This window comes from Amycolatopsis sp. NPDC050768, assembly GCF_040654155.1.
In the GTDB taxonomy this organism is placed as follows: Bacteria; Actinomycetota; Actinomycetes; order Mycobacteriales; family Pseudonocardiaceae; genus Amycolatopsis.
Genome location: NZ_JBFAHL010000020.1, coordinates 57,672 through 107,143 on the forward strand (window position 1 = coordinate 57,672; position 49,472 = coordinate 107,143).

At 70.0% G+C, this 49,472-nt stretch carries 47 protein-coding genes (1 of these 47 only partly in view); 17 read left to right on the forward strand and 30 right to left on the reverse strand.

The genetic code is table 11. The features are described from left to right. The 6 genes from AB0H62_RS40880 to AB0H62_RS40905 form a co-directional block, all read right to left on the reverse strand. Positions 1–359, reverse strand: partial view of a dihydroxy-acid dehydratase gene (locus AB0H62_RS40880; RefSeq protein WP_360591932.1) — the 5' end (the start) only. It extends 1,261 nt beyond the left edge of the window; the window shows 359 of its 1,620 coding nt (coding positions 1–359); it begins with the start codon at positions 357–359; its stop codon lies off the left edge, out of view. A 98-nt stretch (positions 360–457) separates the two neighbouring features. Then, complete coding sequence (locus AB0H62_RS40885; RefSeq protein ID WP_220238798.1) at positions 458–1,813, reverse strand: MFS transporter; 1,356 nt, start codon at positions 1,811–1,813, stop codon at positions 458–460. 138 nt (positions 1,814–1,951) lie between these two features. After that, complete coding sequence (locus AB0H62_RS40890) at positions 1,952–2,890, reverse strand: LysR family transcriptional regulator (RefSeq protein ID WP_220238797.1); 939 nt, start codon at positions 2,888–2,890, stop codon at positions 1,952–1,954. Positions 2,891–3,013: 123 nt separating this feature from the next. Further along, positions 3,014–4,777 (reverse strand): FtsX-like permease family protein, encoded by a 1,764-nt coding sequence (locus tag AB0H62_RS40895; RefSeq protein ID WP_360591933.1) that lies wholly within the window; start codon positions 4,775–4,777, stop codon positions 3,014–3,016. 3 nt (positions 4,778–4,780) lie between these two features. After that, positions 4,781–5,560 carry an ABC transporter ATP-binding protein gene (locus tag AB0H62_RS40900; RefSeq protein ID WP_360591934.1) on the reverse strand — a complete coding sequence of 260 codons (780 nt, stop codon included), beginning with the start codon at positions 5,558–5,560 and terminating at the stop codon, positions 4,781–4,783. Beyond that, positions 5,557–6,099, reverse strand: coding sequence for a PadR family transcriptional regulator (locus tag AB0H62_RS40905; protein WP_220238794.1), 543 nt, complete (start codon positions 6,097–6,099; stop codon positions 5,557–5,559). Before AB0H62_RS40905 ends, AB0H62_RS40900 begins: the two co-directional genes overlap by 4 nt. A 413-nt stretch (positions 6,100–6,512) precedes the next feature. Between AB0H62_RS40905 and AB0H62_RS40910 the strand changes: the two genes are divergently transcribed. The 5 genes from AB0H62_RS40910 (at position 6,513) to AB0H62_RS40930 (ending at position 11,016) form a co-directional block, all read left to right on the forward strand. Beyond that, the gene (locus tag AB0H62_RS40910; RefSeq protein WP_220238793.1) at positions 6,513–6,968 is read left to right on the forward strand and encodes a MerR family transcriptional regulator; all 456 of its coding nucleotides are present in this window, start codon (positions 6,513–6,515) and stop codon (positions 6,966–6,968) included. A 14-nt stretch (positions 6,969–6,982) separates the two neighbouring features. Further along, positions 6,983–8,062, forward strand: coding sequence for an NAD-dependent epimerase/dehydratase family protein (locus AB0H62_RS40915; RefSeq protein WP_360591935.1), 1,080 nt, complete (start codon positions 6,983–6,985; stop codon positions 8,060–8,062). Positions 8,063–8,629: 567 nt separating this feature from the next. Further along, a complete protein-coding gene (locus tag AB0H62_RS40920; RefSeq protein WP_220238791.1) occupies positions 8,630–8,770 on the forward strand; it encodes a hypothetical protein in 141 nt (46 codons plus the stop codon). 45 nt (positions 8,771–8,815) lie between these two features. Continuing rightward, on the forward strand, positions 8,816–10,240 hold the full coding sequence (gene glnA / locus AB0H62_RS40925) for a type I glutamate--ammonia ligase (protein ID WP_220238790.1): 1,425 nt from the start codon (positions 8,816–8,818) through the stop codon (positions 10,238–10,240). 83 nt (positions 10,241–10,323) lie between these two features. After that, a complete protein-coding gene (locus tag AB0H62_RS40930) occupies positions 10,324–11,016 on the forward strand; it encodes a gamma carbonic anhydrase family protein (protein WP_220238789.1) in 693 nt (230 codons plus the stop codon). An 802-nt stretch (positions 11,017–11,818) separates the two neighbouring features. Here the strand turns inward: AB0H62_RS40930 and AB0H62_RS40935 are convergent. Then, on the reverse strand, positions 11,819–12,883 hold the full coding sequence (locus AB0H62_RS40935) for an aldo/keto reductase (protein WP_360591936.1): 1,065 nt from the start codon (positions 12,881–12,883) through the stop codon (positions 11,819–11,821). Positions 12,884–12,999: 116 nt separating this feature from the next. Here AB0H62_RS40935 and AB0H62_RS40940 point away from each other — a divergent pair, with 116 nt between their 5' ends. Further along, the gene (locus AB0H62_RS40940; RefSeq protein WP_360591937.1) at positions 13,000–13,833 is read left to right on the forward strand and encodes a helix-turn-helix transcriptional regulator; all 834 of its coding nucleotides are present in this window, start codon (positions 13,000–13,002) and stop codon (positions 13,831–13,833) included. A 311-nt stretch (positions 13,834–14,144) separates the two neighbouring features. Here the strand turns inward: AB0H62_RS40940 and AB0H62_RS40945 are convergent, their stop codons facing one another. From AB0H62_RS40945 to AB0H62_RS40970, 6 genes are read right to left on the reverse strand one after another with little or no spacing between them, the layout of a single operon-like run. Next, entirely contained in the window at positions 14,145–14,483 is a 339-nt protein-coding gene (locus AB0H62_RS40945; RefSeq protein WP_360591938.1) for a hypothetical protein, read from the reverse strand. A gap of 26 nt (positions 14,484–14,509) precedes the next feature. Then, positions 14,510–15,205 (reverse strand): SDR family oxidoreductase, encoded by a 696-nt coding sequence (locus AB0H62_RS40950; RefSeq protein WP_360591939.1) that lies wholly within the window; start codon positions 15,203–15,205, stop codon positions 14,510–14,512. Beyond that, on the reverse strand, positions 15,202–15,966 hold the full coding sequence (locus tag AB0H62_RS40955; RefSeq protein ID WP_220238784.1) for an SDR family oxidoreductase: 765 nt from the start codon (positions 15,964–15,966) through the stop codon (positions 15,202–15,204). The genes AB0H62_RS40950 and AB0H62_RS40955 overlap by 4 nt, the downstream gene beginning before the upstream one ends. Continuing rightward, on the reverse strand, positions 15,959–17,338 hold the full coding sequence (locus tag AB0H62_RS40960) for an MFS transporter (RefSeq protein WP_360591940.1): 1,380 nt from the start codon (positions 17,336–17,338) through the stop codon (positions 15,959–15,961). Before AB0H62_RS40960 ends, AB0H62_RS40955 begins: the two co-directional genes overlap by 8 nt. After that, the gene (locus tag AB0H62_RS40965) at positions 17,335–18,225 is read right to left on the reverse strand and encodes a polysaccharide deacetylase (protein WP_360591941.1); all 891 of its coding nucleotides are present in this window, start codon (positions 18,223–18,225) and stop codon (positions 17,335–17,337) included. Before AB0H62_RS40965 ends, AB0H62_RS40960 begins: the two co-directional genes overlap by 4 nt. A gap of 52 nt (positions 18,226–18,277) precedes the next feature. Further along, positions 18,278–19,267, reverse strand: a complete 990-nt coding sequence (locus AB0H62_RS40970; protein WP_360591942.1) for an asparaginase — start codon at positions 19,265–19,267, stop codon at positions 18,278–18,280. Positions 19,268–19,418: 151 nt separating this feature from the next. Between AB0H62_RS40970 and AB0H62_RS40975 the strand changes: the two genes are divergently transcribed. Continuing rightward, positions 19,419–20,486 (forward strand): LacI family DNA-binding transcriptional regulator, encoded by a 1,068-nt coding sequence (locus AB0H62_RS40975; RefSeq protein ID WP_360591943.1) that lies wholly within the window; start codon positions 19,419–19,421, stop codon positions 20,484–20,486. A 167-nt stretch (positions 20,487–20,653) separates the two neighbouring features. Here the strand turns inward: AB0H62_RS40975 and AB0H62_RS40980 are convergent, their stop codons facing one another. After that, on the reverse strand, positions 20,654–21,247 hold the full coding sequence (locus tag AB0H62_RS40980) for a helix-turn-helix domain-containing protein (RefSeq protein WP_360591944.1): 594 nt from the start codon (positions 21,245–21,247) through the stop codon (positions 20,654–20,656). Between the two features lie 152 nt (positions 21,248–21,399). On the opposite strand from AB0H62_RS40980, the gene AB0H62_RS40985 reads away from it, so the two are divergent. Then, positions 21,400–21,777 (forward strand): cupin domain-containing protein, encoded by a 378-nt coding sequence (locus AB0H62_RS40985; RefSeq protein WP_255637742.1) that lies wholly within the window; start codon positions 21,400–21,402, stop codon positions 21,775–21,777. A 114-nt stretch (positions 21,778–21,891) separates the two neighbouring features. On the opposite strand, the gene AB0H62_RS40990 is transcribed toward AB0H62_RS40985, so the two are convergent. The 5 genes from AB0H62_RS40990 to AB0H62_RS41010 form a co-directional block, all read right to left on the reverse strand. Then, on the reverse strand, positions 21,892–22,251 hold the full coding sequence (locus AB0H62_RS40990; RefSeq protein WP_220238779.1) for a DoxX family protein: 360 nt from the start codon (positions 22,249–22,251) through the stop codon (positions 21,892–21,894). A 16-nt stretch (positions 22,252–22,267) separates the two neighbouring features. Beyond that, the gene (locus AB0H62_RS40995) at positions 22,268–22,930 is read right to left on the reverse strand and encodes an NAD(P)H-binding protein (protein ID WP_220238778.1); all 663 of its coding nucleotides are present in this window, start codon (positions 22,928–22,930) and stop codon (positions 22,268–22,270) included. A gap of 538 nt (positions 22,931–23,468) precedes the next feature. Then, a complete protein-coding gene (locus tag AB0H62_RS41000; RefSeq protein WP_220238777.1) occupies positions 23,469–25,595 on the reverse strand; it encodes a bifunctional polysaccharide deacetylase/glycosyltransferase family 2 protein in 2,127 nt (708 codons plus the stop codon). Next, complete coding sequence (locus tag AB0H62_RS41005; protein ID WP_220238776.1) at positions 25,595–26,071, reverse strand: hypothetical protein; 477 nt, start codon at positions 26,069–26,071, stop codon at positions 25,595–25,597. Before AB0H62_RS41005 ends, AB0H62_RS41000 begins: the two co-directional genes overlap by 1 nt. Positions 26,072–26,562: 491 nt before the next feature. After that, positions 26,563–26,688, reverse strand: coding sequence for a hypothetical protein (locus AB0H62_RS41010; protein ID WP_360591945.1), 126 nt, complete (start codon positions 26,686–26,688; stop codon positions 26,563–26,565). A gap of 107 nt (positions 26,689–26,795) precedes the next feature. Between AB0H62_RS41010 and AB0H62_RS41015 the strand changes: the two genes are divergently transcribed. Beyond that, positions 26,796–27,410, forward strand: a complete 615-nt coding sequence (locus tag AB0H62_RS41015; RefSeq protein WP_220238775.1) for a TetR/AcrR family transcriptional regulator — start codon at positions 26,796–26,798, stop codon at positions 27,408–27,410. Between the two features lie 13 nt (positions 27,411–27,423). Here AB0H62_RS41015 and AB0H62_RS41020 read toward each other — a convergent pair whose 3' ends face one another. Beyond that, positions 27,424–28,386, reverse strand: coding sequence for a YafY family protein (locus tag AB0H62_RS41020; RefSeq protein WP_360591946.1), 963 nt, complete (start codon positions 28,384–28,386; stop codon positions 27,424–27,426). Positions 28,387–28,476: 90 nt separating this feature from the next. Between AB0H62_RS41020 and AB0H62_RS41025 the strand changes: the two genes are divergently transcribed. Then, a complete protein-coding gene (locus AB0H62_RS41025; protein ID WP_220238773.1) occupies positions 28,477–28,938 on the forward strand; it encodes a nucleoside deaminase in 462 nt (153 codons plus the stop codon). Position 28,939: 1 nt separating this feature from the next. On the opposite strand, the gene AB0H62_RS41030 is transcribed toward AB0H62_RS41025, so the two are convergent. Beyond that, positions 28,940–30,127, reverse strand: a complete 1,188-nt coding sequence (locus AB0H62_RS41030; RefSeq protein ID WP_255637741.1) for a GGDEF domain-containing protein — start codon at positions 30,125–30,127, stop codon at positions 28,940–28,942. A gap of 255 nt (positions 30,128–30,382) precedes the next feature. On the opposite strand from AB0H62_RS41030, the gene AB0H62_RS41035 reads away from it, so the two are divergent. The 4 genes from AB0H62_RS41035 to AB0H62_RS41050 all read left to right on the forward strand — a co-directional run bounded on the left by AB0H62_RS41035 (position 30,383) and on the right by AB0H62_RS41050 (position 34,175). Next, positions 30,383–30,610 carry a hypothetical protein gene (locus AB0H62_RS41035; RefSeq protein WP_220238771.1) on the forward strand — a complete coding sequence of 76 codons (228 nt, stop codon included), beginning with the start codon at positions 30,383–30,385 and terminating at the stop codon, positions 30,608–30,610. 4 nt (positions 30,611–30,614) lie between these two features. Beyond that, positions 30,615–31,952, forward strand: a complete 1,338-nt coding sequence (locus AB0H62_RS41040; RefSeq protein ID WP_220238770.1) for a histidine-type phosphatase — start codon at positions 30,615–30,617, stop codon at positions 31,950–31,952. A 285-nt stretch (positions 31,953–32,237) separates the two neighbouring features. Continuing rightward, the gene (locus tag AB0H62_RS41045) at positions 32,238–33,197 is read left to right on the forward strand and encodes a chitinase (protein ID WP_360591947.1); all 960 of its coding nucleotides are present in this window, start codon (positions 32,238–32,240) and stop codon (positions 33,195–33,197) included. A gap of 93 nt (positions 33,198–33,290) precedes the next feature. Further along, entirely contained in the window at positions 33,291–34,175 is an 885-nt protein-coding gene (locus tag AB0H62_RS41050) for a MarR family transcriptional regulator (RefSeq protein WP_220238768.1), read from the forward strand. A 380-nt stretch (positions 34,176–34,555) separates the two neighbouring features. Here AB0H62_RS41050 and AB0H62_RS41055 read toward each other — a convergent pair whose 3' ends face one another. The 9 genes from AB0H62_RS41055 to AB0H62_RS41095 all read right to left on the reverse strand — a co-directional run bounded on the left by AB0H62_RS41055 (position 34,556) and on the right by AB0H62_RS41095 (position 44,770). After that, positions 34,556–34,822, reverse strand: a complete 267-nt coding sequence (locus tag AB0H62_RS41055) for a hypothetical protein (RefSeq protein WP_220238767.1) — start codon at positions 34,820–34,822, stop codon at positions 34,556–34,558. Positions 34,823–34,926: 104 nt separating this feature from the next. Further along, the gene (locus AB0H62_RS41060) at positions 34,927–35,532 is read right to left on the reverse strand and encodes a TetR/AcrR family transcriptional regulator (RefSeq protein WP_220238766.1); all 606 of its coding nucleotides are present in this window, start codon (positions 35,530–35,532) and stop codon (positions 34,927–34,929) included. Further along, entirely contained in the window at positions 35,532–36,335 is an 804-nt protein-coding gene (locus tag AB0H62_RS41065; protein ID WP_360591989.1) for an NAD(P)-dependent oxidoreductase, read from the reverse strand. The genes AB0H62_RS41060 and AB0H62_RS41065 overlap by 1 nt, the downstream gene beginning before the upstream one ends. A gap of 53 nt (positions 36,336–36,388) precedes the next feature. Continuing rightward, entirely contained in the window at positions 36,389–37,555 is a 1,167-nt protein-coding gene (locus AB0H62_RS41070) for an acyl-CoA dehydrogenase family protein (protein ID WP_220238765.1), read from the reverse strand. Next, entirely contained in the window at positions 37,552–39,519 is a 1,968-nt protein-coding gene (locus AB0H62_RS41075; protein ID WP_360591948.1) for a biotin carboxylase N-terminal domain-containing protein, read from the reverse strand. The genes AB0H62_RS41070 and AB0H62_RS41075 overlap by 4 nt, the downstream gene beginning before the upstream one ends. 10 nt (positions 39,520–39,529) lie before the next feature. Continuing rightward, the gene (locus AB0H62_RS41080) at positions 39,530–41,131 is read right to left on the reverse strand and encodes a carboxyl transferase domain-containing protein (RefSeq protein ID WP_360591949.1); all 1,602 of its coding nucleotides are present in this window, start codon (positions 41,129–41,131) and stop codon (positions 39,530–39,532) included. Then, positions 41,128–42,276, reverse strand: a complete 1,149-nt coding sequence (locus tag AB0H62_RS41085) for an acyl-CoA dehydrogenase family protein (RefSeq protein WP_360591990.1) — start codon at positions 42,274–42,276, stop codon at positions 41,128–41,130. The genes AB0H62_RS41080 and AB0H62_RS41085 overlap by 4 nt, the downstream gene beginning before the upstream one ends. Further along, entirely contained in the window at positions 42,276–43,982 is a 1,707-nt protein-coding gene (locus AB0H62_RS41090; RefSeq protein WP_360591950.1) for an acyclic terpene utilization AtuA family protein, read from the reverse strand. Before AB0H62_RS41090 ends, AB0H62_RS41085 begins: the two co-directional genes overlap by 1 nt. Next, entirely contained in the window at positions 43,979–44,770 is a 792-nt protein-coding gene (locus AB0H62_RS41095; RefSeq protein ID WP_220238761.1) for a TIGR03084 family metal-binding protein, read from the reverse strand. The genes AB0H62_RS41090 and AB0H62_RS41095 overlap by 4 nt, the downstream gene beginning before the upstream one ends. Before the next feature lie 165 nt (positions 44,771–44,935). Between AB0H62_RS41095 and AB0H62_RS41100 the strand changes: the two genes are divergently transcribed. The 3 genes from AB0H62_RS41100 to AB0H62_RS41110 form a co-directional block, all read left to right on the forward strand. Further along, positions 44,936–45,775, forward strand: coding sequence for an enoyl-CoA hydratase-related protein (locus tag AB0H62_RS41100; RefSeq protein ID WP_220238760.1), 840 nt, complete (start codon positions 44,936–44,938; stop codon positions 45,773–45,775). Further along, a complete protein-coding gene (locus AB0H62_RS41105; protein WP_220238759.1) occupies positions 45,772–46,371 on the forward strand; it encodes an acetoacetate decarboxylase family protein in 600 nt (199 codons plus the stop codon). The genes AB0H62_RS41100 and AB0H62_RS41105 overlap by 4 nt, the downstream gene beginning before the upstream one ends. A gap of 244 nt (positions 46,372–46,615) precedes the next feature. Then, the coding region (locus AB0H62_RS41110; RefSeq protein ID WP_360591951.1) for a ribonucleoside-diphosphate reductase subunit alpha at positions 46,616–49,472 on the forward strand (2,857 nt) is incomplete at its 3' end.

Genomic DNA, 49,472 nt, shown 5'->3' on the forward strand with positions numbered 1-49,472 from the left:
GCGATGACCAGCGTCGGCACGTCGGTGCGCGCGGCCGCCATCAGCTGGCCCGGTGTCGTCTTGTCGCACGAGGCCAGGCAGACCATCCCGTCGAGCTGCGCCCCGTCGACGACGGCTTCGATGTCGTAGGACACCAGGTCCCGGCCCGACAGGACGTAGCCACCACCACGGCCGGCGGCCATGATGAAGTCGGTCGGAGCCACGGTCCGGATCTCGAAAGCCAGCCCGCCGGCGGCGTCGATCGACTCCTTCACCGCGGTGGCGATCGCGTCGAGGTGGGCGAAACACGGCGCGAGCCCGGACGACGAGTTGACCACGGCGATCTTGGGCCGCCGGATCTGCTCGTCGGTGTAGCCCATCGACTTCCACTGCGTCCGGGTCGTCGCCCACCGGGGCGAGCCGACCGGGTGGTTGCTGCGTGTGCTGATCGTGGCTCCTCGTTCTTGTCGGGGCGGGATCATTCGGCCGTCTGCGTGGCCCGGCCCGATTCGACCGGCGTGCCGAGCAGCACCGTGCCCTTGGTCTCCGGGCCGATCCACGCGCCGATGAAGAACAGCACGCCACCCAGGACGATCAGCACCACCGCGGTGTACTCGTACGGCAGCACGGCCTGCAGCACGGTGATCCAGACGCTGTAGAGCGCGGGCAGGATGAGGCTGAGGGTGTAGACCGTGCCATAGCCCGAGGAGCGGACACCGGCGCCGAAGCGCTCGTTGAGGTAGACGACCAGGCAGCCGAGCGGGGCGTTGGGCAGTACGAAGGCGACGAACGCGAGGATGCCGATCGGCAGGAACCCCGCCCCGGACCGCGCGACCAGCACGAGGAACACGTAGGCGAGGCTCGCCCCGACGGTGATGGCGACAGCGCAGCCGAGCAGCAGTTTCCGGCGGCCGATCCGCTGGCCCAGTACCCCGGCGAGGATCATGCCGATGATCGTCGCGACGTTGGCGATGATCTCCAGCGTGCTCACGTTGGACGGGTTCTGGTGCAGGACGCCGACCAGGAGCCCGGGCATGAACGAGAGCACGATCTGGGCGGCGAACCACATACCGGTCATCAGGAGGAAAACCTGACCGAAGCCACGGATGTTGCGTCGGCTGAACAGCTCGAAAAGCGGCGCGCGATTTCCCTTTCGCGATTTCTTGAGTGCCTCGAGGTCGACCTCTTTGACGCGCGAATAGTAGGCGACGTACGCGATTCCGAGCAGAAACCCGAAGAAGAACGGAATGCGCCAGCCCCAGGATTGCAGGTCCGGACCGGAAAACCGTTCCAGCACCACGAGCTGAATGATGCTGATGAGCGTGATCGCCGCGGGAGCACCGGCCGCCATCACGCCGCCGACCAGCCCACGCCGGCTCATCGGCGAGCGTTCGATAGCCAGCGGGACCGGCCCCGCGTAGCCGCCACCCAGGAAGACACCGCCGATCAGGCGAAGGAGGATCAAGCCGACGATCGAGCCATAACCCCAGGTTGCGTAGCCCGGCATGAGGCCGATGAGCAGGGTGACGATCGTGAACCCGACGCCGGTGATGAGGGTGACGCGGCGGCGCCCGATCTTGTCCGCCAGGTTACCAAAGATCGGGCCGCCGATCGGCCGTCCGAGCAAGGTGACGACGAAGATGACGGTCACCAGGGTGACCTTCGTCGTCGCCGGCATGGACGGCGGTTCGAAGTAGTCCATCACCGCCGGCAGCACGAGCGCGGGCAGATAGATGTCGAAGCTGTCGACGAACAATGAGAGGATGCCGCCGACGATCGATCGTCGTGCTTCCGGAGTCAGTCGCTCGTCTGTCGTGGATACGGTCGTCGACATCCAGGGAATTCCTTCCGATCACGAATACCGCTCCGCTGCGATATATCGCTGACACCGAAGGAGTCTAAGAATCCTCGCCGTAGCCCGGAAGTCAGAAATCCTGATCCCGATAATCAGCCTGGGTTATGGTTGGCGCCCTCAGTCCAGCCGCTCGCCGATGCCGCGCAGCGCCTCGCGCAGCCAGGCGTGCGCGGGATCGAGGTCGAGGTCGTCGTGCCACCACAGCGTCTCGACGATCCCCTCCGGCTCGCCCGGGCACTCGAGGACCGAGATGTCGGACCGCTTCGCGAACTCGACGGCCAGCCGGCGTTGCACCAGCGCGATCCGGTGGGTTCCGACCACGAGCGCGGGCACGGCCTGGTAGCTCTCCACGCTCATCGCGACCCGCGGCGCGAGCCCCAGCGCGGCGAGCCGGCGCGACACCGGCGGCAGTGGCACCCCCGGCTCGCGGTGATACGGCACCACCCAGTCGAGCCGCTGCAGGTCGGCCAGGGTGAGCCCGGCGGCGCCGAGTTCGTGCCCGGCCCACACGACGCAGACCCACTCGTCGCGGAACAGCTCGGCCGAGCGCAGCCGGGGCAGTTTTTCCAGCTCGATCGGCGGCGCGACGACCCCGTCGACGAACCGGACGACCCGCGGCAGATCCGCGCTCAGCGACTCGCGCACGAGCCGGATCCGCAGCCGCGCGCGCGGCGCCTCCCGCTCGAACAACTCGGCCAGCGGCTGCCCGATCACCGACAGTGTGTAATCGGCCATCAGCAGTGTGAACTCCCGCACCGACGTGCCGGGCGCGAAGCTCGACCCGGTGGCGAACAGCTGCTCGGCCGCCGCGCACACGTCCTCGACCTGGCGGCCGAGCTGGCGAGCCAGCGGGGTCAGGACGTAGCCACGGCCCTCGCGGACCAGCAGCTCGTCGTCGAAGTGCCGCCGCAGCCGCGCCAGCGCCGCGCTCAACGCCGGCTGGCTGACCCCGACCCGCCCCGCCGCGCGGGTCACGTTGCGCTCACGCAGCAGCTCCCGGAGAACGACGAGCAGGTTCAGGTCGAGCCCGGCCAGCTGCGTCGTACGGCGACTCACCTGGCGCCACCCGCTCTACTTCCGGCCATTCCGGTCACTTTACGGGGCCAGGTCGCCGTCGTTAGGCGCTGTGACGTGTCTCCCGGGGAACGGGCCGAGGCCGGGCGCGCGCTGAGCAAGCACTCAGCCGAGATTGCCGTCGAGGGCGCTCCCCGCAGGGCTCCGAGTGTGGGCCCATGCGGGCAGCGCGGACAGCACCGCGACGGCGAGCAGGATGGCGAGTACCGCGGTGAGCAGCCACGTGCCCGGGGGCGTGACCTGGGTTCCGAACAGCCAGTACAGCCCGAGCCCGACCGGGACACCCGTCACCACTCCGGGCACGGCGGGCAGGAGCTGCGAGACGCTCAACGCCGCGACGACCTGGCCAGGTGTGGCGCCCAGGGTGCGGGAGATGGTCAGCGCGAGGCGGGCCTGCACGGCGGTGCTCCAGCCGAGCAGCACAGTGTTCAAAGTGGACAGGGCGATCAGCGCGACGGTGACCGCAAGCAGCACCTGACCGGTTTGGTCGGTGCGCACTTCGATGGGGCCGAACCGCTCGACGGCCGGAGTCGCGTCGAGATCGGCGTGCCACGTGAGCAGCGCGGTGACCATGAGGGTGGTGGCGGCGGTGCCCGCGGAGGCCAGCACGGCGCGGCCGGGCCGGCCGGCGACCAGCCGGACACCGAGCAGCATCGACGTCGGCAGGTACGCCGTCAGGGCGGTCAGGCGCGGGTGCGCATGCGCCGGGTCGGCCAGGGCGTGGACGGTGCTGCCGCGGGCCGCCCGCGCGGCGGGACCGAGCGCACCGGTCACGGCGACCACGACAGCCAGCAGCACCGCGGCGAAAACGGTGCCGGCACCGGGAGGGCTGACGGTGTCGAGCAATCCGGCACTGGGATCGACCAGGTGGGGTGCGGCCACCGTCGCGGCGGTCAATCCGAATGCCGTGGCCACGAGAGTGAGCACCAGGTACTGCGCCAGCAGCACGGCGGCGACCGTGCCGGGCCCCGCGCCGACGGCCTTGAGCACTGCCGCACGCCGATTGTCGCGGGCGGCGCGCGCGGTGGCGAGCGCCGCGAGGGTGACCATCGCGGCGATGGTGAGCAGCCAGCCGCCGATGACCAGCGTGGGCCGGGTGAACTCGATGATGGCCTTGTCCGTCTGCAGGACGTTCTGCCAGTAGTGGAAGAACGTGTCGCCGTCGGGGCGCAAGGCCCGGACCGCCGCGGACTTCCCGAACCCGGTGGCCGCATCGGGGTCGGACAGCTTCAGGTAGATCAGATGGACGCCGGAATCATCGCGCGCCGCTGCGCGGGCGTCGGCGGTGGTGAGCCAGACCATCCCACCGGGGTCGGACGGCCCGATCTGCGCCGGGTCACCCCACGGATACACCGCGGTCGCCGCGCTGATCGCGATCCCCACGACGGGAACGCCGCGGCCATTGACGGTGATCGAGTCCCCGACACCCACTCCGAGCGACTGGGCGAAGCCGCGCTCGATCACCGCTCCACCGGCACTCACCCAGGTTCCCGAAGTCACCAATGGACGGTCTACAGAGGACGCTTCGGCGGTGCGCCCCTCCACCGCGGAGTGCGCGGAACGGCCGTGCGCCTGGATGGTGGTGTCGAACGCGAAGAACGGGCCTCCGACCGCGGTCACGCCGGGCACCCGGGCCAGGCGCGACGCGAAGGCGGCGGTGTCGGGGTCCGCGGTCACCGACATCACGTCGGGGCCGGCGGTGGCTTCCCGGGTCTTCGCGTACCCGTCGGACACCGCGCCGGTGGTCGCGATGCCGACCGTCAGGCTGACGCTGGCGAGAGTGACGGCGACCAGGAAGGTCGCGGCCTCGGCCGGACGGCGGCGCAGGTCGCGCGCGGCCAAGCGCCACATCAGCAGCAGGCGCCCCACGGCTCAGCCCTCCCAGCTCAGGAGCGCGCCGAGCGGTCGGGTGCCGCCGTCCAGGCGGGTGTCGTCGAGCAGCGTTCCGTCGCGCAGGGCGACGACACGGTCCGCCGTGGCGGCGACGCGCTCGTCGTGGGTGACCACGACCAGGGTCTGGCGGGCGGCGCGCAGTTCGCCGAAGAGCCGCAGGATGTCCCGGGTCGCGGTGCTGTCGAGGTTTCCGGTGGGCTCGTCCGCGAAGACCACCAGCGGCTCATTGACCAGCGCACGGGCGATCGCGACCCGCTGTCGCTGCCCGCCGGACAGCTCCGAGGGCAGGTGCCGGGCCCGGTTGGCGAGTCCGACCCGCTCGAGGAGCCCGGTGGCACGGGTGCGGGCCGCCCGAGGCGAGGCGCCGGCGAGCAGCGCTGCCAGCTCGACGTTCTCCACCGCGCTCAGCTCGTCCATCAGGTGGAAGGACTGGAAGACGAAGCCGATGGCGCGGCGCCGCAGCCGGGCCAGCGCCCGCTCGCCGAGGTGGTCGATGCGCCGGCCGCCGAGCCACACCTCGCCGCCGGTCGGCCGGTCGAGACCGCCGAGCAGCTGCAGAAGGGTCGATTTGCCGCAGCCGCTGGGACCGGTCACGGCGAGCATCTGCCCGCCGGGCACGTCGAGGTCGACCGCGTCGACGGCGCGCACCACGCTCTTGCCCTGTCCATACGCCCGCGACAGACCGACCGCGCACACCACCCCGGGCCGGCCCCTCTCCCGCGGTGCGCGGCCGCTGACCAGCCGACCGTCTCTCGTCATCCGTTTCCTCCGTCTTTCCCCCGCGTGGCGCGGGCGGCCCAGGTCCGCTCACACGCCTCCAGCCAGCGCAGATCGGCCTGCAACCGCAGGGCGACGCCCTCCAGGAGCAGTCCGGCCTCCGAGTTCGGGTCGTGATCGAGGCTGGCCTGCTGGGCCTCGGCAAGGCTGCGCATCAGCTCGCGCCGCCGCGCATCCACCAGCGCGAGCGGATCGGCCAGGCCCGACTCGGCGGCGGCCACGAGCTTCAGGTGGAACTCCGGCACGTCCGCTCTCGGCCCGGCACTCTCGCCCATCCACGCGGTCACCCGCTCCTGCCCGGCCGCCGTCAGCGCGTACACCTTGCGCCGCGGGCCGCGCACCGGCGCGTCCTCGCGGTCCTGCACGACCAGGCCCGCCTTCTCGAGCCGCGCGAGCGTCACGTAGACCTGCCCCACGTTCAGCGTCTCCCCCAGCGGTCCCAGCGCCGCCACCAGCCGGCGGCGCAGGTCATACCCGTGCGACGGCTCCTTGGCCAGCAACGCCAGCACCACGTCCTGCACGACCCGTCCTCCCCTGCGGTACCGCAATAGATAGCGGTTATCCAAAAAGGTGTCAACCACCGGTCTCCGGCAACTGCCGATCCGGGACGCATCATCGGATCCCTGCACAAAGCAAGCGCCACGCCGAGATTTCCGGGGATTCATCCCCCAGCGTCCGACTTCGTCGAGCAGACACTCCGACGGAGTGCGTACAACTCTCCACACCGCCATCTCCAGCCGATATGTCGGATTAGCCGGAAGCTGGCGCCGGTCAAGCGGTGGTTGGATGTCTGAGCCGCGAATCTCCGCCCTCATCCCCCGAGTGCGCCGGAGCTAGGTGTAGTGACCATGGACGTTGTTGATCGGTGACATGCGTCCCATTGATCTATGTGTGGGCTTGACTTCAAGCGCTTCAAGTATCGGAGGCTTCCCCCATGGCAGCAGCGACCGGAGAGCAAGCAGCGGGTCTGACCGTTCAGGAGATGGCGCGACGGTCGGGTTTCAGTGAGCCCACGCTTCGCTACTACGAGAAGATCGGCCTGCTCGGAGCGGTCGCCCGGGACGAGTCCAGTGGTCATCGCCGGTACGAGCCGGCGACTGCGGCCCGCGTCGAGGCACTGTCTTGCCTGCGTTCGGCGGGAGTGACGGTAAGCGGGATGCGCCGCTACCTGGACCTGCTCGCCCGCGGAGACTCCGCGGCGGCCGATCAGCGGGATCTGTTCGCCTCGCAGGCGGAAAAGCTGGCCGCTGACATTGAGCAGCTTCAGCTGCGCCTGACGTATCTGCGGCGAAAGGCGGATCTGTGGGACGCCCGGGTCCGTGGGGACGCCACCGCCGAGAAGCGCGCGGGCGCAGCGATCATGCGCGTACTTGAACAATTCACACACTGAAGGACCGAACAAAAATGAGCACAGACGATCTCACCGTCTCCAACCTCGAACGCGGGACAGTACTGGTCACCGGCGGTACCGGTTTCGTCGGCGGACACTCGATCGCCCGGCTGCTGCACGAGGGGTATCAGACCCGCGTGACGGTTCGGGAGTCCGGACAGGAGGCCGCGGTACTCGCAGCCCTCCAGCAAGCCGAGGTGGATCCGGCGGATCGGCTGGAGTTCGCTGTCGCCAACCTCAGCGCCGACGAGGGCTGGGAGGAAGCCATGCGCGGCGTCAGTCACGTACTGCACCACGCGTCGCCCTTCCCCACCACTGCGCCCGAGACCGAGGACGAACTCATCATCCCCGCCCGTGACGGTGCGCTGCGGGTCATCTCCGCGGCCCGAAAGGCCGGGGTAACGCGGATCGTGATGACGTCCTCGTACGCCGCAGTCGGATACACGGTGAAGCCCGACAACCACTACTCGGAGGCGGACTGGACCGACCCGGACACCGAGGGCCTGCCCGCCTACCACAAGTCGAAGGTCCTCGCCGAACGTGCGGCCTGGAACTACGTCGACACCCACGAAGACATCGAGCTGACCGTCGTCAACCCCACCGGCATTTTCGGCCCCCAACTGGGCACCCGGCCGTCCGGCTCGGTAGGCCTGGTCAGAGGCATGCTGACCGGGCAGATGCCCTCGGTGCCGATCATGTACTTCGGCGTCGTCGACGTACGTGACGTCGTGGACCTGCATCTGCGGGCCATGCTGCACCCGAACGCGGCGGGCGAGCGCTTCATCGCCGTGAGCGGATCGTCGATCAGCTTCTTCCAAATGGCACAGATCCTGCGTGAGCACTTCCCCGCCGCAGCCGCCATGCTGCCTACCGTCGAACTGACCGTTGAGCAGGTACACGAGGCCGCGAAGACACAGCCGGCCCTGCGGGACGCCGCGGCCCTGCAAGGCCGGATCCCGGTCATCAGCAATGAAAAGGCCCGCACGATGCTGGACTGGAAGCCCCGGGATGTCACCGAGACGATCGTGGCAACCGCCGACAGCCAGATCCGACGGGGCCTGACCCCGCCCGAGAACAACAGGCTCCGGCCGTGACCGGCACGAAGAATCGACCTCCCTTGCCACAGGCCCGAACGGCAGCCGCAAACGAGCGTGCTCGACCCGCCGAGCCGAACCCGCACGGTCCGCCTGACGACCTACTGCAACGACGGCACCGCGATCCCGACCCCGGTATGACACGTGGTGCAGGCAGTGAACTCACGCGACTACGAGAGGAACTCCCGATGTCCCGAGCCGTGGTCCTGACCGGGCTCGGGGCGGATGCCCGCCCGCTGCCGGCGGTGGAGCGACAGTCTGACGCCGGATGTCGCGCACATTCGCCGGTGTAGTGCGACGTCCCGTTGGAGATTCTCAATTTTCCGGGCGAGGACCGTTATCCGGGGTCGGTGTCAGTGGGTAGTTCCAGGCCGCACAGCAATACTGTGCCGCGTTGGAAGAAGAGGTTCGCCAAGCTCACCGTAGGCGTCCTCGATGTGCAGTAAACTCATTCCCCAGCGCAACTGCGCCCGGCGGTGGGGCTCGCCGGACCCGAACCGCGGCTTCGGCCGCCAACGGTCCCTACCTGGTCCACGATCCCAGCAATACAGGTTGGGGTGCGCGCCCATGACAAGTCCGGCCATGCCGCTCGGCGGCCCACCCGGGATGGCTCTCCGCGCCTGCGTCGATCCGCCGGCGCCCACCGGACTGCCGAAACCCGCCTGGTGGCAGCCCATCGCGATCGGCGGCGTCGTCCTGGTGTCCTGAGCCCGCCGCAATCCGTCCTCGATACCGCGAAGGAGACAGGAGAACATGTTCACCAACGCCGACGAGATCCTCCGCTTCATCGCCGATGAGGACGTCCAGTTCATCGACGTCCAGTTCTGCGACCTGCCCGGCATCATGCAGCATTTCACCGTCCCGGCCGTCTCCTTTGACGCGGAGTCCTTCACCGACGGGCTCGCCTTCGACGGCTCGTCGGTCCGCGGGTTCCAGTCGATCCACGAGTCGGACATGTTGCTGCTTCCCGACCCGGTCACGGCCCGCGTCGACCCATTCCGAGCCCAGAAGACGCTCGCGATGAACTTCTTCGTACACGACCCGTTCACGCACGAGGCGTACAGCCGCGACCCGCGCAACATCGCCCGCAAGGCCGAGCAGTACATCACCGAATCCAGCATCGCGGACCGGGCGTTCTTCGGGCCGGAAGCGGAGTTCTACATCTTCGACTCCGTCCGGTTCGACTCCGCGGAGAACGGCGCCTTCCACGAGGTCGACTCGATCGAGGGCTGGTGGAACACAGGCGCCGACGAAGCCGGCGGGAACCAGGGCTACAAGACGCCGTACAAGGGCGGCTACTTCCCCGTCCCACCACGGGATCACTACGCCGACCTGCGTGATGAGATGGTGCGCAACTTGGCCGGCGTCGGGATCGTCGTGGAGAAGGCGCACCACGAGGTCGGCAGCGGCGGCCAGGCCGAGGTCAACTACAAGTTCAACACCCTCCTGCACGCCGCCGACGACCTGCAGCTGTTCAAGTACATCGTGAAGAACACCGCCTGGGCGGCCGGCAAGACCGTCACTTTCATGCCCAAACCGCTCTTCGGCGACAACGGCTCCGGCATGCACTGCCACCAATCCCTGTGGGACGAGAACGGGCCCCTGTTCTACGACGAGACCGGTTACGGCGGCCTGTCCGACATCGGGCGCCACTACGTCGGCGGCATCCTGCACCACGCGCCGAGCCTGCTGGCCTTCACCAACCCGACGATGAACTCCTACCACCGCCTCGTCCCCGGCTACGAGGCACCGATCAACCTCGTGTACTCCCAGCGCAACCGCTCCGCCTGCGTCCGAATCCCGATCACCGGCGCCAGCCCCAAGGCCAAGCGCATCGAATTCCGCTGCCCCGATTCCTCGGGCAACCCCTACCTCGCGTTCGCCGCCATGCTGATGGCCGGCCTCGACGGGATCCACAACAAGACCGAACCGGCGCCGCCGATCGACAAGGACCTCTACGAATTGCCACCCGACGAAGCCCGCGACGTCGCCCAGGTACCCGGGTCTCTGGAGGCTGTGATCGACCGGTTGGAAACCGACCACGAGTTCCTCCTCAGAGGTGGCGTGTTCACTCCGGACGTGATCGAGACCTGGATCGACTTCAAGCGGGAACACGAAATCGACCCGCTGCGGCTGCGCCCGCACCCGTTCGAATTCGCTTTGTACTACGACGTGTGAGGGGTTACGACGCTGAACAACCGGGATCGGACCCGGCTTTCGCCGCCGCCGGTACCGATCTTCCCCACCGATCGGAGGCCGCGATGACATTTCCCGAGGACTACCTGCATCCGGTGGGCCGCGGCGCGGTTTTCATCGAACACCAGCACCGGCACCCGCGGGTCGACAAGTCGGCGTACATCGCCCCGACAGCCGTGCTGTGTGGAGATATCACCGTCGGGCCGCACAGCCGGGTCCTCTTCGGCGCCGTGCTCACCGCGGAGGGAGGGCCGGTCGAGATCGGCGCGCATTGCGTGATCATGGAGCACGCAGTACTGCGCGGCTCCCTGCGCCATCCGGTTCGCCTCGGGGACCACGTCCTGGTCGGGCCGCACGCTCACCTCAGTGGCTGCGTCGTGGAAGGCAACGCGCGAGTCGCGACCGGCGCGATGCTGTACAACGGCGCGCGCATCGGGTCCGGCGCCGATGTCGGGTTCGGGGCCGTGGTGCACGTGAACACCGTGGTTCCGCCGGGAACGGCGGTGCCGATCGGCTGGTTCGCCGGCGGTGACCCGGTTCGGCTGATCCCACCGCAGCAGTGGGAACGCATCACCGCGGTGATGGAACCGCTCGACTACCAGGGAACCGTCTTCGGCGTGACTGAGGCGCCAGGCGAACCGGTGATGACCCGGATCGCGCAACGCTACGCGCGGGCGCTCGCACTGCACCGCTACGACGAGAACGTCACCCCGGAACTGCTCGGCGAGCCGGACGGTGAGCGGAGGGATCGCGTGTGACCCGGCTTCCTCCCGATGAACGCCGATCCGTTCCTTCCGGAGTGGCACGGGGAGAACACACACGCAAGCCAAGGGAAGACCTCGAACGAGCGGACTGGCCGCTCCCACCGGGCGCAAAGAGCTCGCGAAGCCGGCGAGACCACAGAGTCCCATGGCTCCTCGAAATGATCGAAAACTTCGCCGGCCTCTACATCGCCTACGACGCCAGGAAGCTCAACGTCGCCTACCGCCTGCTCTCAGCTCAGATTCATCCCAGCCCACAGGGTAAATGGGACTGTTCCAAGATCGGTGTTTCCGGCCCGACACGCCGGGCTGCGGTCCGGCGGGATGCGGTTGCTGCACCGCGCGACAGTCGTCGGCCTGGACGGACCGATCTTATCGGCTCCGGTCGCCTCAGTTCACATTGGACAAGCTGCGGAAGGCGGTGAACGCGCATGCCTCCTGACCCACGCGACCCGACCTGCAACGCGACCCGCAAGACCTGCCCGATCTGCTGGGAAGCGTTCGTGGCCACCGGCCGGCAAGCCAAGACCCGGCTCTACTGCTCACCCCGGTGCAAACGCACCACCGGCGCCCGCCCGGAGGTCGAGCGCACCACGCCCGCATCCAGCGTCGCCAGGCCCTTCGGGACACGGGCGCCTGCGGCGACCCCGCCGGCGCCCGCGGCGCCGCTGCCACACTCCGCCGCTGACACCAGTTGCGCTGCAGCCCTCAGCTGGGCATTTCAGCGAGCGCGTCCGGCCCACTTCAGAGAGCGCCATCAGAGTACGGCGGTAGTGCTGCCTCACCGCTATGTCGAGTATCAGCGGCGGGTTTGGATCTTCAGGTCGCCTGCGGTCGCAGCGTGGATCTGATCACTGGCGAGCATGTCGTGCGGGTAGCCGAGGTCGATCGCGCTGACCTTGTCGAGGCGGGCCAGCTGATCGGCGGTGAAGTCGACCTCCAGGGCGCCCAGATTTCCCACCAGCTGCTCGGGGGTGCGAGCGCCGACAACGGGTGCCGTCACTCCCGGGTTCTGCAGGGTCCACGCCAGTGCAACCTGGGCGGATGTGTGTCCCACCTCCGCGGCGACCTCCCGCACGACGTCGGCGATGGCGAGGGTGCGTTCGGTGACCATGCCCAAGCCGGCGTTGAAGCTCTTGCGGTTGCTTTCATCGGAGTCAGCGCTCGTCGCGGTCAGGTCGGTGCGACTGTACTTGCCGGAAAGCACTCCGCCGCCCAGCGGTGAGAACGGGGTCACCCCCAGCCCCATCGTGCGTGCCATCGGGATCAGGTCACGTTCTCCGCCCCGGTTGATGAGGCTGTATTCGATCTGCAGCGCGACCAGCGGCGACCAGCCGCGCAGGTCGGCGATCGCCTGCATGCGCGAGATCTCCCAGGCCGGAGCGTTGGACATCGCCACGTACAGGACCTTGCCGTGGCGGACCAGGTCGTCCATGCCGCGCAGGATCTCCTCGACCGGTGTCGTGAAGTCCCACACGTGCAGGAAGAGCAGATCGATGTAGTCCGTGTTCAGCTGCCGCAGGCTGGTCTCCACCGACGCGAACAGGCTCTTGCGGTGAGCGCCCCCGGAGTTCGGGTCGCCGGGCCGTCGCAACGTCGTGTACTTCGTCGCCAAGACCAGGCTCTCGCGGTGGTCGCGAGTGAATTCGCCCAGCATGCGCTCGGAGCTGCCGTTGGTGTAGGTGCTGGCGGTGTCGATGAAGTTGCCGCCGCGCTCGACGTAGGTGTCGAACAGCTTGCGCGCATCGTCCCGCTCGGCGCCCCAGCCCCACTCGGTGCCGAAGGTCGCCGTGCCCAGGGCCAGCGGTGAGACCCGCAACCCGGAGCGGCCCAGCAGCCGGTAGGTGTCGAGAGTGAGCGACATCAAGTCCTCCTGTGCTCGTGATCGTCGTCGAGCACCAGCCTGCGACCACCGCGAGCCGGGGGTAAGGGAAGGAAGTTCCTGGGAACACCAGTCCTACCCAAGCTGTTGGACCAGCCATGATCACCAACGCCGTGGACGTGACACAGGAGCTGGCCGCGTTCCTGCGGACCCGGCGCGAACGCCTCGATCCGCAGGATTTCGGCCTGCCGTCGCGTCGGCAGGCCCGACGGACCCCGGGATTGCGCCGCGAAGAGGTCGCCGAACTGGCCGGGGTCAGCGTCGACTACATCGTGCGACTGGAACAAGCCCGCGGGCTGCGGCCCTCAGCGGAGGTGGTGGAGGCGCTGTCCCGGGCGCTGCGCCTGGCCCCCGACGAACGCGCCTACCTCTTCGGCCTGGCCCGGCAGCGCCCCCGCAACGGCGACAAGCTCGCCACCACTGCGGCGCCGTCGCTGGTCCGGCTGGTCGCCGACCTCTCGCCGCTGCCTGCCATGCTGATGAACCACCGCTACGACATCCTCGCCTGGAACGGCGAAATGGCGAGGCTGCTCCTGGATTTCGACGCGCTGCCGCCGTCGCAGCGCAATGCGATGTGGCTGTGCCTGATGCATCCGGAGATCCGTGAGTTCTATGTCGACCGCGAACGCGTCGTGCGGGAGGGGGTCGCCCACCTGCGCGCCGCGTGGGCTGCGCATCCGGAGGATCAGGCGTTGACCGACCTCATCGCCGAATGCATCACTCGTGACGAGGAATTCGCGCGATTGTGGGACGAGCGAGACGTCAAGGTCAACGGCCGCGGGCGCAAAGTGATGCGGCATCCTGACGTCGGCGTGATCGCAGTGCATTTCGAAACGCTGACGCCAGTTCAAGATCCGGACCAGCTGTTGGTGATCCACCGCGCCGCGGACGAGGAGAGCCAGTCGGCGTTGGACGAGCTGTGCGCACAGTGATGTCGAACCGTCCATTCGTGCACTGAGTCGAACCGTCGTTCCCGCATGTTTTCGGGATCCATCGGTGAGATCCGAGCCGAAACATGCCGAGATCGCTGCCGCGATGCCACCGGCCGCGCCGGGCTGCCGACACCACGACACCGAGGACCGTTGTAAGTGCAGAGTCGTGAGTCGCGCGATCAGGGGCGCGCCCGCCGACGCATCACGTTTTTCGCGGTGCGGCGCGTGTGCAGCACGCCAGGCAGCGTCAACGGAGCCACGTGCGTGGCCTGGCCGCGGGTGCGCTCAGCAGCGAGGAGTTGATTCACCAATCACGGCAGTGGTGCGGTACCGGAAGCCGAGATGATGGCGCGCAGCAACCGGATCTCGGTCCGGTACCGCGCTTCGAGCTCGGCGGTCGGGGTGATGGCGGTGGCCGGCGCCGCGGCGAACACAGCCGACCAGACTTCGGCCACGGTCGCGCACGGCACCGGCCGCCGCCCGGGGAGGGCCACGGTGAAACCCTCGGGGCGACCTTTGACCCGGATCCGGTTGCCCGCCGCGGCGCACAGCGCGTCGAGGACCTGGCCGGCGATCAGGTTGCCGCGGGTACTGCGGCCGTCCGGGAACACCGGATCGGCGACGACCGTCCGGCCGCAGGCTCCGCACACCTCGAACCCCTTTCCCGCAGGTGATTTCAGGGCATCACGTCGCCGGAGTTCGGCCCCAGCGTCTGCCCCACGAACAGGTTTCCGCCCGGATCGTCGGCCAGCAGCAGCGCCGCCGGGGCGACCTCCTGCGGGGTGCCGAACCGGCCCAGCGGCAGCTCGGCCCGCTTCGCCACCTTCCAGGCCTCGGAAATGCCGTCCACCAACGGGGTTTCGATGGGGCCGGGGGCGATGGCGTTGACCAGTACGTTGTCCGCCGCCACCTCCAGCGCCACCGCTTTGGTGAACCCGATGACCCCGGCCTTGGCCGCGCTGTAGTGGCCGAGGCCGGTGCCGCCCTTGATGCCCAGCTGCGAGGAGATGTTGATGATCCGGCCCCACCGCTGTGCCCGCATCGGCTTGACCACCTCCCGGCAACACAGGAACACCCCGGTCAGGTCGACCGCGATGGTCTCGTTCCACACCGCCAGGTCCATGTCCTCGACCGGCGACTCGGTGAGCAGACCGGCCGAGTTCACCAGGACGTCGACCACCCCGAACTCGGTGCGCACCGAGGAGAACGCCGAACGCACACTGTCCTCATCGGACACGTCCACGGCGATCACGTCGGCGCCCGCGGTCCGGTCGAGCACGGCGACGCGGTCGCCGTTGGCCCGGAACGCCGTCGCGATGGCCTGGCCGATGCCGCTGGCGCCGCCGGTGACCACGACGGTCCGGGCGGTCACGCGCGCATCCGGACGGTCAGGCCGCCGTCGACGACGATGGCCTGACCGGTCACGTAGCCGGCGGCCGGCGAGGTGAGGAAGCCGATCACGTCGGCCACCTCCTCCGGCCGGCCGACGCGGCCCCACGGAATATCGCCGCCGGCGCGCGCGAGCCCGTCCGGGCCGAGCGAGTTGACGGGGTCGAGCGACTGCGGCGTCTCGATCAGACCGGGGATCACCGCGTTGGCCCGGATCTGCCGCGGCCCGAGTTCGACCGCGACGCTGCGCACCAGGCCCAACACGCCGGCCTTGGCCGCGGCGTAGTGGGCGTGGTCCTCCCAGCCGTAGACGCCGCCGGCGATGGAGGACACCGCCACCATCGCGCCGCCCTCGCCCATCCGGGTCGAGCCGGCCCGCAGGGTGCGCAGCACGCCGGTCAGGTCGACGTCGAGCATGTCGTGCCAACGCTCGTCCGACAGGTCGGCCAGCGCGGAGTTGCGCAGGACGCCGGCGTTGGCGACCGCGTAGTCCAGCCGGCCGAACTCGTCCACCGCGCGCTGCGCGAACGCCTCCACCTGCTCGGTGCTGCGCACGTCGACCTCGTGCACCACGGCCTTCCCACCCGCCGCCTCGACCTGCCGGAGCGTCTCGGCCGGGTCGTGCGGGTCGCCGGGGAACGTGCCGATCACCGTGTGCACACCGCGGTGCGCGTAGTGCACGGCCAGCGCACGGCCGATGCCGCTGGCGGCGCCGGTGACGATCGCCGCTTTCGGCTCAGACATCCGCGTGGTCCTCTCGCAGGGCGGCGACGGGCGGTTTGGCGGCGATCATCAGCACACCGGAGACCACGGTGCCGAGCGCGCCGACCCACAGGGCCGCCGCCCCGGTGCCCGAACCCGCCGCGACCGCGGTGAACAGGGCGCCGCCGATGATCGTGCCGGGCTGGCTCATCGCGCCGATGAACGACGTGCCAGTGGCCCGGCAGCTGACCGGGTAGCACTCGGCCATGAAGTACTGGATGGCCGCGTACGGGCCGACCAGGAAGAACAACCCGGCGCCGTAGGTCAGGATGATCACGAACGAAGTGCTCGCGGCCGGGCTGAGCATCAGCGCGAAGCACAGGCCGGAGATGATCCAGCCGATGATGATGGTGCGCTTGCGGCCGATCCGGTCGCCGAGCCAGCCGTGGAACACGTATCCGAAGTAGCCGATGGCGTTGATCACGATCAGCATCCAGAACGCGCTGGACAGCGAAACGTCCTTGGCGTTCTTCAACACCGAGCTGCCCAGCACGCTGAAGATCGCGATGCCGAAGAAGTTCAGGATCCACGCCAGCGACAGCACGATCGTGTTGCGCCGGAACGCCGGTTCCCACAGCCGCTTGAGCGGCGAGGCCGAGGAGTGCTCGACGCCGTAGGACGCGGCCAGCGCGTGCGCGTCGGTCGCGCGCCCGCCCTTCTCCAGTTCGGTCAGCTTCTGGTGCAGCTCGAACTGCGGCGTCTCGCGCAGCTTGCGCCAGATCACCCACACCACGATCGCCGCCGGGACCGCGGCCATCACGTACAGCGCGCGCCAGCCCAGCGAGTCCAGGAAGACGAAGGCGAGCGCGCTGGAGAGCAGGAAGCCCAGCGGCCAGCCACCCTGGATGAACGAGTAGTAGAAACCGGGGCGCTTGCGGCGTTTCTCGTCCTCGGTGACCTGGTAGACCTCGTTCATGTAGGTCGCGTTCACCGCCTGCTCGGAGAACCCGAGCCCGCCGAACGAGCGGATGACGGTGAGGATCACGCCGCTGACCGCGCCGAGCGCGGCCGGGATCAGCGCGGTCAGGGTGGAGATGATCGCGGTGCCGCCGATGGTGGTCATCATGCCGCGGCGGCGGCCGAGCCGGTCGATGATCGGGCCGATCCCGAAGCACACGATCGCGGTGCCCACGGCGATCCACGTGTTGATCTGGTAGGCCTCGGACGCGGTCCAGCCGAACGACTCCTGCATCGCGGGCAGCAGCGTGCCGAACAGGCCGTAGTCGAACACCGCGATGGTCCAGGCGATCAGCGCCAGGACGGTGGCGGTGCGGGTGGATTTCCGGGAGAAGGCGGGGAATCTGCGCTTCTCGTCGACGGCGGGCGCCGTCAGGTCGAGGGGTTCGACGCTCACGACCCGGCTCCCTTCCGGGGGTTGCGGGCGAGGAAGGAGTCGGCGATCTGGTCGAAGGTCAGCCAGCTGACGCCATCGTGGGAGTTGATGTGGTCGATGAGCCGCTCCAGCATGAGCAGCACCTGCGGCCGCCCGGACACGTCCGGGTGGATGGTCATGGTGAAGGTGGCCTGGTCCATCTCGCGGTAGACCCAGTCGAACTGGTCCTGCCAGGTCTGGCCGAGCTCGCGCGGGCTGACGAAGCCGTGCGAGTTGGCCGACGCCTTGACGAACATCATCGGCGGCAGGTCGTCGAGGTACCAGTTCGCCGGGATCTCGACCAGGTCCGTCTCCTCGCCGCGGACCAGGGGCTTCATCCAGGTCTCGGCCGGCTGGGCGTAGTCGATCTTGGTCCAGCTGTCGCCGACCCGGACGTAGTACGGCTCGAAGTCGCGGTGCATCAGCGAGTGGTCGTACTTGATGCCGCGTTCGAGCAGGATCTCGTTGGTGACGGGGGAAAATTCCCACCACGGCGCCACGTAGCCGGTGGGCCGGCGGCCGGCGGCCTTCTCGATCAGGTCGATCGAGCGGTCCAGGATGGCCGTCTCCTGCTCGCGGGTCATCGCGATCGGGTTCTCGTGCGAGTAGCCGTGCGCACCGATCTCGTGCCCGGCGTCGACGATGGCGCGGGTCAGGTCGGGGAAGGTCTCGATGGAGTGGCCGGGCACGAACCACGTCGTGGTCAGCCCGTACCGCTCGAACAGACGCAGCAACCGCGGGCCGCCGACCTCGCCGCTGAACATCCCGCGGGAGATGTCGCAGGGCGAGTCTTCACCGCCGTAGGAGCCGAGCTGGCCGGCCACGGCATCGACGTCGATGCCGAACGCGACCTGGATGTCCTTCGTCATGAACAAGCCTTTCGTGGAGTGGGGAACAACGGATGCGGGCCGAGCAACGGAATCAGGGTTCGCCTCCCCTCCGCGCGAAGGCCGCCGCGATGTCTTCGCGGGACCACCCGAGCCGCAGGAGCAAAGACAGCAGGATGAGCGACTGGGAAGGACGTAGCAGCCCAGTCGGGATCGCGCCGGCGGCCAGCAGGTCCTTGCCGCCGCCGGCGCCGTACACCGGGACGACCGGGCCGGCCTCGACGCGAGTGCTGGTGACCACCACCAGGCCCCGCGCGGTGGCCGCGGCGACGGCCTCGCACAGCACCGGGTTGGCGTTGCCGATCCCGGTCCCCTGCAGCACGATTCCGGCCGCGCCGGCGGCCAGCGACGCGCGCAGGTGCGCCGCGTCGGCGCCCGGGTAGGACGCCACCAAGTCGACGCGGCAGCCGGCGCCGCCGTCCGGCAGCGGCAGCGGCTCGGGCCGGTCGCCGGCCCAGCCGTCGCGGCCCTCGTCGGGATTGCTGAACGCGTGGGCCAGCAGGGTTTCCGACTTGCGCACCCCGCGGGCGGCGAACACCTCGCCTGCGAAGCAGACCAGCACCCCGCGGTCGCGGGTGTCGGGCGTGCCCGCAAGGGCCAGGGCGCGGGCCAGGTTGTCCGGGCCGTCCGGGTTGGGCGCGTCCGCGGCCCGCTGCGCGCCGGTGAACACCACCGGGCGCGGGTCCGCGTGCACGAGGTCGGCGAGGAACGCCGTCTCCTCCATGGTGTCGGTGCCGTGCGTGACCACGACGCCGACCACCGCGGGGTCAGCCAGCGCTTCACGGATCCGGGCGCAGACTAGCAGCATGTCGTCCACGTCGAGCATGTACGAACCGACCCGCAGCACGTCGACCACGCGCACTGGCAGCGAGTGCGGCCCGCCGGTGCTGCGCAGCAGGTCGTCGGCGCCGTCCGAGGCGACGGCGGCGCCGTCCAGCTCCGCACGGCTGCGGGAGGAGATCGTGCCGCCGGTCGCGAGCAGCACGACGTGCTCACCTCGTTCCCTCGTCCGGCCGGTCGTCACGAACGCTCTACCTCCGTCGTTACCTGGTCGTTTCCGAACCCAATCGTTTGGGTTACGGTGCCCGTGGCGTACCCAAACGATTGGGTACGATGGCTGCGGACTGTACGGTGTGCGTCGAATCGGGGTCAATACCCCGCGGAGAGGTGGGGGCTTGCCCAGGGCGAAGGCTGCGCGGGAAGGCGATGGCACGGCCGCCGGAGACGGGGCGGCCGTCGAGCACGTGCCGACCTTGAAGGATCTGGCCCAGCAGCTGGGCATCCACCCGTCGACCGTGTCCCGTGTGCTGCACTCCGATCCGGAATCGGCACGCGGCGCGGCGTCGGACGCCACCGCGCGCCGGATCCGGGAGCTCGCCGCCGAGCTCGGCTACTCCCCCGACCCGCAGGCGTCCGGCCTGCGCACGCGCCGCACGCGGCTGCTCGGCGTGGTCGTGCCACGGCTGTCCGACCTCGTGCTGGCCGTGATGTACGAGGGAGTCGAAGCCGAAGCGGCGACCATCGGTTACTCCTCGTTCGTCACCAACTCCCGCGACGACGTGGACGAGCAGCGCCGCAAGGTCGAGCTGATGCTCGCCCGCCGCGTCGACGGGCTGATCATCGGCGACCGGCACCTGGACGTCGACGTGGTGCTGTCCGACCTGCGCCGCCGGGCCGTGCCGTTCGTGCTCATGAACCGCCACCACCCCGAGATCCCGTCCGCCACCTGCGACGACACCCGCGGCGGCGAACTGGTCGCCGAACACCTGTGGGACAAGGGACACCGCGACGTCTGCGTGATCGCCGGCGAGGCCTACGCGACCACCGGCGTGGACCGCACCGCCGGCTTCGTCCACCGCTGGCGTGAACTCGGCGGCGACATCGCCGCCGACGACATCGTGCTGTCCCGCTTCGACACCCAGGGCGGCCGGGAAGCCGCCGAGCAGATCCTCGCCTCGGGCCGCCGCCCGTCGGCGTTGTTCGCGGTCAACGACTTCGCCGCGATCGGCGCGATGGGCGCGCTGCGCTCCCACGGCCTCACCGTGGGCCGCGACTGCGCGGTCGTCGGGTTCAACGACACCTCGCTGGCCGCCGAGCTGCCGATCCCGCTGTCCTCTGTGCGCTCCCCGATGTTCGAGATCGGCCAGGCCGCCGTGCGTCTCCTGCACGCCGTCATGCACGGCGAACCCGCCGAGTCCGCCCGCCTCACCCCGACCCTCCAAGTCCGCGAAAGCAGCAGCTGACCACCGCGACAGGCCGCAGCCTTGGCAAGAACCGAAATCGGGCGTGGGCGTCGGCGATCCGCCCGCTGAGGTAGGTCGCGTTGGCCAAGATGAGCTGCACGGTGCCGGGATCGTGCTCGGTCGTGTGCGACGCCGCCGATGAACTGGCCGCCGGCTGAGGCGTTTGCTCAGCGCGCGCCGGTCGGTGGGCGCAGCCCGTCGAGCACGATCTCGAGCAAGCGCCGCCAGTCGCCGGCTTCGCTGCGGATGGTCGCCGAGACCGACCCGACGATCATGTACACGTCCGCGACCGTGCAGTCGTCGCGGAGCGTGCCGGCCCCCCGGTCGCGCTCGATGAGCTCACCGACGACGGTTTCGAGTTGGGCGCGGGTCTCGCCTCGCGGTTCACTGCTCGCCGACTGCCGCGCGCCCTCGATCGACTCGGAGAGTCCGCGGTCGGCGGCCAGCACCTCGCCGACGTGGTGGAGGTAGCCGGCCAGCGCGTGTCCTGGTTCGGCGCGCAGGCATCGGGTGCGGGCGAACTCCTCGATCTCGGCGAAGCGCAGTTCGGCCGCGGCCTCGACGAGGTCACGCTGGGTGGGGAAATGGCGATACACCGTGCCGGTGCCGACTCCGGCAGCGCGAGCTACTTCGGGTAGTTGCACCTCGCTGCCGTGCTCGGCAAGCAGGGTGCGGGCGACCGCAAGAATCCGGGCGCGGTTACGCGCGGCGTCGGCTCGCGGCTTGCGCGGTGGCGAACTTGACAACTGCGTTCTCTCCACGGATACACTCAGTAATACGGAGTCGGAGTCCGGTTCCGATTCTTGGCAGATGGAGGGTATCACCCATGCCCGACGATCGTTTTTTTCTGCTCGAACCCGGCGAGGTACGCCCAGGGCGCGTACCACTGCCTCCGGCCTTCGCGGTGAAGGCCATGACCAGCGATACCGAAGGCCGGTTCTCGCTGCTGGAGGTGGTTCTCGCCCGCGACATCCCGCGGCACACGCACCACGTCGCGGACGAGTGCATCTACGTACTGGACGGTGAGCTCGGCGTCGACTTCGACGACCGTGTGTTCACCGCGACGAAAGGCATGTTCGTCCTGCTGCCGCACGGGGTCCCGCACGCACTGCGCCGCGTGTCGTCGCCACCGCCGCGATTGCTGCAGATCTCGTCACCGGGCGGCTGGGAGTGCTACCTGGAGGACCTGTTCGAAGCCGGCCCGGCGGTGCTGACCGACGGGGCGCTGGACCCGCGGAAGATCAACCCCATCGCCGCCGAGTACGACATCCGCTACGAGGAGCCCGCGTAGGCGATGGGCCGCTCCGGCCGCGTGCAGCGACGTGTCTGCCGCGGCCGGGCAGGCCCGGCTCGTCGCGAGGCCGGCCGGTGCCTGACGTCGGACCGGCCGCACGGCCAGCGCGGGTCAAGCGGCCTGCAGGCCCAGCAGCAGGGCGGCGACGTTGAGCAGCAGGAAGGCGACGGCAAGCCCGAACTGCGCGGTGTAGTCACGTGCGCGGGTGTGGGTGTAGAGGGCGCAAACGAAGAACAGCACGAGGCCGATCGCGGCCGCCCGGCCCACTTGCGGGACGCCCAGGACCCCTGCCGGCAACCCGACCGCGCCGGCGGTCTTGAGCGTGCCGATCGGGAACGTCAGCCAGGACTCCGGCACCCCGGCGCGGGTCATGCCCGGCAGGATGGGTCCGAAGTGGAGCAACGCGGCGATGCCGGAGAAACCGTTGCACAGCACGGCGATCAGAGTCACGACGAGGAAAGTGGTGGACATCGGGGACGCTCCAGGGTCAGTACGCGACGGCGATCGAGTGCCCCACGGTCTCGGGCATCCCGAGGCACGCGAGCACGAAGTGGGCGGCATCGGCCCGTGCGATGCGGTAGCCGCGCGGGACGCTCTGCTCGCAGGACGTCCGGTAGTGCCCGGTGGGCGGCCGATTGGTGAGCACCGGCAGCTGCACCGACGTCCAGTCGGGCCCGCTGGCGCGCAGGTCGTCCTCCATCCGCGCCACGTCGGCGTAGTGCCGGCCCAGGCGCAGCCGCGCGAGGGGGCTCAGCACGGTCCGCACAAAGACCCCCACGCCGGGGTCGCCCGGCGGGTGCGGCCGTGCGGGTGTCGGCAGCGCGAGCACCCCCGCGACGCTGACGACGACGAGCCGGCGCACGCGCGCCGCCCGCATTGCCGTGACGATGGCGCGCGTGCCGCGCGAGACGATGCCGTACTCGGCCGCCTTGCGCGGCCCCAGCCCGGAAAGCACGGCGTCCGCGCCCGCCACGGCCGCCTCGAGGACTGCCGGGTCGGGGTCGTTCAGGTCCGCGACGACGGTGCGCACAGATGCGCGGAGCGCGCCGGGGTCGCGGACGACGGCGGTGACGTCGTGACCGGCGGCCACGGCTCGGTCGAGCACGTGGCCGCCGGTACCCCCGGTCGCGGCGAAGAGCGTGAGTCTCATGACGGGCATCCCCGAGCCTGAGTTCGTGCCATACGATTATCATATCATATGAGTTACGTACTATCCGGTCATCCGCGCCAGGCCCATCGCCGGCGGCGTTCGACGTTGGCCGTCAAGGAGTCGTTGCGCGAGCTGCGCACCCAGCTGTCGCTGTTCCACCACCAGGTCGGCGGACGGCGCACGGCGGCTGGATCGTGCGCGGGCGCAACGGGAGCTGTTCCGGCTCCACGCCGGGAGGAACACGGCGATGGCCGAGATCCTCGCGGACTACAGCGAGGCCGAACCCGAGCTGCTCGCCGGGTTCCTGCGGCACACCAGAGCCGCCACGCGACCGACGACCTGTCCCGCAACTGAGCCGGCCTCGAGACGCGGTTGCTCGATCACCAGGCCGCACCCGGGACCGGAGTTCACTGATGGCCGGCGGCGGGGGCTCCTTCGACGTGCGCACTGAGACGATCACGGCGCAGGGGTGGGGCCTCCTGCTGACGAGCCGTGAGCGAAGCTCACGGATCCCGGACCCACCGCGATGCGGTGCCCGCTACGAGCCGCCGGGCAGGTTCGCAGCGTCGGCGTCGAGGCCGGTGCGCTGAAGCTTCTGCCACGGCAGCTGCGCCCCGGCGAGCGCGGTCACCACGGACTGCACGACGACGAGGTACATCAGCTGCCGGTACACGAACTGCTGAAGGGGAAGCAGCAACAGCGAACGCAGGCGCTCACCGTCGAGCCGGAACGCGATCCCCGCGGGTATCGCTTGCAGCGCCAGGAAAACCAGCCAGTACGCGCCGACGGCGAGCCCGTCGCTGGTGAGGATCGCGAAGAGCGCGGCGGCGTCCACGAGAGGCGCCAGCACCGGGAGCAGCACCTGGAACAGCAGCAGGTACGGCAGGCCACGCCGGCCCAGGCGGCCGGCAGCACCGCGTTCGAGCACGGCACGGCGGTGCTTCCACACCGCCTGCAGCGTCCCGTAGCACCACCGGTACCGCTGCTTCCACAGCTGCCCGAGCGTCGTCGGCGCCTCGGTCCAGGCCCGCGCCTCCTGCTCGTAGACGACCCGCCAGCCGGCGCGTTCCATGGCCATGGTCAGATCCGTGTCCTCGGCCAGCGTGTCGACGGGAATGCCGCCGAGCCGCAGCACCGCGGACCGGCGGAAGGCCCCGATCGCGCCCGGCACGGTCGGCATGCACTGCAGCACGTCGTAGAGCCGGCGGTCGAGGTTGAACCCGATGACGTACTCGATGTGCTGCCACTGCCCGAGCAGGCCGCGGCGGTTGCCGACCTTCGCGTTGCCGGACACCGCCCCGATCCCGGGGTCGGCGAAGTGCTGGACCAAGGTGCGCACGGTGCCGGGTTCCAGCACCGTGTCTCCGTCGACGAGCACCACGAGGTCCGTGCTCGCCGCGGCGATGCCGGCGTTGAGCGCCGCGGCCTTCCCCGCGTTCGCCTGGCGGATCAGCCGGACGCGCCGGCCGACGTACTTCTCGACGAGTTCGGCGGTGCCGTCGGTCGACCCGTCGTCGACGACGATCAGCGCGACGCGGTGGTCGGAGGCGAGGACCGAGCGGATCGTGGCCTCGATCCCGGCCCGCTCGTTGTAGGCGGGGACGATGACGGTCACCGGTGCGGTGACGGCGCCGAGCCTCCTCGACCGGCGCCGCCGGACGTGCATCGCGGTGGTGATCAGCGTGACCAAGGTGCGCAGCCCGGCGAGCACACCGGCGACGATCAGCAGCACGGTCAGCGCACTCGCGACCACGCCGCTGGCCTGCACCGCGCCGATCAGCAGCCAGCCGGCCGCTCGCTGGCCGAAACCGGCGGGAGCCCCGGCCGAGCCGAGACCGACCGCGGCGCTCACCGGACCCAGCCGCCACCCCTTGGCCTGCAGCTCCGGGATCAGCCGGTCGAGCGCGGCGACGGTCTGCGAACGATCACCGCCCGCGTCGTGCATGAGCAGGACGGTTCCCCGATCGTCCTTCGGGGTCGAGTTCGCGACGATCGAAGCGATCCCGGGCCGCTGCCAGTCTTCGGAGTCCGTGTCGGAGAGCACAGCGATCTTGCCGTCGGCGCCGATCCGCTGGATCGACGCCCAGGCCGGGTTGTCGATCGAAGCGGGCGTGGCGGAGTACGGCGGACGGACCAACGCCGGGGACTTCCCGGCCGCACCGGCCACGGCGAGATCGGTGAAGCGCAGCTCGAGCTGCGTACGCAGGTCGCTGGCCGAACGGAGATCGACGTGGGTGGCCGTGTGGTTGCCGATGTCGTGACCGTGAGCCGCGATGTCGCGCACCAGCCCCGGGTACTCGGCCGCGTGCCCGCCGGTGACGAAGAACGTGGCCTTGACGTGATAGCGGTCGAGAACGGCGAGGACCGCCGGAGTCCAGGTCGGGTCGGGTCCGTCGTCGAAGGTCAGGGCCAGCGTCTTGTCCGGCGGGCGCCGCACGTCCGGCGAGCCGTTGCGGTCATCGATCAGGGAGCCGCCGGTGCGCACCTCGTCGGGCACGCCTGACGAGGTCATCTGGGGCGCGGTCTCGTCGCTGTGGAACTCCCCCAGAACCACGGCGTGCAGCGCGAGCAGGCCGACGACGGCGGCCAGCACCACGATCAGCAGGAACCAGTGCGCGCGTGGGGCCGGAGCGCCTCTCCGCGGCCGGTGGCGGCCGGTGGCCATCAGGGCCGCGGCTTCTTGCTGTGGTCAGCCTGACCCGGTGGTGTGTCCGGGGCGTGGGTATTGCGGTGGTCGGGGCCTGAAACCGTCTCGGCGGGCGGCTGCCCGGTGGTGGCCGAGGGCACCCCGCCGGTGTCGACCGGACCGGCGCCGCCACGGCCAGGGGTGGAGTCGGCCCTGGATTCCGGTGCCGGCGAGGCGTCGGTCGTGGTGCTCTGCTCCGGCGGATCCGCGGGCGTGGTCGCGACGTCGGTGTGCCCGGGGCCGAGCTGCGTGATCGGGACGAGCAGCGGCGCCGGAACCGGGGCACCCAGCAACGCGGCGACCAGAACCGCGACGTACCCGATCGTCAGAACCCCTCCGCCGACGGCCACTCGGCGGAAGATCTTCCGCCGCCGCCCCGTCGCGTCCACGAACACCGGCGAATCCGCTGCCGTGTCTGCGGCGTCATCGTTCAATAGATCAACCGGTTCGGGCATGCTTCACTCCATCGGCGGGGACGCCCACCTAAACACACCACGATCCGTGATCGAACCACGATCCGCGTTGCGGCAGGCAATCTCACACACCGATCAAGCCGAAACCTTGGTAGGGCGTCACTCCGGCGACGAACCGGGCGCCGGGCTTACGGCCTGCCGCACGGACAGGGACGTGAGGCGGCGAGCCCGCCCCTGGCGAGCTACCGCGGTGCTACGCCTCGACCAGGCCAAGGATTATCGAACCAAACGAAAATCCGGCCGCAAACGTCAAGAAGCCTCGCCGTCATCAGAGCCTTCGCCGCGAATTGTCGTATCAACAGCTCCGATATCAACCAGGTCGCGTCCACGACCGGAGACGACCCCACCTCGATACGCTCTTGATCCGCCTCGACACCGAGACGGCCTGCCGCCGCGGCGGGGCCCTCGCCCTGTGTCCTGCGTCCTGTCGATCTCAACCACACGAACTCCACGGTTCGGCTGCACGAGAAGGGTCACGCCTTGCCCACCGGCCCGGAGCCCGTACCTCCGGACGACAGGACGCGGCTGACCAGCACGAAAACCAGCTGCCTTCCGCGGGTCTGGACCTTGATGTCCGCCAGGGGTTTCAGGTACGGCATCCCAGAATCGGGGAATAGTCACCGGATCCCTGCACAAAGCAACCGCTTAGACTGGGTGGACGGTTCACGCCCGCCGGGCGCGGCAGCAGATCTGGGAGGATCGCCGGATGACGACTTCGCTCTCGGCCGAGCTGTGGCCCGACGTGCAGCCCGAGACCGCGCGCCGGCTGATGCTGGCCGGGGTGGAGTCCTTCGCGAAGCGCGGGTACCACGCCACGACCACGCGGGACATCGCCAGCGCCGCGGGAATGAGCCCCGCCGCGTTGTACGTGCACTTCCCGTCGAAGGCGGCGCTGCTGTTCGAGATCAGCCGCAGCGGCCACGAGCAGACGCTGGCCCTGGTGGAGAACGCCCTGGAGAAGGCCGAGGACCCGGTCGAGCGCATCCGGCTCGTGGTCGAGGACTTCGTGGCCTGGCACGCGCGGCGCCACACCGTGGCGCGGGTGGTGCAGTACGAGCTCAACGCACTGCCGGAGAAGGAGTTCGAGGTCGTCACGGAGCTGCGGCGGCGCATCGAGCGCATCGTGCGCGACGTGATCGCCGCGGGCGCCGAGTCCGGTGCGTTCTCCGTGACCGATTCGCATACGGCGGCGCGCGCGGTGCTGTCGCTGGGTGTCGACGTGGCCCGCTGGTACAGCGAGCGCACGCGCCAGACGCCGGCCGCGCTTGGCAAGGAGTACAGCGAGCTGGTGCTGCGGATGCTCGGCACGCGAACAGCCTGACCCCTCGACCGGCTCAGCTGCGCGCCGCCGCCGAGGCGAAGCGTTCCGCGATGCGCGCCAGCCGGTCGAGCAGGCCGGGCGGCGCGTCTTCCACGACGAAGTCGTAGTCCCACTGCGCGAGGTAGAACGGCGCCGCGGCGAGGTCGGTCGCGCCGGTGCGCAGCCGGCACGTGTGCTCGTCCACGTGCTCGACGGTGCCGGCGGTCGGCGGCACGCGGGCCGCGAGCACCTCCGCAGGCACCGACACGAGCAGGGACATCTGGTGTGCGTACGGCGCCGAAGAGATCGCCTGCGACACGTACGCGGCGAGGTCTTCCGCGGGCGGTTCGCGCGGCGTGAAGCGGAACCCGGGCGCCGGCACACCTTCGATGCGGTCGACGCGGAACGTACGCCAGCCGTCGCGGCCCAGGTCGTAGGCGACGAGGTACCAGCGACGACCCGTGTGGACCAGGCGCAGGGGCTCGACGTCGCGTTCGGTGACCTGGCCGGTGTGGTTGGCGTAGGTGAAGCGCACCCGCTCGTGGTCGCGGCAGGCCGACGCGATCACGGTGAGCACCTCGGCGTCGATGACCGGTCCCCCGCCACCGAGCTGCAGCATCGCCGAGCCCATGGCGCTCACGCGGTGGCGCAGCCGCGCGGGCAGCACCTGCTCGAGCTTGGCCAGCGCCCGCACCGACGTCTCCTCGATGCCCGACACCGTGCCGTTCGCCGCCGTCCGCAGCCCGACCGCGACGGCCACGGCCTCGTCGTCGTCCAGCAGCAACGGTGGCAGCGCGGCGCCGGCCCCCAGCCGGTAGCCACCCGCGACCCCCGGCGTCGCGTGCACCGGGTAACCGAGGCCACGCAGGCGCTCGACGTCGCGGCGGACCGTGCGCACGTCGACGCCGAGCCGGTCGGCCAGGTCCGGCCCCGGCCAGTCGCGGCGGGCCTGCAGCAGGGACAACAGGCGCAGCAGCCGCTCCGAGGTTCCGTACATGCGGGCCACTCTGCCAGACATCGCGGACAGGATCTGTCCTCGATGTCCGTGGACTTGCCTTCCGCGAGCGGGGCCGGTGAAGTGTGGGCCATGCAGATCGATCCGCACGCGTTGCTCGCCGTCGCCCGTGAGGAGGCCGAGCTCGGGAAGGCCGAGGGCGGCGTGCCGATCGGCGCGGCCCTCTTCGACCACTCCGGCAAGCTCCTCGGCCGCGGCCACAACCGCCGGGTGCAGGACGGCGACCCGTCGCTGCACGCGGAGACCACGGCGTTCCGCAACGCCGGGCGCCGCCCCCACTACCGCGACACGATCATGGTCACCACGCTCTCGCCGTGCTGGTACTGCAGCGGCCTCGTGCGCCAGTTCGGCATCCCGCGGGTGATCATCGGCGAAGCCAAGACCTTCTCCGGCGGCCACGACTGGCTCGCCGAGCACGGCGTGCGCATCGACGTCCTCGACGACCCCGCGTGCACGGCGCTGATGGAGGAGTTCATCGAGACTCGGCCGCAGCTGTGGTTCGAGGACATCGGCGTCCCGTCCACTTCGGACTGACCTACTGCGCTTCCGAAGCACCGGCACACACGGTCCGGTTGCGACCGCCGGCTTTCGCGCGCCGCACGGCTTTCACAGCGGCCGCGAAGACCGCGTCCGCCGTGTCGGCGTCAGTGGAACGGGAGGCGACGCCGACGGACACGGTCGCCCACGCGAACTGCGGGCTGCCGTAGGGCGCCTTCAACGCGACGGCTGTCGAGGCGACTCGCAAGCGGATGCGTTCGGCGATGGCGAGCGCGTCGAACGGCTTGGTGCCGGGGAGGAACACGGCGAACTCGCCACCACCGGAGCGCCCCACGAGGTCGGCGGAGCGGACTTCGTCGCGCAACGCGTCGGCGATGGCCCGCAGCACGGCATCGCCGACGCGGCGGCCGTGGCGGGCGTTGACGTCGCCGAACCGGTCGAGGTCGAGCACCAGCACGGAGTACGCCGGGGCCGGCTGCACACGGACGGCGTCCCACCAGGCGGAAGCTGTGAGGGCGCCGGTGCCCGCGTCCGCCGTCGGCTCGGCGCGCGAGGTGGCGCCGACGCCGCCGCGGTGCAGCACCACGAGCGCCGCGGCGAGCAGTGGCACGACGAGCGGCGAATCCACCACGGCCCAGGCGAGTGCGATACCCAATCCGACCATCGCGACGTCGAACAGCAGCCCCGCCACACCCTGCCGGTAGCCCCGCACAACCCCGGTCAGCGCCGCGTCGACGAGCGTGAACACGACGGCCGCGACCACTAGCAGTCCCATCAAGCGGACATCGCCCAGCGAGCTCGGCGGGACGGGCACCGTCACGGCGAGGAACCGGCCGACGAGCAGCACGGCCAGCGCCGTCGCGGCCACCTCGAACACCTGCCGGTACGGCGCGCGCCGCCGCACGCGCAGCCACCGGTGCGCGCCCGAGACCACCGCGAGCACCACGGCGGGCACCGGCGGCAGCACCACCGCGCCGGCGAACACCCACGGCGTGCCGAAACCCGGGCCCAGCAACGTTTCCCCGCGTCCGCGTTCGGCCGAGCGGCTCAGTTCCGCGCTCACCAACAGCCCCGCGACCAGCACGGCGAACCGCGCGGAACCCGTGAGCGGCAAGGGAACCAGCACCGCCACGGCGATGGTCGCGGCCAGCGCCACCACATCCACGCACACCACGAACGCCGCCAGCGCGCGGGTGCGCACGCGCCACAGCTCCCAGTTCGCCACAGCGACAGGAAACCGGCGCCGGCGACCCCCTCCGGCCGTCGCCGGATCCCCCACCATTTCGGCAAAATAGCCGGTTCACCGCGGTTGCGGCACCTCCTTAAGTGGGCAGGTGCTTCAGAGCCGCGATGCCGCGCGGATGGGTCCCGGACGCGGTGAGAGTGATCACCGGGCCGCGGTGGTCAGCCGGCGGGGTGCTCGGAAAACCGTCCGATCGAAGCCGATCACGGTTTCGGACCGACGAGAAGAAGAGCTTCCATGAACACCATTCGCCGCATCGTGGCCGCCGGCGCGATCGCCTCGGCCGACACATTCACCGATACGAACGTCGCCGCCGGGACCGACGGCAACGGCGCGCCCCACCACCGCGTTTCCCGCTCACCGGAACCCCGGGAATTCACCGGCGCGATACCCGCTGTCCCGAACCGCGTCACGACCGGCGTGTCTACTGAGCCGTCCTTTCACCCAGACCAGACAGCGGGGTAGCTCGATGAGACGTGTTGTGGCCGGAATCGGCGGGGCCGCATTGGCCCTGTCGGGGCTGTTCGCCCTGCCGGCGCAGGCGCACGAGGGGAACGCGAACCAGGACGCGTTCACCACCAAGACCGCCTACGAGCCGCAGGGCAACCTGTACTCCTACGAGCGGCTGCCTTCGTCGTTCCGCCCGGTGTTCACCGAGAACGTCTCGCGCCACGGCGCGCGTACGCTGTCCGACAGCGACGACGGCGACGCCTTGCTGGCGCTGTGGAACACCGCGAAGTCCGAGGGCGCGCTGACCGGCGTCGGCAAGCAGCTCGGCCCGGACGTGCAGGCGCTGCTCGCCGCCAACGCCCGTGACGGCTACGGCCTGCTCACCCAGGTTGGCCGCGACGAGATGCGCACCACAGCGCAGCGCATGGTGCGACGGCTGCCGTCGCTCTTCGCCGACGCGGCAAAGGGAACGACGCCGAAGATCGACGTCGTCGCGTCGAGCCAGCAGCGCACGGTGGACAGTGCCAACGAGTTCGTCGCCGGCCTGAAGGCGGCGAAGCCCGGCTTGGCGACCACAGCCACCCGCACCGACGACGCCCTGTTGTACTTCCACAAGTCGAACGTCGAGTACAACGACTACGTCGACAACGACCCGCGCGTCGCCGCCGCCGAGAAGGCCGCGACGGACCAGCCGCACACGCACGCCGTGGCGCGTTCGGTGCTGCAGCGCAGCTTCTCGAAGAAGTTCGTGGACGAGATCGCGGCCGGGAAGCACGCCGAGTTCAAGGACGAGGTCGCCGCGGCCGACGCCTTGTACTCGATGGACCAGGTCACCGTGGACCTCGCGGGCGAGGGCCACTGGCACTTCGACCGCTACATCACGCTCGACGAGGCCTCGTGGTTCGGCTACCTCGACGACGTGACTTCGTTCTACGAGAACGGTCCCGCGTTCTCCGGCAGCGACATCACGTACAAGATGGCCGGCGGCCTGCTCGGCGACATGTTCGCCCAGCTCGACGCCAAGCGCGCCGGCACCACCACGCGCGATGCCGAACTGCGCTTCACCCACGCCGAGGAGATCTTCCCCCTGGCGTCGCTGCTCGGCCTGCCCGGCGCCACGAAGCAGCAGCCCGAGAGCAAGCTGTTCACCTACGCGAACAACCCGTTCCGCGGCGCGCAGGTGGCGCCGATGGCGGCGAACATCCAGTGGGACCTCTACACCGACGGTCACAGCTACCTCGTGCGCATGCTCTACAACGAGAAGCAGACCGCGTTCAAGGCGAGCTGCGCGCCGGTGCACCGCGGCAGCCACTTCTACCGGCTCGACGAGCTCGAGCGTTGCTACGCCCAGTCCTGACCCGTCTCTCCAGCACCACCGAGCGAGCCCGTGGCGACCGATCGCCGCGGGCTCGCCGATTCGTTGGAGCCGACCCCAGCGCGAGATCGCCCCGGCGGAGCCGGGGCCAAAGACAGTGGGTTTTTTTCTTTCCGAGCCGGAACCTTGACACTTGTCAATGGTCTAGTCCATTGTGGCGGGGCACACATCCCTGCCGAGTGCTCCTCTGAGTTGATACCGCCGCATCAAGCATCGGAGGTGCTCCACACAAGCGCGCTCACGCGTGCGTCCCACGTTGGAGGACCAATGAAACCCCTGCGCCGTCTGGCCACCGTCGCGCTCACCGCGGGCGCCGCGCTGGCCACCACCCTCGGCCTCGCCCCGTCGGCGCTGGCCGCGCCGGACCCCGTGCTCGCTTCGCCGTACCTGTACCAATGGGGCGGGCAGACCGACCCCGCCGCGGCCATGTCGGCCACCGGCGTGAAGGCGTTCACGCTGGCCTTCATGCTGTCCGACGGCGGCTGCAACCCGAAGTGGGACGGCAACCGCGACCTGAACGGTTCGGATGCCGCCCTGATCCAGAAGATCCGCTCGGCCGGCGGCGACGTGATCCCGTCGTTCGGCGGCTGGTCGGGCACCAAGCTCGGCTCGCAGTGCGGGTCGCCGGAAGACCTGGCCGGCGCGTACCAGAAGGTGATCGACGCCTATCAGCTCAAGGCGATCGACCTCGACATCGAGAACACCGACGAGTTCGAGAACGCGACGGTGCAGGACCGGATCCTGAACGCCGTGAAGATCACCAAGCAGAAGAACCCGGGCGTGCGCGTCGTCATCACGATGGGCACGAGCCCGCAGGGCCCGACCGAGTGGGGCAGCCGCCTCATCACGCAGGCCAAGGCGATCGGCGCGAACGTCGACGTCTGGTCGGTCATGCCCTTCGACTTCTCCGACGGCGGCGACATGGCCGCGATGACGAAGTCGGCCGTCGACGGCTTGAAGGACCAGCTGAAGTCCGCTTTCGGCTGGAGCGACGACGAGGCCTACCGGCACAGCGGCCTGTCGTCGATGAACGGCAAGACCGACAACGCCGGCGAGAACATGTCCGTCGCGAACTTCACCTCGATCCGCGACTACGCCTCGAGCCACCACCTCGGCCGCTTCACGTTCTGGGCCACCAACCGCGATTGCAGCGGCGGCGGCGAGTGCAGCGGCATCGACCAGGAGAAGTACGCGTTCACGAAGATCGTGGCCGGGTACCAGGGCTGAGCTGCCTGAAGACGGGGATCCCTTGGTTTCGGGATCCCCGTTTCTTCCGGTCGATAGTAGCCATGGACATAGTATCCATGTACATTATCTTTCATGCGCCTCGAGAACCCGACCACCGGTCACCTCGTGTGGCGGCTGTCCATGAAGTGGCGGGCGGCCGTCGACCGGACCGTGAAGCCGCTCGGCCTGACCCACGCCCAGTACTCGCTGCTGGCGACGCTCACCGGCCTCGTGGTGCGCGGGGTCCGGCCGAGCCAGCGCGAACTGGCCGACCACACGGGACTCGAGGCGCTGCACGTGTCGAAGCTGGCGCGGGCGCTCGAACAGGCCGGCCTCGTCACCCGTCCCCCGGACCCGGACGACCCGCGCGCGGTGCGGCTCGACCTCACCGCCCGGGGCCACGAGGTGATCACCGAGGCGATCGCCCTCGTGCGCGACCTGCACGAGGAGCTCACGGCGGACCTCGGCGGCTCCCGCAGCGCGCGGACCCGCCGGTTCCGACACACCCTGCAGACGCTGCTGGGTGAGGACCCCACCGGAAGCGAGAAGACCATGACCACAGCCCGTGCCGTCGGCGGCCGCGACCTGAACCTGGCCGCCGCGGCGTCTCGTTCCCTGCTCACCGCGCTACTGGACCGCGAAGGTCTGGACTTCACCGAATACGTGGTCCTGCGGACGGTGGCCAATGGCGCCCAGCCCGCCGACACCTTGGTGGAGACCATCGCGGCGACGGCCGTCGCGCCCGCCGAGGTGGTGCGCTCGGTGGTGGACCGGCTCGTGTCGGCGGGTCGGCTGACCAGTGGGGACGTCGTCGACGTCACCCCGGCAACGCGGGACCTGGTCGAACGCCTGACGGCGGACTCGACCGCGGCCGGCGATCGACTGTTCGCGGGCATCGCCCCTGAGGACCTGGAGGCGGCGAAACGCGTCCTCGACACCGTGACGGCGCGAGCGGGCGAGATCCGCTCGCAGCTCTGACGGCGGAGTCCTACCGCGGGCGAGGTGGTCCGACCTCATCGGCCGAGGGCAGGGGCCTGGACCACCAGCGCGCGGTGTGAAGCCGATTCGCGAGGCAAGCCCGCACGTAGCCGAGGCGGCGTGGTTCGACCTCGCTACCCGAGGGCCCGACCGGACCAGCGATATGCGCCCCGGAACCGGTGCAAGAACCGGCTGGTCACGCGCGAAATCCGCGAGCAACTGCGGCTGGCGGCGCGGTGGTTGAACCTCACCGTGCGAGGGTCACGACCGGACCACTCACACTCAAGCCCGACCCCAGGCCAGGGGCACCGACCCGAGCCGAAGGGTCACCCGAACGGGCAAGCGAAACCTTCACCCGTTCGCGAGACCGCGTGGTCGACTCAGGCGGCGACGGTGATCTCCAGCGCGGCGTGCCCGGCCTCGGTCAGCTCGGCGGGCACGCGGCCCGCGGCGTCCTGCACGGCGGGGCGGATGTAGCCGCCGTGTGCGAGGTTGTGGGCGGTCATCTGGTCGCAGCAAGCGAAACCGTCGATGAAGAGGTCGGGCTCGCTGCTCGTGGTCATCTCCGCGCGGTGGGCGGCGACCGCCCTGAGCATCGCCATCGCGCGGTGCGTCAGCTCGACTGCCGCGTCTTCTGAACCGGACACCGGTACCGACCTTCTTCCTGGTGGAGCCACTTACTCGGAGTCATCGTCCGTTGGGCCGAATGTGTTAACAACCACATCGTATTAGGCCGAAGTTGTGACGTTCACTAGGCCTCGCCGGTTCCGGACAGTCGCGTCTCCAGAGTGTGGGCCCACTCCCGCACGATCTGGCGCCGGCGGCGGGTGTCGTCGGTCAGCAGGTTGGCGAGGCCGAGGCCGCGGGCCAGGTCCAGGGTGGCCTGGACCAGCTCGCGGACCCCTGGCTTCGCCTCGTCGACGCCCAGCAGCTCCACCGTCACGCGGTGCGCCTCGCGGCCGACGCGCGCCTCGAGCGGCACCAGCGTCGACCTCAGCTGTTCGTCGCTGGAGGCCACGGCCCACAGCTGCAGCGCGGCACGGAACAGGGGTCCGGTGTAGAGGTTGAGCACCATCTCCACCACCCCGAAGATCCGCGACGCGCCCGTCGGCAGGCTGTCGGCCTTCGTCCGCAGCTCGGTGATCTGCGACTCGCCGAGCAGCTCCACGGCCGCCGCGACGAGGTCCTCGCGCGTCGGGAAGTGGTGCTGCGCGGCGCCGCGCGACACGCCGGCGCGTTCGGCGATCACGGCCACCGTGACGCCGTGCCAGCCCCGCTCGCCGATGCAGTCCATCGCGGCCTCGATCAGCCGCCGGCGAGTGGTGCGGCTGCGCTCCTGCTGCGGTTCCCGGAGCATCAGGCCGGATCGACCCAGAAGTCGAGCTGCAGGTCCGCTTCCGACGACCCGATCCGGTACTTCGACAGATCAGTGACGCCCTCGGCCGCGAGCACCTCATCGTCCAGGAAGAAGTTGCCGGTCGTCGAGCGGCTGGGCCGGGTGAGGATCGCGTACGCGGCGTCGGCCATGATCTCCGGCGTGCGGCTGCGGTCGGCCAGCTCCGCGCCCACGACGTTGCGGATCGCCGCGGTGTCGATCGTGGTGCGCGGCCACAGCGAGTTCGCCGCGATGCCGTCCTTCCTCAGCTCCGCCGCGAGCCCGACGGTCACGAGGCTCATCGAGTACTTCGCGATGCTGTACGCGAGGTGCCCGGCCGTGAACCACTTCTCGTCGAGGCTGATCGGCGGCGACAGCGTGAGCACGTGCGGGTTGGCCGACTTGCGCAGGTGCGGGATGGCCAGCTTGGACAGCAGGAAAGTGCCGCGCGCGTTGATGTCCTGCATCAGGTCGTAGCGTTTCATGCTCACCTGCTCGGTGGGCGTGAGGTCGATCGCGCTCGCGTTGTTCACCACGACGTCGATGCCGCCGAACTGCTCGACGGTCTTCGCCACCGCGGCGGCCACGCCCTCGTCGTCGCGGACGTCGCCGAGGATGGGCAGCGCCTTGCCGCCGGCCTTCTCGATGGCCTCGGCCGCGGTGTAGATCGTGCCGGGCAGCTTCGGGTGCGGTTCGGCGGTCTTGGCCAGCAGAGCCACGTTCGCGCCGTCGGCGGCCGCGCGCAGGGCGATCGCCTCGCCGATGCCGCGGCTGCCGCCGGACATGATGATCGTGCGGCCCGCCAGAGACCTCTCAGTCTTCTCAGACACACTCACTCCTAATAGGACTTCGGCAGCCCGAGGGTGTGCTGCCCGACGAAGTTGAGCACCATCTCGCGGCTCACCGGCGCGATCCGCCCGAGCCGCACCGCGGTCACGAGCGTGCCGAGGCCGTACTCGGTCGCGAGCCCGTTGCCGCCGTGCGTCTGCACGGCCTGGTCCACGGCGTGGATCGCGGCCTCCGCGGCGGCGTACTTGGCCATGTTGGCCGACTCGCCCGACGCGAAGTCGTCCCCGGAGTCGTAGAGGGAAGCCGCCTTCTGCGTCATCAGCTTCGCCAGCTCCAGCTCGATCTTGATCTGCGCCAGCGGGTGCGCCAGCCCCTGGTGAGAGCCGATCGGCGCGCCCCACACCTGGCGCTCGTTGGCGTACGCTACGGCTTTGTCGAGCGCGTAGCGAGCGGTGCCGAGCGAGAACGACGCGCCCATGATGCGTTCGGGGTTCAGGCCCGCGAACAGCTGCGCGATCGCCGCGCCCTCCTCCCCCACCAGCGCTTCGGCCGGCAGGTGGACGTCGTCGAGGAACAGGCCGAACTGCTTCTCCGGCGAGACCAGATCCATCTCGATCTGCTTGAACTCGAAGCCCGGGGTGTCGGTGGGCACGATGTAGAGCGCGGGCTTGAGGCGGCCCGACTTCGCGTCCTCCGTGCGCCCGACCACGAGCACCGCGTCGGCCTCGTCGACGCCGGAGATGAACACCTTCCGTCCGCTCAGGACCCAATCACTGCCGTCGCGGCGCGCGGTGGTGGTGATCTTGTGCGAGTTGGACCCGGCGTCGGGCTCGGTGATGGCGAAGACCATCTTTTTGCTGCCGTCGGAAATTCCCGGCAGCCACTGCTTCTTCTGCTCGTCCGTGCCGAAGCGCGAGATCACCGTGCCGCAGATCGCCGGAGAGACGACCATCAGCAGCAACGGCGAACCCGCGGCCGCGAACTCCTCCAGCACCGCGGCGAGGTCGGCGATGCCCGCACCGCCGCCGCCGTACTCCTCGGGCAGGTTCACGCCGAGGTAACCGAGCCGGCCGGCCTCGTCCCACAGCTCGACGGTCTTCTCGCCCGAGCGGGCCTTCTTCGAGTAGTACTCGTGCCCGTACTTGCGCGCCAGTTCCGAAGCCGCCTTGCGCAGCGCCACGCGCTCCTCGGGCTCGACGAAGTTCATCGCGTTCATGCTCGTTCTCCCACCACAGCTTCTCCCACCACAGCCAGAATCGTGCCGACCTCGACCTGCAACCCGACCTTCACCGGCAGCTCGGTGACCACGCCGTCGGCGGGGGCCGCGATCCGGTGTTCCATCTTCATCGCCTCCAGCCACAGCAGCGGATCCCCCGCCGCCACGGCGTCGCCCACGCCCACCGCCAGCCGCACGATCGTGCCCGGCATCGGCGCGACGAGCGAGCCCGCCGCCAGCGCCGCCGACGGGTCCGCGAACCGCGGCTCCGCCGTGAACGCCACCGAGCCGAGCGCGGAGTCGACAAAGGACTTTTCGCCGTGCCGCGCGACGGTGAACGTGCGTCGCACACCCGCCACGTCGAGCACTACCCGGCCCGGCTCCGCCGAGACCAGCCGCACGTCGTCGTGCCCCTCGGCCCGCAGGCCGTCCCGGGTGAGCGAGTACAGGACCTCGTGGGTCGTGTCCCCGCGCGTGAAAACCTTGCGTTGCCCCACCGAACGCACGTTGCGCCAGCCACTGGGCAGGCGGCCCAGGGTGGTCGCGGCCGCGCGGTTGCCCGCGGCGCCGGCCAGTGCGGCGGCGAGCGCGGAGAGCTTTTCCCCGTCACCGCTGACCAGCGGCTTCGCGAGCGTGCCGAGGCCGTGGCGGTCGAAGAACGCCGTGTCGGTCTCGCCCGCGAGGAAAGCGTCGTGGCGCAGGATGTTCACGAGCAGGTCGCGGTTGGTGACCACGCCGTGGATCTTCGCCCCGGCCAGCGCGGTGGCGAGCCGGCGGGCGGCCTCGTCGCGCGTCGGCGCCCACGTGATGACCTTGGCGAGCATCGGGTCGTAGTGCACGCCGACCACGGACCCGCTCTCCACGCCGGAGTCGAGCCGCAGCCCCGCGCCGTGTGTGAACTCGCGGTCGACGCCGGGCACCTCGAAGGTGTGCAGCGTGCCGCTCTGCGGTTGCCAACCCGCGGCAGGGTCTTCGGCGTAGAGGCGGACCTCGATCGAATACCCTTGCGGCGCAGGCGGTTCCGGCGGCAGCTTCGCGCCCTGGGCCACGGAAAGCTGCAGCGCCACGAGGTCGAGGCCGGTGACGTTCTCGGTCACCGGGTGCTCCACCTGCAGGCGGGTGTTCATCTCCAGGAAGTAGAACCGACCGTCCGGCCCGGCGAGGAACTCCACCGTGCCCGCGCCGACGTAGTCGATGGCCAACGCGGCCTTGCGCGCCGCGTCGAACAGCTCCGCGCGCATGGCGTCGTCGACGAACGGCGACGGCGCTTCCTCCACCACCTTCTGGTGCCGGCGCTGGATGGAGCACTCGCGCTCCCCCACCGCCCACACCGTGCCGTGGCTGTCGGCGAGCACCTGCACCTCGATGTGGCGGCCCGTCTCGAGGTAACGCTCGCAGAACACCGTCGGGTCCCCGAACGCGGAACCGGCCTCGGCCCGGGCGCTCTCGACGGCCTCGGCGAGCTCACTCACCTCCCGGACCACCCGCATACCGCGACCGCCGCCGCCTGCGGAAGCCTTGACCAGCAACGGCAGATCGGCGTCGCCGACTTGACTGGGGTCCAGTTCGGACAGCACCGGCACACCGGCGGCGGCCATGATCCGCTTCGACTCCACTTTGGAGCCCATCGTCTCGATCGCGGCGGGCGGCGGGCCGACCCACGTGAGCCCGGCGTCGAGCACGGCCCGCGCGAACGCGGCGTTCTCCGACAGGAACCCGTAGCCCGGGTGCACGGCGTCGGCGCCCGCGTCGGCCGCGGCCTTCACGATCAGCTCCGCGCGCAGGTACGTCTCTCCCGGCGCGTCTCCCGGCAGCCGGACCGCGACGTCGGCCTCGCGCGTGTGCGGGGCCGCGGCGTCGGCGTCGGAGAACACGGCCGTCGTGCCGATGCCGGCGTCGCGGCAGCTGCGGAAAACGCGGCGGGCGATCTCGCCGCGGTTGGCGACCAGCAGGTTGTGGATCACGACTGCACCCCTACATCCGGAAGACGCCGAAGCCACCCTCGGCGCCCTTCACTGGTCCGTTGTGGATCGCCGACAGGCTCAGGCCGAGCACCGTGCGGGTGTCGCGCGGGTCGATGATGCCGTCGTCGTAGAGCATGCCCGAGAGGAACATGGGCATCGACTCGGCCTCGATCTGGTTCTCGACCATGGCGCGCATCGCCGCGTCGTTCTCCTCGCTGTAGTCCTGCCCCCGGCTCGCGGCCGCCGCGCGGGCCACAATGGACAGCACGCCGGCCAGCTGCGCCGGGCCCATCACGGCCGACTTCGCGCTCGGCCACGCGAACAGGAACCGCGGGTCGTAGGCGCGCCCGCACATGCCGTAGTGCCCGGCGCCGTAGGACGATCCCATGAGGACGGACAGGTGCGGCACCTTGGAGTTCGACACGGCGTTGATCATCATCGCGCCGTGCTTGATGATGCCGCCCTGCTCGTACTCCTTGCCGACCATGTAGCCGGTGGTGTTGTGCAGGAAGACGAGCGGGGTGTCGATCTGGTTGGCCAGCTGGATGAACTGCGCGGCCTTCTGCGATTCCTCGCTGAACAGCACGCCCTGCGCGTTGGCGAGGATGCCGACGGGGTAGCCGTGGATGTTCGCCCACCCGGTGGTCAGGCTCGACCCGTAGAGCGGCTTGAACTCGTCGAAGTCCGACCCGTCGACCACGCGGGCGATCACCTCGCGCGGGTCGAACGGCACCTTGAGATCACTCGGCACGATGCCGAGCAGGTCCTCGGGATCGAACAGCGGCTCGGCGTACCCGGTCCGAGGCGCCGGCCCCTTCTTGTGCCAGTTGAGCCGCTTGACGATACTGCGGCCCAGCCGGATCGCGTCCTGCTCGTCGGCCGCGAGGTAGTCGGCCAGGCCCGACGTGCGGGCGTGCATCTCGGCGCCGCCCAGCGACTCGTCGTCGGACTCCTCGCCGGTCGCCATCTTCACCAGCGGCGGCCCGCCGAGGAACACCTTCGCGCGTTCCTTGACCATCACGACGTAGTCGGACATGCCCGGCAGGTACGCGCCGCCGGCGGTCGAGTTGCCGAAGACCAGCGCCACGGTGGGTACCTTCGCGGCCGAAGACCGCGTGAGGTCGCGGAAGATCCGCCCGCCGGGGATGAAGATCTCCTTCTGCGTCGGCAGGTCCGCGCCGCCGGACTCGACGAGGTTGATCACCGGCAGGCGGTTCTGCGCCGCGATGTCGGCTGCACGGAAGCTCTTCTTGGTGGTCCACGGGTTGCTCGCGCCACCCTTGACCGTCGGGTCGTTCGCGGAGATCAGGCACTCCACGCCCTCGACCACGCCGATGCCGGTGATCACGCTCGCGCCCACGCGGTAGTCCGAGCCCCACGCGGCCAGCGGCGAGAGCTCCAGGAACGGCGAGTCCTCGTCGATCAGCAGCTCAATCCGTTCGCGGGCCAGGAGCTTGCCGCGCTTGCGGTGACGCTCCACGTACTTCTCGCCGCCGCCGGCCACGGCCTTGGCGTGCTCGGCGTCGATCTCGGCGAGCTTCTCGAGCATGGACTCGCGGTTCGCGGCGAACTCGCCGGCCCGTGTGTCCACGACAGACCTCAATGCGGTCATGCGGTGTATCCCAATCGCTTCGCGGCCAGGCCGGTGAGGATCTCGGTGGAACCGCCGCCGATGCCGAGGATGCGGACGTCGCGGTAGTGCCGCTCCACTTCGGACTCGCGCATGTACCCGAGCCCGCCGTGCAGCTGCACGGCCTCGTTCACCACCCATTCGGCGGCTTCGACGGCGGTGTTCTTGGCGAAACAGGCCTCGGCGATCACTTCTTCGCCGGAGACGTGGCGCACAGCGGTCTGGCGCGCATAGGTGCGCGCGACGTCGGTCTTGCGCGCCATCTCGGTGAGCTTGTGCTGCACGACCTGGCGCGAGATGAGCGGCCGGCCGAACGTCTCGCGTAGCCGGCACCAGTCGAGCGTGAGGTCGAGCGCGCGCTGCGCGTGGGCGTAGGCCTGCACGGCGAGCGAAAGCCGCTCGGTCACGAACTGGGTGGCCACCTGCGCGAAGCCGCTGTTCTCGGCGCCCACGAGGTTCTCCACCGGCACTCGGGCGTCCACGTAGGACAGTTCGGCGGTGTCGGACGCGGCCCAGCCCATCTTCTCCAGCTTGCGCGACACCGTGAACCCGGGCGTGCCACGTTCGACCACCAGCAGGGAGATGCCGTGCGCGCCCTCCCCGCCCGTTCGGACCACTGTGGTCACGAAGTCGGCGCGGCAGCCGGAGGTGATGAACGTCTTGGCGCCGTTGACCACGTACTCGTCACCTTCGCGCACGGCGGTGGTGCGGATGCCGGCGACATCGGACCCGCCGTCGGGCTCGGTGACGGCGAGCGAGCCGATCTTCGTCCCTTCCAGTGTCGGCCGCACCCAGCGCTCGACCTGCACCGGGTCCCCGGCCGCGGCGATGTGCGGCACGGCGATGCCGCACGTGAACAGCGACGCGAACAGGCCGCCTGAGCCGCCCGCGTAGTGCATCTCCTCGGCGACCACGAGTGCGTCGAGGTAGTTGCCGTCGCCGCCGCCCACGGCCTCGGGGAACGCGACGCCGAGCAGCCCGAGGTCCCCGGCCTTGCGGTGCAGCTCGCGCGGCAGCTCGCCCGCGCGTTCCCAGTCGTCGAGGTGCGGCAGCACGTCCTTCTCGACGAACCGCCGCACGGTCGCGCGCAGCTCCTTGCGTTCCGGCGTGGCGAACGGGTCCACGATCACAGCAGCGCCTCCGGCACGTCGATCTCGCGCGCCCGCAGCCATTCGCCGAACGCCTTGGCCTGCGGGTCGAACCGCGCCTGCGAGGCCACGCCCTCACCGAGGATGTCCTCGACCACGAAGTTCATCGCCCACAGGTTCGGCAGCAGGTGCCGGGTCACGGGCAGCTGCGCCGTCTCCGGCAGCAGCAGGCGGAACTCGGCGACGGTGAGCCGGTGCACGAGCCAGCGCCACGCTTCTTCCGAGCGCACCCAGACGCCGAGGTTGGCACTGCCGCCCTTGTCACCGCTGCGCGCGCCGATCACCCGGCCGAGCGGGACACGGCGGGCCGGGCCGTCCGGCAACGGCTCGGGCAGCGCCGGTTCGTCCACTTCGGTCAGTGCTCGGGTCTTGGTGGACGGTGCTATGTCGACACGTCGACCATCGGTGAGCACCGCGATGTGCGGTACCTCGCCGGCGTCCACAAAGGCCGCCGAGTAGACGCCGTACGGCGACGCGTCCGAAGGCGGAGCGGTCACGTGGAAGCCGGGATAACTCGCGAGCGCCAGCTCCACCGCGGCGCCGCTGAACGCGCGGCCGGCGATCTTCGGGTCCGCGTCCTTCACCGCGACGTGCAGCAGCGCGCTGGCCTGTTCCTCGGTGTCGGCGTCGCGGTGGTCCGTGCGCGCGAGCGTCCAGCGGACCTCGGCGGGGGGCTTGCGTTCGAGCGCCGTCTCCAGCTGCTCGCGCACGAGCGCGGCCTTCTCCTCGATGTCGAGGCCGGTGAGCACGAACGTGGTCTCGTTGCGGAACCCGCCGAGCCGGTTCAGCGCGACCTTGAGCGTGGGCGGCGGGGCCTCGCCAGTCACGCCGCTGATGCGCACGCGGTCGGGGCCGTCCTCGGCCAGCGTCAGCGTGTCGAAGCGGGTGGTGACATCGGGGTTCGCATAGCGGGCGCCGGTGATCTCGTACAGCAGCTGCGCGGTGACCGTGCCCGTGTTCACGACCCCGCCGGTGCCGGGGTGTTTCGTGATGACGCTGGACCCGTCGGCGTGGATCTCGGCGATCGGGAACCCGGGCACGCCGATCGGCTGCGCGCGGAAGAACGCGTAGTTGCCGCCGGTCGCCTGCGCGCCGCACTCGATCACGTGCCCCGCGGCGACGGCGCCGGCCAGCGCGTCGTAGTCCTCGCGCGTCCAGCCGAAGTGCGCGGCGGCGGGCCCGACGATCACCGACGCGTCGGTGACCCGGCCGGTCACGACCACGTCGGCGCCGGCGTTCAGGCACTCGACGATGCCCCACGCGCCGAGATAGGCGTTGGCGGTCAACGGTTCCTTGAAGCCCAGCTCGTCGGCACGCCCGATCAGGTCGTCGCCCTCGACGTGCGCGATCCGCACGTCGAGGGCGAGCTTCGCGGCCAGCTCACGCAACGCCGTCGCCAGGCCCGCGGGGTTGAGGCCACCCGCGTTGGCGACGATCTTCACGCCCTTTTCCTTGGCCAGCGCCAGGTTCTCCTCCATCTGGCGCAGGAAGGTCTTGGCGTAGCCGCGTTCGGGGTCCTTCATCCGGTCGCGCCCGAGGATGAGCATGGTCAGCTCGGCGAGGTAGTCGCCGGTGAGCACGTCGAGCGGCCCGCCGGTCAGCATCTCGCGCACGGCGGAGAACCGGTCGCCGTAAAAGCCCGACGCGTTCCCGATCCGGATCGGGGCCTTGTTCACGCGGCTCATGCGAACTGCCCCGGCTTCCGGCCGCCACCGGGAGGACCGGCGAACGCCTGCGCGATGGTGAGCCATTCTTCGACGTCGGCGCCGGTCGCGACCAGGTCCGTGTCCGCGGGGTGGCGCCGCTGCGTGATGACCAGGCAGAAGTCCACGGCGCTGCCGGTGAGCCGCTGCTCGGCGTCCTCGGGCCCGAACGCCCACGTCGTGCCGTCCGGCGAGGCCAGCTCCACGCGGAACTCCACGGGCGGCGGCGCCAGAGAGTTGAGCTTGAAGGCGAAGTCCCGCGTGCGCGTGCCGAAGCGGGCGATGTGCCACAACCGGCCGGTCGGCTCACGGGCCAGCCCCAGCGCGTCGAACACGTCCTGGCCGTGGGCCCACGTCTCCATCATCCGCGCGGTGGCCATGGACGCGGCGCTCATCGGCGGCCCGTACCACGGCAGCTTCTGCCCGGCGGGCACGGCGGCGAGCGCTTCGGACAGCGCCGCCCGCCCGGCGCGCCACTGCGCGAGCAGCTCCTGCGGCGGCGTCGCGGCGGCTTCCTCAGCGGCGAGGTCGACGTAGCTCTCCCCCACGCTCAGCAGGTGCTCGACCTCGGTCTGCCACTCCTCGGGCCGGGCCGCGGCGATCAGCGCCTTCGAGTCCGTCCAGGCCAGGTGCGCGATCTGATGCGCGACCGTCCACCCCTCCGCCGGCGTCGGCCTGGCCCACCCCTCGGGCGGCAGCCCGGCCACCACGTCGTCGATCGCCTGTGATTCGGCAGCCAGATCCCCGAGGATCACGCCGAGATCAGCCATCCTGCGCCTCCATGCGTCCTCTTGTAAGCACTACGCGCTCAGGCCCACCCTCGCACCCCGACCGAGGAAAAATCAAGCGCGCCTGATTGTTTTCTCCCCTGATCGAGCGCGGAGCCACTATTGACACGTTGCCAGTAGAACCCCCGTTGTCCTACCGTTCCAGCCATGAGCACCTACGCGGACATCACCTACGAGGTCGCCGAGCGGATCGCGACGGTCAAGCTGAACCGGCCCCAGGCGCGCAACGGCTACACCGTGCGGATGGCCGACGAGCTGGGTGACGCCATGGACCGCGCCGACCGCGACGAGGACGTGCGCGTGGTCGTGCTCACCAGCACCGGCAAGGACTTCTCCGTGGGGGCCGACCTGTCGTCCGGCGGGTTCGACTTCGAGCTCGGCGAGGGTCCGCCCGACGGCTGGCAGGAGCCGGCGGGCCGCTGCTCCAAGCGGATCTTCACGATGAACAAGCCCGTGATCGCCGCGTTGCGCGGCGCGGCGGTGGGCGGCGGCATCACGATCACGCTGTCGTGCGACTACCGGCTGGCCGCCGACGACTCGAAGTTCGGCTTCGTGTTCACCCGCCGCGGGATCTACCCCGAAGGCGGGTCCGCGTGGTTCCTGCCCCGGCTCGTCGGCATGGGCACGGCCGTGGACTGGATGGTGAGCGGACGCGTCTTCGGCGCCGAAGAGGCGTTGCGGAAGGGGCTGGTGCACAGCGTCCACCCGCCGGAAGCCGTGCTGGACAAGGCTTACGAGCTCGCGCGCGACCTCGTGGCCAACACCGCTCCCGTGTCGGTCGCCGTCACGCGCCAGCTGCTGTACCGGATGGCGTCGGCCCCGTCGCCGTTCGAGGTGCACGAGCTGGACTCGAAGCTGATCGGCGGGCTGCCGACGAATCCGGACGCGGTCGAAGGCGTGTTGTCGTTCCTGCAGAAACGCCCACCGGAGTTCAAGCTCCGCGTCGACCACGACCAGCCGGACTACCTGCCCTGGATCGAGGAATGACCGCCTACCCGCCCGAACCGTGGCACCTCGCGGGCCAGGCGCAGCTGTCCGCGTGGCTGCTCCCGGCCGGCAAACTACCGGAACTGCCCGAAGGCGTCGAACCCGTCACCACCGGCGGCCACGCCGCGGTGTTCACCGCGTGGGTCGGCTACCGCGCGCCGGGGCAGCTGAGCTACCACGAGCTGCTCGCCGCCGTCGCCGTGCGCGGCGGCCTCACCGCGTCGATCACCGACATCTGGGTCGACAGTGAGGTCTCGCTCGCGGGCGGACGCGAGCTGTGGGGCATCCCGAAGGACCTCGCGACGCTCGAGTTCAGCGGCGACCGCGAGTTCACCGCGGCCACCGGCGACGACTGGATCGCCACCGCCGCGTTCTCCCGCCGCGCCGGGCTGCCGGCCGCGCTGCCCGCGCGGTTCGAGATCGCGCAGACGCTCGGCGGGCGGCTCAAGCGCAGCCCCGTCACCTCGCGTGCGAAGCCGCACGCGGCTGCTGCCGACTGGTCCGTGAACCCCGCCGGACCGCTCGGCTTCCTGGCCGGACGTCGCCCGATCGTGAGCGCGAGCCTGCGCGACTTCACTCTCGTCTTCGGCGGCTGAACCGCCCCCGACCAGCCGCTCTGAGTGATCGACTAACCCGCGAGGGTGAGCCCGCGACACGCCACCCCTTGGGGCACGTGCAAGCCCGAACCCCTAGATGTAGTCTCTGTGGACCGGCAGCCCCCAGCGACGGGGAGACCGCTCAGGAAGGGCAGCCGGGCCGATTTGAGAAACAGCAGCGCACGGCCTTGTGAGGCCGTGCGCCGATGAAGCGCGCCCATTTTCGACTTCGTTGGAGACCCGCATGTCAGTGGAAACCGGTCAGCGTCCGCCCTCGTCGGCGGACTCGGCTCCGAGCGCGGTCCGCGTGATCCGGCGCGACGGCAGCGTGTCGCCGTTCGACGCCGGCAAGATCAGCGTGGCCCTCACCAAGGCCTTCCTCGCCGTGGAGGGCGGCGACGCGGCCGCTTCCTCGCGCGTGCACCACGTCGTCGCCGAGCTGACCGAGCAGGTCGAGGCTTCCCTGCTGCGCCACGCCGGCCCCGAGCCCGCCTTGCACATCGAGCAGATCCAGGACCTGGTCGAGCTCGCCCTGATGCGCGGTGAGCACCACAAGGTCGCCCGCGCATACGTGCTCTACCGCGACGAGCGTTCGAAGGCCCGCGAGGCTGCCACGCCGGCGCCCGCCGAGGCCGCGATCAGCGTCAAGGGCACCGACGGCTCCCTGCGCCCGCTCGACTGGGCCCGGGTGTCCCACGTGGTGGGCGAGGCCGTGGCCGGGCTCGACGACGTGTCCGCCGAGCCGGTGCTGGCCGAGGCCAAGCGCAACCTCTACGACGGCATCAGCGCCGACGAGCTCGCGCTCGCGCAGATCATGGCCGCCCGCGTGCTCGTCGAGCAGGAGCCGAACTACTCGTACGTGAGTGCGCGGCTCCTGCTGGACAAGCTGCGCGGAGAGGCCCTGAGCTACCTCGCCGGCCGCGCTCGCCTGGCCAGCCAGGACGAGATGACCGCCGAGTACCCCGCGTACTTCCGCACCTACCTGCGCCGCGCGGTCGAGCTGGAGCTCGTCGACGGCGAGCTGCTCACGTTCGACCTCGACAAGATCACCGCGGCCATCCACGCCGAGCGTGACCTGGACTTCGGGTTCCTGGGCCTGCAGACGCTGTACGACCGGTACTTCCAGCACCACAACGGCACGCGCTTCGAGCTGCCGCAGGCGTTCTTCATGCGCGTGGCCATGGGCCTGGCCATCCGCGAGGACAACCGCGAAGCCCGCGCGATCGAGTTCTACGAGCTGCTCTCCACCTTCCACTTCATGGCCTCGACGCCGACGCTGTTCAACTCGGGTACCACGCGCGCGCAGCTCTCGTCGTGCTTCCTGACCACTGTGGACGACGACCTGGACTCGATCTTCCAGGCGTACAAGAACAACGCGCTGCTCGCCAAGTACTCGGGCGGCCTCGGCAACGACTGGACCCCGGTGCGCGGCCTCGGCGCGCACATCAAGGGCACCAACGGCCAGTCGCAGGGTGTCGTGCCGTTCCTCAAGATCGCCAACGACACCGCCGTCGCCGTGAACCAGGGCGGCAAGCGCAAGGGCGCGGCGTGCGCGTACCTCGAGACGTGGCACGTGGACATCGAGGAGTTCCTCGACCTGCGCAAGAACACCGGTGACGACCGCCGCCGCACGCACGACATGAACACGGCGAACTGGGTGCCGGACGAGTTCCTGCGCCGCGTCGAGGCCGACGCGCAGTGGACCCTGTTCTCCCCCAACGAGACGCCGGACCTGCACGACCTCTACGGCAACGCGTTCGCCGAGCGCTACCGCGAGTACGAGGCCGCCGCCGACCGCGGCGAGATCAAGGTCTTCCGCCGCCTGCGCGCCGTCGACCTGTGGCGTCGCATGCTGACGATGCTGTTCGAGACCGGCCACCCGTGGATCACGTTCAAGGACCCGTGCAACCTGCGCTCGCCGCAGCAGCACGTCGGCGTGGTGCACTCCTCGAACCTGTGCACCGAGATCACGCTGAACACCAACATCGACGAGGTCGCGGTCTGCAACCTCGGCTCGGTGAACCTGCTCAAGCACGTGACGCCCGAGGGCCTCGACACCAAGCGCCTCGAGAAGACCGTGCGCACCGCGGTCCGCATGCTCGACAACGTGATCGACATCAACTTCTACACGATCCCGGAGGCGCGCCGCTCCAACCTGCGCCACCGCCCGGTGGGCCTGGGCATCATGGGCTACCAGGACGCGCTGTTCGAGATCGGCGTTCCGTTCGCTTCGCAGGAGGCGGTGAAGTTCGCCGACCTCAGCATGGAGCACGTGTCCTACTACGCGATCTCCGCGTCGACCGACCTCGCCGAGGAGCGCGGCCAGTACCAGACGTTCGAGGGTTCGCTGTGGAGCCGCGGCATCCTGCCGATCGACTCGATGCAGCTGCTGATCGACGCACGCCAGGGCGACGCCCTCGCCGTCGACACCTCCACGACGTTGGACTGGGCGCCGCTGCGCGAGCGCGTGAAGACCGTCGGCATGCGCAACTCCAACGTGATGGCGATCGCACCGACCGCGACGATCTCCAACATCTCCGGCGTCGGCCAGTCGATCGAGCCGCTGTTCCAGAACCTGTACGTGAAGTCGAACATGTCGGGCGACTTCACCGTGGTGAACCCGCACCTGGTCAAGAGCCTCAAGGCCCGCGGTCTGTGGGACGAGGTCATGGTCAGCGACCTGAAGTACTTCGACGGCAGCCTCGGCCAGATCGACCGCGTGCCGGACGACCTCAAGGCGCTCTACGCCACCGCGTTCGAGATCGAGTCGAAGTGGATCGTGGACGCGGGCTCGGTCCGGCAGAAGTGGATCGACCAGGCGCAGTCGCTGAACCTCTACATCGCGGCGCCGAGCGGGCGCAAGCTCGACGAGCTGTACCGCTACGCGTGGCACAAGGGCCTCAAGACCACGTACTACCTGCGCGCGCAGTCGGCGACGCACGTGGAGAAGAGCACCCTGCGCGGCACCGACGGCAAGCTGAACGCGGTCTCGGCCGCCCCGGCCGCCGCCGCTGCTCCGGCCGCGACGCCGGCCTCGTCGCCTTCCACAGCAGGCTTTCCGAGCGCACGCGCTACCTGCGCTACTTCGGCGCCTACCCGCG

What these genes read in the sequence shown, in the direction of transcription:
- AB0H62_RS40995 (WP_220238778.1), bottom strand. Translation starts at nt 22,930, where the DNA reads ATGAGACTCACGCTCTTCGCCGCGACCGGGGGTACCGGCGGCCACGTG.
- AB0H62_RS40940 (WP_360591937.1), top strand. Translation starts at nt 13,000, where the DNA reads ATGATCACCAACGCCGTGGACGTGACACAGGAGCTGGCCGCGTTCCTG.
- AB0H62_RS41050 (WP_220238768.1), top strand. Translation starts at nt 33,291, where the DNA reads ATGCGCCTCGAGAACCCGACCACCGGTCACCTCGTGTGGCGGCTGTCC.
- AB0H62_RS40930 (WP_220238789.1), top strand. Translation starts at nt 10,324, where the DNA reads ATGACATTTCCCGAGGACTACCTGCATCCGGTGGGCCGCGGCGCGGTT.
- AB0H62_RS40965 (WP_360591941.1), bottom strand. Translation starts at nt 18,225, where the DNA reads ATGACGAAGGACATCCAGGTCGCGTTCGGCATCGACGTCGATGCCGTG.
- AB0H62_RS40900 (WP_360591934.1), bottom strand. Translation starts at nt 5,560, where the DNA reads ATGACGAGAGACGGTCGGCTGGTCAGCGGCCGCGCACCGCGGGAGAGG.
- AB0H62_RS41025 (WP_220238773.1), top strand. Translation starts at nt 28,477, where the DNA reads ATGCAGATCGATCCGCACGCGTTGCTCGCCGTCGCCCGTGAGGAGGCC.
- AB0H62_RS41045 (WP_360591947.1), top strand. Translation starts at nt 32,238, where the DNA reads ATGAAACCCCTGCGCCGTCTGGCCACCGTCGCGCTCACCGCGGGCGCC.
- AB0H62_RS41090 (WP_360591950.1), bottom strand. Translation starts at nt 43,982, where the DNA reads ATGAGCCGCGTGAACAAGGCCCCGATCCGGATCGGGAACGCGTCGGGC.
- AB0H62_RS40935 (WP_360591936.1), bottom strand. Translation starts at nt 12,883, where the DNA reads ATGTCGCTCACTCTCGACACCTACCGGCTGCTGGGCCGCTCCGGGTTG.
- AB0H62_RS40955 (WP_220238784.1), bottom strand. Translation starts at nt 15,966, where the DNA reads ATGTCTGAGCCGAAAGCGGCGATCGTCACCGGCGCCGCCAGCGGCATC.
- glnA (WP_220238790.1), top strand. Translation starts at nt 8,816, where the DNA reads ATGTTCACCAACGCCGACGAGATCCTCCGCTTCATCGCCGATGAGGAC.
- AB0H62_RS41065 (WP_360591989.1), bottom strand. Translation starts at nt 36,335, where the DNA reads ATGTCCGGCGGCAGCCGCGGCATCGGCGAGGCGATCGCCCTGCGCGCG.
- AB0H62_RS40990 (WP_220238779.1), bottom strand. Translation starts at nt 22,251, where the DNA reads ATGTCCACCACTTTCCTCGTCGTGACTCTGATCGCCGTGCTGTGCAAC.
- AB0H62_RS41010 (WP_360591945.1), bottom strand. Translation starts at nt 26,688, where the DNA reads ATGCCGTACCTGAAACCCCTGGCGGACATCAAGGTCCAGACCCGCGGA.
- AB0H62_RS40910 (WP_220238793.1), top strand. Translation starts at nt 6,513, where the DNA reads ATGGCAGCAGCGACCGGAGAGCAAGCAGCGGGTCTGACCGTTCAGGAG.
- AB0H62_RS41070 (WP_220238765.1), bottom strand. Translation starts at nt 37,555, where the DNA reads ATGAACGCGATGAACTTCGTCGAGCCCGAGGAGCGCGTGGCGCTGCGC.
- AB0H62_RS41035 (WP_220238771.1), top strand. Translation starts at nt 30,383, where the DNA reads ATGAACACCATTCGCCGCATCGTGGCCGCCGGCGCGATCGCCTCGGCC.
- AB0H62_RS41095 (WP_220238761.1), bottom strand. Translation starts at nt 44,770, where the DNA reads ATGGCTGATCTCGGCGTGATCCTCGGGGATCTGGCTGCCGAATCACAG.
- AB0H62_RS41040 (WP_220238770.1), top strand. Translation starts at nt 30,615, where the DNA reads ATGAGACGTGTTGTGGCCGGAATCGGCGGGGCCGCATTGGCCCTGTCG.
- AB0H62_RS40885 (WP_220238798.1), bottom strand. Translation starts at nt 1,813, where the DNA reads ATGTCGACGACCGTATCCACGACAGACGAGCGACTGACTCCGGAAGCA.
- AB0H62_RS40920 (WP_220238791.1), top strand. Translation starts at nt 8,630, where the DNA reads ATGACAAGTCCGGCCATGCCGCTCGGCGGCCCACCCGGGATGGCTCTC.
- AB0H62_RS41105 (WP_220238759.1), top strand. Translation starts at nt 45,772, where the DNA reads ATGACCGCCTACCCGCCCGAACCGTGGCACCTCGCGGGCCAGGCGCAG.
- AB0H62_RS41015 (WP_220238775.1), top strand. Translation starts at nt 26,796, where the DNA reads ATGACGACTTCGCTCTCGGCCGAGCTGTGGCCCGACGTGCAGCCCGAG.
- AB0H62_RS40985 (WP_255637742.1), top strand. Translation starts at nt 21,400, where the DNA reads ATGACCAGCGATACCGAAGGCCGGTTCTCGCTGCTGGAGGTGGTTCTC.
- AB0H62_RS41080 (WP_360591949.1), bottom strand. Translation starts at nt 41,131, where the DNA reads ATGACCGCATTGAGGTCTGTCGTGGACACACGGGCCGGCGAGTTCGCC.
- AB0H62_RS40915 (WP_360591935.1), top strand. Translation starts at nt 6,983, where the DNA reads ATGAGCACAGACGATCTCACCGTCTCCAACCTCGAACGCGGGACAGTA.
- AB0H62_RS41020 (WP_360591946.1), bottom strand. Translation starts at nt 28,386, where the DNA reads ATGTACGGAACCTCGGAGCGGCTGCTGCGCCTGTTGTCCCTGCTGCAG.
- AB0H62_RS41005 (WP_220238776.1), bottom strand. Translation starts at nt 26,071, where the DNA reads ATGCCCGAACCGGTTGATCTATTGAACGATGACGCCGCAGACACGGCA.
- AB0H62_RS41000 (WP_220238777.1), bottom strand. Translation starts at nt 25,595, where the DNA reads ATGGCCACCGGCCGCCACCGGCCGCGGAGAGGCGCTCCGGCCCCACGC.
- AB0H62_RS41100 (WP_220238760.1), top strand. Translation starts at nt 44,936, where the DNA reads ATGAGCACCTACGCGGACATCACCTACGAGGTCGCCGAGCGGATCGCG.
- AB0H62_RS41060 (WP_220238766.1), bottom strand. Translation starts at nt 35,532, where the DNA reads ATGCTCCGGGAACCGCAGCAGGAGCGCAGCCGCACCACTCGCCGGCGG.